A 54,596-nucleotide genomic window follows, 5' to 3' on the forward strand; every position below is an offset into this window, starting at 1 on the left:
GAGGTCCGCATCAATGGCCATCTGCTTGCCCGGCATGGCATCCAGGGTGAAGCGTGCACCCACCTCGGCAACACGTTCAGCACCCTTGGTGACCACCACAAACTGGATGACCACCAGGATGAGGAACACCACTGCACCTATGATCAGCGAGCCGCCCACGGTGACCTTGCCGAAAGCCTCGATGACCTGGCCGGCGAAACCTTGGCCCAGCACCAACCGCGTGGAGGCCACGTTCAGTCCCAGCCGGAACAGGGTGGCAACGAGCAGCAGCGAAGGGAACACCGAGAAATCCAGCGGCTTCTTCACGAACATGCTGGTGAGCAGGATCAGGAGTGCCAGCAGGATGTTGCAGACAATCAGGAAGTCCAGCAGGGGCGCCGGCAGGGGAACAACCAGCAGCAGGACGATGCCCACAATTCCCACCGGCACCGAAAGCCGGGCGAACTTGTTATTGCTCATGGCTGGAAGCTCTCTCTCATCTGATGAATCCCCCGTGCAGTGCCCCGCGTTTTGAGCGACATCACGAATGCCAGGACTGCCGCAACCGAGCGGTACAGCTCAACCGGAATCTCCTGGCCCAGCTCGCACGCCGAGTGCAGGGCCCGCGCCAGGGGGATGTCCTGGACCATGGGCACTCCTTTGGTCTCGGCTTCTTCCCTGATGCGGGCAGCGATCAGCCCGGAGCCCTTGGCCACGACGCGTGGTGCCGATTTGCCGGCGTCGTACTTCAACGCAACTGCCACGTGCGTCGGGTTGACCAGCACCACATCGGCGTCCCCGATCGCGCCGATCATGCGGTTGCGGCTCATGCTGAGTTGGCGCGAGCGTCGCTGCGATTTGATGAGGGGATCACCGTCGGTGTTCTTGTTCTCGTCCTGGACTTCTTTTTTGGACATCCGGGTCTTCTTGCGGTTGCGGCGCATCACCACAAAAATGTCCGCGGCAGCCAACACTAAGCCCGCAGCTACGGCGAACTGGATGAGCGCACCGATTCCGCCGGCAGCGGCAGCCAGCACACCGGCCACGGGGAGCCCGCCGGCCGTCAACAGCACGGGCATCAGCCCCTGCACCACGGCGTAGAGGACAAGACCCACGACGGCGGTCTTCAGCAACGCTTTGACACCTCCCCAAAGTGCCTGGCCACCAAACATCCTCTTGAAGCCCGCGAGCAGGTTGAAATGCTCGAACTCCGCACGGAACTTCTTGAAACGGATGCCACCCTGCAAGGCCGATCCCGCCAACACCACCACCGTGACAACCAGCAGCAACGGCCCCAGGATTCCAGCCAAGGAACCCAGCCCCGCTTCCAGTGCTGCAACAGCTTTGGCGGGCTCGGGCTCAGCAATGACGCTCTTCACCGTGAACAATTGGTCCACGGCGGCGTTGGAAGCGTGGTCAATGGTGGCCGGAAGCATCGCGGCAGCGGCACCCACAGCCAGCCACGCCATGAGGTCCTGCGACCTGGAGAGCTGGCCCTTCTCCCGGACCTCGCGCATGCGTTTGTCCGTGGCCTGCTCGGATTTCTCCTGTGAATCCGCCACTCAGCCCACCCCCATCAGAGTCTTGGCCGCTTGCTCGGCGAGGATGGCCACCAACCTGGGCAGCGCCAGGAACAAGAAGCCGGCAAGCGCCAGCGTGATGAAGATCTTCAACGGGAACCCGAGTGCGAAGGCGTTGAGTGCCGGGGCCACACGGGTCAGGAGGCCGAGTCCCACATCTGCGAGCACAAGGACCACCAGCAGTGGGCCGGCGATCTGGACCGCTGCGAGGAACATCCCGGTGAGGGCCGTAATCATGGCGTCGACGGGTTTGCTGAGATCGATGCCGCCTGCCAGCGGCAAGGCATTGAAGCTTCCCGTGAGGCCGCCGATCACCATCTGGTACCCGTCCGAGGCAAAAAGCAGAGCCAACGCCGCCATCTGCATCAGCCGGGTGAACTGGGCCCCGTTGACCATCATCTGAGGATCGAAAGCCTGGGCCATCTGAAAACCGCTGAACAGGTCCACCAAGCTGCCGGCGGACTGGATCGCGGCAAAAATCACCATCACCAGGAAGCCGAGAAACAGGCCCGTGACCAACTCGAGAACCACGGCCATGATGAAGCCGGCCGTATCCGCGGGGACAGAGCCGGCAGAAAGCCGCTGCGAAACGGCAAGCCCCAGTCCGATCCCCAGCATCGCTTTGATGCGGGCCGGGATGGCGTGGTGGGCGAACGGCGGAGCCACCACCAGGAAAGCCGTCATGCGGACCGAGGCCAACAGCAGCACCTGGATCCACGACTGGTCGATGGGAATGTCCACCTCACGCTCCGCCGATCAGTCCTGGGATGCGGGCGAACAATTCGTTGGTAAAGGCGACCATTTCGGAAATCATCCAATGGCCGCAAACCACCAAGGCAATGGCCACCGCCACCGCCTTGGGGACGAACGACAATGTGGCTTCCTGCAATTGGGTGATGGATTGCAACAGGGAAATGGCCAGGCCAACCACCAAGGCGGTAATGAGGGTTGGCGCTGCAAGCTTCGCGGCAATAATCATGGCCTGAAGACAGATGTCCAGGACTGCATTCGTATCCATCAGCCGCTCGAATAACTCTGGATCAGGGAGGTAATGACCATTCCCCAACCGTCCACCAGGACAAACAACAGGATCTTGAAGGGCAGTGAAATCATCACCGGCGGAAGCATCATCATGCCCATGGACATCAGGGCGGCCGAGACCACGAGGTCGATCACCAGGAACGGGATGAAGATGACGAACCCGATGATGAACGCGGCACGGAGTTCGGAAATCATGAACGCCGGGACCAGGGTCTGGAACGGGACGGACTCGGGGTTGGCCGGATTATCCATCTTCGCGGCCCGGGTCATCAGCGCGATGTCCTCTTCACGGGTGTGGGCCAACATGAAGTGCTGCAGCGGGGACCACCCGGCGCTCATCGCACCGTTGAAGTCCAGCCCGCCGTTCAGGTAGGGCTGCACCGCCACCGTGTTGATGTCTGACACCACCGGCCACATCACAAACAAGGAGAGGAACAACGCCAGGCCGGCCAGGACCTGGTTGGGTGGGATGGCCGGCAAGGACAAAGCGTTCCGGGTCATGGCCAGGACAACGAAGATCTTGGTGAACGAGGTCATCATGAGCAGCAGCGCCGGGGCCACGGACAGCAGCGTGATCCCGATGAGGGTCACAACGGCAGTGGAAGGTGTCCCGTCCAGCCCGTTGATGTCAATGCTGACGTTACCGCCGGCTCCAGGCGCCGCGGGCGGGGTTGGCGGAGTGGGCTGGGTGGGGTCGATGGGTGTCGCTTGCGCCGCCGCCATGCCCAGCCACAACAAAGCTGCCGTGAGGAGGGCAACCCACAGCACGGACCAGGGTCGCAGCCCGGCAAGCCATCTCCGGGGGGCCAAGCCCAAACCAGCGGTTCGGTTCAATTGCGGCGTCCCCTGAAGGCATCCGAGGCTTGGCGCCAAGTGGAGGCGGACAGAATGGAACCGTGCATCGGCGGCGCCTGCCGGGCGGAATCAACCGCGCGGTGCGGCTGGCCGCCCCGGTGGAGTTCGCTGCGCCGACGCAACACGGGCAGTGATCCCGTCACTGGCCCCAGCGGATCAGCACGTGGCATTGGCACAGGCTCACCCGAAGCCTGCCGGAACAGTTCCGCAAAGCTGGCCGGAGTCTGTTCCTCCACAGCTTCGGCAGCTTCCGGAACGACTACGGGCGCGTCACTGCTGTCCAGCACAGTCACCGCGTGTTCCGTGACCCCCAGGAGGAAGCGTTTGTGGCCGGCGTCGACCACCACCACCGAGGCTTTCTGGCCCACCACTTGGCGGCTCACAACAGTAAGCGCAGCATCGGCCCGACGCCTTCCCTTACCTTTGCCGAGGCGCTTCTGGACGAACCAGATCAGACCCAAAACAGCGCCGAGGGCAACCAGTACCCGCAGGCCGAGGATGAATGAGTCCATCTACAGCGTTCCCTCTGCCCCGTCCAGGATGCGGGTGATGCGGACTGCGTAGTCCTGATCCACCACCACTACTTCACCGTGGGCGATCAACCGTCCGTTGAGCAGCACATCCGCGGGCGCACCGGCAGAGCGGTCCAACTCAATGACGCGTCCGGGCTCCAGTGCCAGGGCGTCCCGGACAGACATCCGGGTACGTCCAATCTCCACAGTCAACGCCATTTCCACACTGCTGATGAGGCCCAGCCTGGCAGCCACGTCACTGTCCTGACCGGCGCGGGCCGTGTTCAGGGTGCCGCCGTTGTCCCGCACTCGGACAGCGAACCACGCAAAGGGGGCACCGCCGTCGTTCGCCTGATGGGCGTCCCTGAGTTCGAACACCGCAGTTCCCGGGTCGGACAGCAGCCCGGCGGCGTCTTCTTCCCGCAACTCCCCCAGCACACCGGCGTCGAACGCGGACGCGGCCTGTTCCAAAGCGGGACGCAGGACGTCGACGGCGGACACGGCACCCACCAGCCCGGAGCCTCCTGCGGCGGCCAGAAACGAACGGTCCACCAGCAGCAGGGCGAAGTCGGCAGTCGAGGCACCCACAAACGTGGCCGTCACGGCAGGTGAGGCATAGGCGGTTGCGTCCTGCGCCGGGACGATGCCCGCAACGCGCAGCGTGGAAGCACTCGGCAGATGCAGGGCAAGACGTTCGGCTGCCGCCGCCTGAAGGGTCAAGATGTTGCTCATCGCTGGTGCTCCTCGGTTGTGACGATGACGGCGGCGGCCCTGGAGCCGTGGCGGGCAGCCGCGGCCGTAGCCAGGCGGGTGCCGTTGATGGTGACGTCGAACGGACGGTTTTCCAGATGCGGCAGGTGCAGGACATCGCCGACGGCGAGCCCCAGGATCTGCGCGGGAGTCACCGGAGCGGGGGTCAACTGGACGGCAACATCCACCGGAACCTGGGCGAGCTGCGCCCGGACCAATGCCTCGTTGTCCACGCTATGGACGGTGGGGTTCACGTCGCCCAACCTGGAAAGGAGCACATCGGCAGGAACGGCCAGAGTGGCGGCACATTGGTTCTCGCCCACATTGACGCTGAAGGAGGCCACGATCATGAGTTCCGATGGCGCCGCTGCCTGCGCAAACTGGGAGTTGTATTGGATGCCATCCATCGCCACCGTCTGGGTGAGGAGGTTGCCCAGGGAATACCGGAGATCCTCCAGCACTTCCTCCACCATCCGGGAAAGCAGCGCATGTTCAATCTGCGTGAACTTCCGTTCCGGGACCGCGGTGTCCGTTGAGCCACCGAGCATTCGGCTCAGCCAGGAAAGTGCGGCCGTCGCGGGAAACTGGATGACCAGCCGGGACTCGCTGCCATCGATCCGGCACAACACCATGGACGTGACGGACGGGAGGGACGCGGAGTACTCGTCGTAACTCTGCATGCTCAGCTGTTCCAGCGTGGCAGTGGATTTCAACCGGACCTTGGCCGTGAGCTGCGTGCCCCACTGGCGGGCGAAAGTTTCAAAAGCCACTTCCAGCACCCGGCTGTGCTGGCGGGGCAAGGTGGTGGGTCGGCGGAAGTCATAGACGTCCACAGTGCGCTGGCGTACCGCCGCGCGATCTTCCTGTTCTCCCACGGATGGCACTATCGGCAGGTCAGCACAGCGCGTAAGGCATTCTGCCCACGACTATCCGAGGACTACTTTGCCGCCTTCGCGGCCGCTGCCGACTCCTGGGTCTGCGCCTCAATGGCCCCTGGTATCAATGCCCGGACATCCTCAGGGCTGGCGGACAGCAAAACCACGTCCACCCGCCGGTTCAGTTCCATGAGCTCCTCAGTGGAATCGTCCGTCACCTGCCGGGCGGCACCGAAAGCCACCGCGCCGATCCGGCCGGGCGGCATGCCGGAATCGTCCACAAAATACCTCAGGACGTTGACAGATCGCGCGGCAGAAAGCTCCCACGTGGAGGCGTAGGCAGTGATGCCTTTGGCGGCGTGGCCCTCCACCATGACCTCCAGCCCGGAGCCCACCACCGTGGGTGCGATGGTCCTCAGGATCTCCAGCGCACGGTTGGTCAGGTCCGGCATGTCAGGCTGGAAGAACGTTTGGGAACCCACCAGCTTCACGGTCAGTCCGCGCTCCCCCACGTCGAACTGCACGTTGGCGCCCAGGCCCTGGGCATCCAGCTTGGCCTTCATCTCGTTTTCGAGGGCAGTGAGCTTGTCCACTTCCTTCAGCGCCAGATCCAAGGCGGAGAATCCCTCCCCGTCCGATGCCGCGAGCTCCGCGGGCACCACCACCCCTGTGGCGGTGTCCACCTTCTGGCTGATCTGCGTGCCGAAGCCTGTAGCCAGGGAATTGCGCAGTTTCTCGAATTTGTCCTGGTCCACCGACGACATTGCGAACAGGACAATGAACATACACATCAGCACAGTGACCATGTCCATATAGGAGGCCATCCAGCGTTCGTCGACGTGGTGCTCCTCTGGCTGGCCGCCGCGTCTCCTGCGGGACCTCATGCTGCCCTGGACGCCGAAAGTTTGCCGGGCCTGCCGGCGTCGTCCGCTTTGTCCTTGGTTTCCTTGGACTTCCCCTTGGTCTCGGCCGGGGCCATGGCCCGCAGCCGTTCCGCGAGCAGCAGCGGCTGGGTGCCGTTTTGCACGGCGAGCAAGCCCTCCATAAGGAGAGTCATCCGCTCTACTTCCAGCTCGGACAGGCGCTTGAGCTTGGCACTCAACGGCAGCCAAATGAAGTTCGCCGACAGCAGGCCCCAAAGGGTGGCCACGAATGCCGCAGCAATCATCGGTCCCAAATGATCGGGCGAGGACAGGTTTTCCAGCACGTGGGTCAGCGAGACCACAGTGCCGATGATGCCAATGGTGGGTGCATAACCACCCAGAGCGGCGAAGAACTTGGAAGACACATGATCGGCACGCATTTTGGTGTCGATTTCGTCCTCCATGAGGAGGCGCAGTTCCTCGGCGTCCGTGCCGTCGGCGATGTTTTGCAGCGAGCGCTGCAGGAACGGGTCCTTGGCGTTGTTGGCTTCCTCTTCGAGGGACAGCAGGCCGTCGCTGCGGGCCTTCTCGGCAAGACGGACCAACTCGTCGATGCTCGCCGTGGGTTTGGCAGGCTTTCCGATGAACGCCTTGGGAACATCCTTGAAGGCCTGGAGCACGTCATGGAAGGTGTTTCCGGCCAGCCCCACAGCGATGGTGGCACCAAAAACCAGGATCATGGGCGCGGGCAGGAGCAGCGACATCAGGTTCGCGTGCTCCAAGGTGACCATGGCCACCACGGATGCAAAGGCCAGCAGCAGACCGACGATTGTCATGGACTACCTTCCGTTCGGGTGGTTGGAGTGCGGGTCTTCTTCCGCATCCGGGGACCGGACCAAGCTCAGCGGATAGCCCGTCACGGCGGGAAGGTCGTGGGCGCGGCGAAGCACCCCCGCACGGTAGTTTGCGATCAGCTCCACCACCTCAGCCAGCGATTCGCGCACAACGTAAGCGGCGCCGTCGAGCGTCACCAAGTGGGTGTCCGGACTCTCATGGATCCGTTCAAGGATGTCCGGATTCACGGCGAAGCGTGTGCCGTTCAGGCGGGTGACAACGATCATGGGCCGTTTCTGGGATGGGTTGTGGCTGGAGGTGGTTCTGTCCCTACTGTCGGCCGGGAAGGGCCAGGCGTTAGGAAGGCGGCCGGATCACCGCCTCCCCCGCTCTGCCTAGCGCTTCAGGTTGCTCAGTTCCTGCAGGACCTCATCAGAGGTGGTGATAATGCGGGCGTTGGCCTGGAAACCACGCTGCGCCACAATCAGGTTGGTGAATTCCTGGGACAGGTCCACGTTGGACATCTCCAACGAACCGGAGGCCAGCGAACCAAGCCCACCCTCGCCGGCAACGCCCAGCTGGGCGGCACCGGAGTTTGCCGTGGCAACGTAGGTGGAACCGCCGGCCTTTTCGAGGCCTTCGGGGTTGGTGAAGCGGGCCAGGGCAACACGTGCCAGGACTTCCTTGGCGCCGTTGCTGAAGGAACCGATCAGGGAACCGTCGCCGGCCAGAGTGAATGACTCAAGCTCACCGGCTTTTGCTCCGTTCTGACCCGTGACCGCCAAGGTGCTCATCTGCGCGAATCCTGTGACCGCCCCCATGTTCACGGTGATGCCGCCAACCGTCATGGTGCCGCCCGACGTCAGCGCTCCATTCGCGAAGGTGAGGGTGGAAGCACCCGTGGCGCCATTGGCATCCGCCCCGGCCACCGTCCAGCCAGTGGCCGAGCGGCTGAACGTCAGCGTGAGGCTGCGCTCTGCTCCGTTGGCGTCGTACACCTTGACCTGGCGCTCCACAGACGTTCCCACTGCTGCGTCCGACGGCAAGTTGCCGCCAAGGGTCGCATTGCTCGTGGCAACTGCCGGCGCGGTGGTGTCCGGGGACAACGTGATGGGTCCTGTAGCTCCGCCCGTGTTGACCACGCCGTTGGTGGCCGTCCAGCCCTGGAGGATACCGCCGTCGGGACTGACCAGGCGGCCCGCAGCGTCCATCTGGAAGTTGCCCGCACGTGTGTAGTACTGCTGCGTGCCCTTGCCGGTGACAAAGAAGCCCTCGCCGGAAATCATCAGGTCAGTGCCGCGGCCGGTGCTCTGCGATGAACCCTGGCCGAAGTTTGTGCTCACACCGGCCACCCGGACGCCGAGCCCGATCTGCGCCGGGTTGGAACCACCCACGTCCTGCTGCGGGCCGGCCGCGCCCTGGGTCATCTGCGAGAGCGTGTCCTGGAACTGGGCCGACGACGTCTTGTAGCCGGTGGTGTTGACGTTGGCGATGTTGTTGCCGGTGACGTCAAGCATGGTCTGGTGGGCTCGGAGGCCGGAAATTCCGGAGTACAGCGAACGGAGCATGGTGTTGCCTTTCTTCGGGTTGGTTCGGGGTAAGTGTGGGTTTGAGTCAGGTGGTGGTGCTGTTTGTCTGCCCGGCCGCAGTCATGCCGGTGATCAGGTCCAATGGCACTTTCGCATCCCCCACGGTGACCGTCGGAACACCATCGGCAAAGGACACGGCGCTGGCAACGCCCGAGCCTTTGGTGCCGTCGGACAGCGTGTAGCTCACCTGGGTGCCGATGATCTGGGCCGCCGCGGTACGCATCTGCAGCGAGAAGCTCTCCTTGGCGCCCGCCGTCAGCTCAGTCATTTTCTCCATCATGGAAAGCTGCACCGACTGGCTCATCATCTGATTGGTGTCCATGGGGGCACTGGGATCCTGGTACCTCAACTGTGTGACCAGCAAGGACATGAAAACTTCGGAATCCATGGTCTTCACGGGAGCACGAACAGCCTCCCCCGATCCGACGCCGTTGTTGGCCGCAATTGCGGAAATGGTCATGGTTGTCTCTCCTTCACGTCAGACGAGGATGTCCAGGCGGTGTGGACTGCTTGGGTCATGGACGACGCCGGGTGGCAGCTGGCGTCGTTGCTGTGGTTGGTCATCGGCACCGTTTGCCCCGGTGTCACCTGAGCGTCGGGATTGGGCGTCCGGATCACGTGATCCCATGCCGGGTCCTGTGCCTTGGCCTGTGCCTTGTCCCGCGCCGTGGCCTGTGCCGTGACCCGTGCCGTGACCCGTGCCCTGGCCCGGGCCTTGACCTGTGCCGTGGCCGTCCTTGCCGGCGTCGGGTGGGCTGTTGTGGGAAGAGAGGCTCAGGCTGGCCCCGGAGTCTTCAAGCCCTCGCCGCAGTTCCGGAAGGATGTGCCGCACTGCCTCCCTGCCTGCATCCCCCGCTGCGAACAACTCGATACGCACCCCTGTGCCATCGATGTGGGCACGGACGGTGAGGGGTCCAAGGTCCTCAGGGGAGACCCGCAGCGTCATCACGTGCTCCCCGGGCGCAGCCGACGCCAGCGAGAACAGGGGTGTGGCGAGCTGGGGGGCCAAGGCTGGCTGCGGGCTGGACTGAGGGGTCGTCGGGGGTGTTGGTGTGAGTGTGGGCGTGAACGGCAGGATGGGCGCTGGCTGCGCAGTTGGGGGCGGGGTTGTGTGTTCGGGCTGTGCCGGTACTGGCTGTGCTGGTGCGGGCTGTGCGGTGTGCTCGGGCTGAGCTGCCGGGGCCTGCGCGGCGAGTGCCGACTGGACTGATACTGGGTGCGCTGGTACGGGCTGCACTGGTACGGCCGGTGGTGCCAGAGGCTGCGCTGGTACGGGCTGTGCAGTGAGTGCCCGCTCCGCGGTGAGTGCCGACTGCACTGGTACGGGCTGTGCTGCTGCGGACTGCGCTGCTGCAGAGTGTACGGTGATTTGGGCCGGTTCCAGGGCCTGGATCGCCCCCGTCTGTTGAGTTCCCTGCGGATTCGACGGCAGCAAGGGTCCGGCGTTCACGGAGCCATCGAGGTGGGCCGGCGACACCTGGCCACCACCGGCTCCTCCATTCCCTGAAACCCCAGAAATCTCTGAAACGGTCTGAGCACCGACGGGCACTCTCGAATCGCCGGGGACGGACACCGCCACGGACAGCCCAGCGGCCGTAGTCACGCCCGCGTTCCCAATGGCGGACACCCCAGCGGCCCCAGGCACGATCGCATTCGCACGGACGGTGTCGACGCCCTGCGCGTCGCTGCCCGGTTCGGGGGTTCCCTGCCAAACGAGCCGTTCCAACCCACGAACCGGCAGCGAGGCATCGAAGTGGCCCGGCGCCGACCTGTCGGAACCAGGGTTCAGGTTTGCCGGAACTCCACCGGCGGGAGGGATTGGTGCAGCAGTCTGAACAAACGGAGCAGCCACCCCAGTCACACCATCCGCAACGCGAGCCCCAGCTACGGGGGCTGCAGCGGCCGGGTCTGGATCATCATCATGCTCGGGTACTCCAGCAACGTCCGCCCCGAGCACACCCGATCCGGGGGTTCCCTGCGGAGTGTGCCGATCCAGCCGACGAATGGGCAGCGAACCATCGAAGTGGGCAGAAGACCCGCCCTCGCCGACCTCAAGCACACCCGCATCCCCAAGCACACCGGACTCCCCAGACGCAGCCGCATCCCCAAGCACACGGGCAGCCGTGGCCACGCGGGCAGCCGCTTCCCCAAGCTCACGGGCAGCCCCAGGCCCACCAGCGTGCCCAGCTTCGCCCGCCCCAGGACCACCGGATTCGGGGGTTCCCTGCGCAGTGTGCCGATCCAGCCAACGAATGGGCAGCGAACCATCGAAGTGGGCAGAAGACCCGCCCTCGCAGGCCCCAAGCACACCGGAATCCCCAGACCCAGCCGCACCCCCAAGCACACCGGAATCCCCAGACCCAGCCGCACCCCCAGGCACACCGGACTCCCCGGGCCTACCCGCATCCCCAAGCACACCGGCAGCCGCGGCCACGCGGGCAGCCGCATCCCCAAGCACACCGGCAGCCCCAGGCACACCAGCGTGCCCAGCTTCGCCCGCCCCGGGACCACCCGGTTCGGGGGTTCCCTGCGGATTAGACGGTAGGAAACGTCGAATGGGCAGCGAACCATCGAAGTGGGCCGAAGACCCTACCTCGGAAGCCATCACAGCTTCGAAGGCCCCAGCACCCGCAGCACCCGCACCCGCACGACCAGCAGCACCACCAGCACCCGCAGCGCCAGCACCCGCACGCGAGCCGCCACTCCCAACCAGCGGCTGCATCACGAGCCCCCGGCCGGTACGATCCGGCGAATCGACGTCAGGTTGGAGTACTTCTCCCAAGCATCCCGGATTTGGATGGTCTGGCCCGGCACGGGAGCATCGATGGCCTTGCCGTTGCCCAGATAGATGGAGATGTGTTCGCCGCCGTAGCTGACCAGGAGGTCGCCAGGCTTGGCCTCCGCCAAGGAAGCGACGGGCGTGCCCTTCTGCATTTGGTCGCTGACTACGCGCGGCAGCTCTACCCCAAGATCCTTGAAGACCCTTTGGACAAAGCCGGAGCAGTCCATGCCCACTGCGGGGTTGGTGCCACCCCAGACGTAGGGCACTCCGATGTACTTTTTGGCCGCTGCCACCACGGCGTCACCCGACACCGCGCCACCGCTGGCTCCGACGGCCGCCGCCCCCGAGGTCGGCGTCGTACTTCCGGCAGCCGGCAGCAGCGACCCCAAGCCCGCAGCACTCAACCCGGACGCCAGCGAAGCGGACGACGACGAGGTCCCCATCGCGCTGCTCAGCGCAGAAGCAAAGGACGCTGCGTCGGCCGCGGACGCGGCGCTGACCGAGGAAGAAGAGGACGAGGCAGCCGAAACACGCGCCCCCTGGGCCAGCTGCTGCAGCGAGGCTTCGATGGTTTGAATCCGCCCAATGGCGTCGGTCATGCTCATGAGGTGGCCTTCCTGTGCCAAGCGGTGGAGGCGATTTCATCCAGGACGCCTTGTTCTGCGCGGAGGGCGGAGGCGGCGTATTCGGCGTCGTGCCGGACTTCGAGCTTCTCAAGCCCCACAGCGCGACGCTTCGCTTCCGTGTATTCGGCGCGGGCCTCGGCAGCATCGGCCTCGGCGCTGGCGGCCAAGGCCTCAAGCTCCGCCAGCATGCTCCGCGAGGACGCGCGCGCGGCGGCGATGGCCAGCAAAGAGGCCGAGTCGCCGGGCCGCCCGGCGGAATCCGCCAATGCTTCGCGGGCTTCGGCCCGACGCACCCGCAACGATGCCGAACGGGAGTTGGCCGCGGCCAACCCGCTTTCCGCGGACTTCTGTTCGGCCTGCCGCAGCCTCAAGAGTCCGGCCAAGGAGAATTGTCGGTTCACGCGGCTCCTTCAAAGTTTCCAAAGTGCGCTGAGAGTCGGGACAGCCCAGCCCAGGACTGGCTGTGGGGAGTCGATTCGCCCATGCCCTGCCGCAGGAACTGGTTGATGGCGCCCTCGTGATCCAAGGCAGCGTCCACCAGCGGGTTGCTGCCGTGCCGGTACGCGCCCACATCGATCAGGTCCTGGGCACCCCGCCGCGCCGCCAGGACCCGCCGGAGCGTGACGGCGAGCGCAGTGTTGTCACGCGCGTTCACTTTGGATGCCACGCGCGACACCGAGCCCAACACGTCAACAGAGGGGAAATGCCCCGTGACGGCGAGTTTGCGGTCCAGGACCACGTGCCCGTCCAGGATGGATCGCGCGGCATCGGCGATGGGTTCGTTGTGGTCGTCACCGTCCACCAGCACGGTGTAGATCCCCGTGACGGAGCCCGTTTCCGCGGTTCCGGCGCGTTCCAGCAGCCGCGCCAGGACAGAAAAGGTGGAGGGCGGGTAGCCGCGTGTGGCGGGCGGCTCGCCTGCGGAGAGGCCGATCTCGCGCTGGGCCATGGCCACGCGGGTCAGGGAGTCCATCATGAGCACCACGTCCTTGCCGGCCTCGCGGAATGACTCGGCGATGCGGGTGGCGGTGACCGCTGCTCGCAGGCGCATGAGGGCTGGTTCGTCGGAGGTGGCAACCACCACCACGGAGCGGGCAAGTCCTTCGGGTCCCAGATCGTCTTCGAGGAATTCGCGGACTTCACGGCCGCGCTCCCCCACCAAGGCGATCACTGACACTTCGGCGTCGGTTCCCCGGGCCACCATGGACAGCAAGGAGGACTTTCCCACGCCTGAGCCGGCGAAGAGGCCCATGCGTTGGCCGCGCCCCAGGGTGGTCATGGTGTCCAGGACGCGCACTCCGGTCTGCAGGGGCGTGTCGATGCGTGCCCTGCTCATGGCCGACGGTGCTTCCTGGTCCAAGGGCACCATGCGGGACACGGGAAGCGGGCCTTTTCCATCGATGGGCCGGCCCAGGGCATCCAGGACCCGTCCGAACAACCCGGCGCCGGTGGGCACCAGCATGGGAGTGCCTTTGGCCCGCGCGGGAGCCCCGGCGGCGACACCCGTCAACCGGCCAAGGGGCATGCACCGCACGGCGCCACTGACCGAGGCCACTACTTCGGCGTCGAGCGTTTCACGGCCCGCGCCGACGGTCACGAGCTCGCCTACGGCACAATCCAGCCCTGCAATTTCCAGTCCCAGGCCCAGCACGGAGGTCACGGTCCCTACCCGCTGCGGGGCGGCGGCAGCCACGGCTGCACGGAAGCGCTCCGTGTGGGGCCTCACGCCCCGGCTCCCAGCAGGGCCTGCTTGGCCCGTTCAAGCGCGGCACCGATTCGCGCGTCGATCCACCCGTTCGGATACTCCCCGACGGCGTCACCCAGGTTCAGCGTGGCATCGGCCTGCAGTTGCACCCCCGCGATGTCTGCTGCGCCGGCGGCCTTCAGAACTTCGAGGTCACGCGGGTGGAGGCGTACCGCGGTGACACGTCCGACGCCGGTGCTGCCGCCACCTTGCGTTCCAAGGGCACGTTCCAGCGCGGCGTGCGCGGTGTTCTCTCCCCGGGCAAGTTCGTAGCCAAGGATTGCTTCGGCAAGCTCCATGGAGCCGGCAGCCAGCACATCCTGCACGTCTGCCACAGCCACTTCCTGGCGCTGCTGCGCCGCGCTGGCTGCCGCCTGCAAAAGCTGGAGCGCCCGCGCCAAAGCCGAGCGCTCGGCGTCGAGCATTTGCTCATGCTCACGCCGCAAGCGCTGTTGGAGTTGGAGCTGCTGGGCCGCGGCGGCTTGCATCCCTGCGGCGTAACCGGCGGCATGGCCTTGAACGAAGGCGCGATCGGGTTCGCCGGACCGGTCGGGCGCGCTGACAGAAGGAAACGTGACGCGGGTGACGTGCTCAGTAGACAAAGTCGTCCTCGTCCCCGCGCCGGACCACAATGGCACCTTCGGCTTCGAGCTCGCGGATGGACCGGACGATCTCAGCCCGGGCTTCCTCAACCTGCGAGGCACGGACGGGACCGGAGGCGGCCATTTCGGATTCGAGGATTTCCAGGTTGCGGCCGGACATGTTGGCGCGGACGGTGTCCAGGACCACTGGCGGGGCACCCTTCATGGCCACGGCCAGGACGTTGGCGCTGACCCCGCGGAGGATTTGCTGGATGTCCCGCGGCTCCAGCTTCACGATGTCCACGAAGGTGAGCATCCGCGCGCGAACCTCGGTGGCGAGCTCCGGATCCAGCGTGCCCAAACCATCCAGGACGGAGCGTTCAGTGTTGACGTCGGAGCGGTTGATGATGTCCACCAACGGCTGTATGCCGCCGACGACCTCGTTGGATTTCCGTTGCGACATCACAGCACCAGCCCGGACCTTGAGTGTCTCAGCCACGATGCCCACCGCTTCCGGAGACGCCGAGCCCATGGTGGCGATGCACCGGGCAACCTCGATCCGTTGCACGTCTCCCAGTCCGGACATCACTGCTGAAGCCTTGCCCGGCCGCAGGTGGGCGAGGATCAGTGCGATGGTTTGCGGCAGCTCACCGTCGATCAGCGCCAGGATCTGGCCGGGGTCCATCATTTCCAGGAACTCGAAGGATTTTCCGGCCATGGTGGACGCCAGGCGGTCCATGAAACCGGCGGCCTTGTCAGCACCGAACGACGCTTCAAGAAGTCCGACGGCGAATTCCTGGCCGCCGCGGGCCGTGCGGCGGCCGCTGACGGCCAGTCCGTGGAACTCGTTGATGACGTGGTCTGCCACCACCGACGACACGCGGCGGAGCCGAACGATCTCGGCGGCGATGTCCTCCGCTTCGGATTCGGAGAACTGCGCCATCACGGCGGCGGCACTGCTTGGGCTCATCTGCATGAGCACCACCGCTACCTTCTGGACTCCGTTCAAGGCTGAGGCTTCCGGGACGGCATGGCTCATACGGATTGCCTTTCATCCATGAGTCCGCGCAGATATTCGGCTGTGCGGGCAGGGTTGTCCGCTACCATGGCCTCGATTTGCGCTCGCTTCAGTTCGCCGTCCAAAGCGTCCGAGCCCGGGAGCGGCAACGCGGGTGTGGGCTGGATGGGAGCCGGGGGCTGGATGGAGGTCAGTTCGATGGCGGTGGTGGCCGGCCCGGTCAAGGCCGGGGTGGGGATGCCTTCCGGGAGGGCGTCGTAGGGATCCCGCTCGCCAAGGTCCACGGGCTCCCGCCGCTGGCGACGCTTCAAGGTAATGAGCACCGCGACGATCAAGGCGATGGCGGCCAGCATGATGCTGCCGGCGAGGATGAGCGTGTTCATCAGCGCAGCGTCCTTGGCAGCTTCCGCGTCTGCTTGGGCGGCGCCCAGGGCTTCAGCGGCTTTGTCTGCGGCTGCTGTGCTGAACGGCAGCACTTCCACCGTGACGACGTCGCCCCGCTCTGCATTGATCCCGGCCGCTGAGGTGACCAGGGCGCGCACCGAATCCACGTTGACGCCGCCTGCCGCGGCCTGGTTGATGGCCACGGAGATGGTCTGGCGTTTCACGGCGCCTTGCGGGATGGTGCGGTCTTCAGTGACCTTGTTGACGGCGTTGTTCTTGGTGGTATCGCTGGAATCGTAGCTTCCGTTGCCGTCGGTGCCGCCCGGGACTGCGATGTTGTCCGGGCCGAGGACGCCCGCAGCTCCGCCGCCGGTTCCGGTGTACTTTTCGGTTTTGGTGGACTCACTCAGGGCCGGGGTGTCTGCGGCGGGCGTGAAGGTTTCGCTGCGCTGCTGGGCGGATTCAGCGGTAACGTCTGCGGCGACGGCCACTGTTGCATTGCCGGGTCCCACCACGCTGTCCAGGACTGCACGGACGGCGTCGGAGGTGCGTTGTTGGTAGTCGGAGGCCTGCTTTGATGAAGATCCGGTGGCACCGCCGCCCACCGTGGAGAGGACGTTTCCTTGCGAATCGACCACGGAGACATTGGTGGGCTTCAGGTTTTCGATGGCCGCAGATGTCAGGTGCACAATGGCCTGCACCTTGTCAGAAGAGAGTGTTGTGCCGGGCTGGGTTTCCACGAACACGGAGGCCGTGGCCTCCGGTGCAGTGTCCACGAACACGGACTTCTCAGGGATCGCGAGCCTGACAGCGGCGCTCTTGACGCCCTCCATGGCCTGGACCGTGGTGCTCAGTTCACCTTCCAGGGCACGCTTGTAGGTGACCGACTGCTGGAATTCGGAGGACGTGACACCCAGTTTGTCCAGCAACGAATATCCGGTGGCAGCAGCTGACGGGAGTCCGGCGGCGGCGGCCTTGAGCCGTTCGTCGTAGACCTTGTCCTCCGGGACCAGGATGGTGGACCCACCGTTGCTCAGCTCGTAGGGGATGTTGTCCTTGCGGAGCTGCTCCACGATGCTGTTGGCGTCCGTGTCCTTCAACCCGGAAAACAGCGGCGAGTAGGCAGGCTTCCCCAACCAGGCCGTCAGCGCGACGCCGCCAAGAACCAGCACGGCCACACCCAGGATCGCGAGGGTCCGTTGGGCGGGCGAAAAAGCTTGGACTCCGCTGCCAAGTTTGCGGAAGAACTGGGTAATCCCGGGTGGCATCAGGCCTGCATCCTCATGATCTCGTTGAACGCGTCAATACCCTTGTTCCGGACGGCGGCCACCAGTTCAAAGGTGACCTGTGCGCGCGTCGAGGCAAGGGTGGCTTTGTGGATGTCATCCAGATTGCCGGTGACCGCGGATACCGCCAGTTCCTTGGACGTTGATTGCAAGGACTGCAAATTGTCGACGGCGCCTGTCAGCGCGGCGCCAAAGTCGCCGCCTGTGGTGGCCGCTTGGGAAGCCCCGACGCTCCCCGTGCCGACGTAGCCGGTGCCTGTGACACCCTGGATCGCTTCAAGGGGGCCCAAAGCCATCAGGATTTTCCTATCTCGAGGGCGGCCAGGTACGTTTCGCGTGCCCGATCCACCACCTGGGCGTTGGCCTGGTAGCCACGCTGGGCGATGATCAGCGTGCCCATCTGCTCAGCCATGTCGATGTCCGGGTAGCGCACATTGCCGTCCGCGTCAGCCAGGGGGTGGTCCGGCTGGTAGACGATCCGGCCTTCTCCGTCCCCGAGGGGTGTGCTCTTGACGTAGACACCATCACCGTTGTTCCCTTCGGCCGCCTCCACATAGCGTGCGCGGAAGGCCTCGCCATCGGTGCGGGAGGCGTTGTTCATGTTGGCGAGGTTGTCCGAGACCGCATCCAGCCATTTGCGGTGGACAGTCAGCGCGGAGCCCGCGATTCCTATGGCATCGAACGTCATCAGTTGGTCCTCAGCGCGGTGCGAAGGGAGGTAAATTCTCCGGCTGCGGCCCTCGAGGCGAACTGGTAGCGCAGCACGGTGTCGATGTTGGAGAGGGTTTCGGTATCCAGGTTGACGTTGTTTCCGTCGGTCCGGGTTGGCTCATCGGACGGGGAGATCGTGGCATTCACGTTGCCATCGCCGGAACGCACAGAGGCCGCCAACTGATCCTCAAAGGAGACCCTTTTGGCGTGGTAGTTGGGTGTATTCACATTCGCGATGTTGTTGGCAATGGTCCGCTGGCGCAAGGAAAGCGCGTCCAAGGCGCTGGCCAAGGCGGCGGAAGTCACGGATTCAAGCACAAAGTCCTGCCTGGTGGTGTCGTAAGGCCAATCCGTGGCCATGCATCGAGCGATCCCTGCTCAGGAACAGCTATCGGCCAGGTACCACACCACGTTAGGAAAATCAGCGGACTAATTTTGCAAACGTTGTGCGCACTTAATTTTCTGCCGTTGCGTGGCCCGATCTGCGCCCCTTCCCGGGGATTTGGCACGCATACCAGGCCTCACAAGCCGTCCGTCGGCGCAGCCTTGTGGTCCACGCTTGCCGTCAGCTCGTCGATCCGGTCCAGGGCGTTGCTCAGCCGGCTGACGGTGTCCCACAGATGCGGGTGGTCTTTCCGGACCTCCTCCAGGTCGGCGCCGGCAGAGGTGAGCGATGAGAGGTCGAAACTGACATTGGTGCGGGCCCCGGCTATCGCTGCCCGCAATGCTCCACAAGCCACCACCACGTCCGCAATCAGCGCCGGGTTGCCATGGGAGGCAAGCCACGACAGGTCCTTTATGGCTTCGATCGCCCGCTCGCCCAGCACGGCAGAGGCCTTCGCGGCGGCAACGGATGCACGATGAATCGCGTCGTCCCGCTCGGGCCCCGGATCAAGCCGAAAGGCGGCACCGAATGCTGTGGAGGCCTCGGCGTCCTGGTCAGCCAACGTGAGCGCAGTTTCGCGCAGCGCCCGCGCCCGTGCGTGAACGTCTGCCAACCCGGCATGGCCACCCTCCGTGTACCCCGCCACCATGGACGTCAGGGACGCGGCGATGGCCAGCATCACCCCTGTCCCCGCACCGCCGCCCGGGGACCCAGTGGATTCGGCAAGGGCCCGCGTCCACTCCTCAACTGTGGATCGCCGCGTAGAAACCTTCCCCGCATCATTCATGCCACCCAGTGTGCCCGGGATTCCCAGGCCGCGCAGATTTTCGTGTGGATACACTGGCCAGACCTACGGTGTCGAAAGAAAAGGGCAAACCCATGACCATTGACCTCGAAGAGCTTTACAAGGACCTGCACACGAACCCTGAGCTCTCCTTCCAGGAAGTCCGGACCGCCGGGATCGCCGCGGGGCACCTTGAGAACCTGGGCTTCGCCGTGCACCGCAGTGTGGGAAAGACCGGAGTGGTGGGTGTCCTGGAAAACGGCCCTGGTCCGGTGGTCATGCTCCGCGCTGACATGGATGCCTTGCCCGTCAAGGAATCAACGGGCCTGGACTACGCCAGCACGGCTGTCGGCGTCGATCATGACGGCAAGGACGTTCCGGTGATGCACGCTTGCGGGCACGACGTCCATGTGACGTGCCTGGTTGGCGCAGTCGAAACGCTGGCCACGCACCGCAACGAGTGGCAGGGCACCCTGATCGCCGTCTTCCAGCCGGCTGAAGAATGGGGTGGCGGCGCGCAAACCATGGTCTCCGACGGTCTTTATGACCGGGTGCCCACACCAGACGTCGTCCTGGGGCAGCACGTGGCACCCTTCCCCGCCGGATGGTTTGGCGTCCGCTCCGGTGTCACCATGGCATCGGCAGATTCCCTGAACATCACCTTGCACGGCCAAGGCGGCCACGGGTCCCGGCCCGAAACCACCGTGGATCCTGTGCTCATGGCCGCGGCAGCCACTGTTCGTTTGCAGGGCATCGTTTCCCGTGAACTCGCAGCCAGTGATTCCGCCGTGGTGACCGTTGGGCAAATCCATTCCGGGACCAAGAACAACATCATCCCGGAAACGGCGACGCTGGGGCTCAGCGTGCGTTCCTTCAACAATGCCACCCGGGACAAGATCCTTGGCTCCATCGAACGGATCGTCCAGAGCGAAGCGACCGCCTCAGGAGCACCCAAAGAACCGGAGTTCCACTACGAGGAGCATTTCCCGCTGACAGTCAACGACGCCCCGGCTGCCGACAGGATTGCCGCAGCATTCAAGGCCAAGTTTGGCCACAACCAAGTGATCGATCCCGGCCCCGTCTCCGGCAGCGAGGACGTCGGAGCCCTGGCCACGGCGGCCGGCGCTCCTTTGGTGTTCTGGTTCCTGGGTGGGGCTGACCCTGCCCTCTTCCAGGAGTGGGCCACCACCGGCCGGCTCCCGGAGGACATCCCTTCCAACCACTCGCCCTACTTCGCTCCGGTCATCCGGCCCACCCTGGCCAAAGGATCGGAAGCGTTGGTGACGGCAGCGCGGGAATTCCTCGGGAGCACCGGCACGAGCTAACCGCGTACGTCCAGCAACAGCGGCCGGGCCAAGGCCGCGCCCGACGGCACGGCGTCGATGGCACCAAGCTGCGTGCCGGCGTCGTGCCTTGCGCGTTTAAGGATGGCCACGGCGTCCGCCTGGGCGTCCAGAACGCGCCGGGCACGGTCGGCCAGCGCCGCAGGCAGGGGGCCAGCGTCCATAGGGGGCGTCCACGGCGGGACGATGCCACCGGAAACGGCCAAGGCGATGTCCCGTTCAAAGCCGTCCAATATTGCGGACCACGTGTCAGGCGACACCGAGGGCCCTGCCGCTGGCAACAGGAACGGAAGCAGGAACAGCAGCGGCAGGCGCATCGGCCGGCAACTGTGCTGCGGCCTCATGCCAGCCCTGCCGCAGTGGTTCAAGGAGCTCGATGCATTCCTTGGTCCGCTCCACATCGCGGTAGATGTTGGCACCAATCAGGGCTTCCATGGAGTAGTCGTAGATGCTCGCCAGTGAGGCCGCCCCGTCCCAGGCATCGGTCCGCAACGTGGACCGCAGCTCGGCGACGATCGCTTGGGCGTGCAACAAGTTTTCCCGCGCAACGTCCCAGTTGCCGTTCTCCTGCGCCAGCTGGGCGCGCTTGAGGTCCAGCAGGAGCCGGTCGTACAGCATGGTGAGCAGCCGCGCCGGAGGAGCAGACAGGACGGCGTCATCGTTGTACCGGGAGAGTTGCTGGGCGCGGAGTGCACTGTAGGTCATGGCTTATTCTCCTGTGGACTGCTTCGAGAGACTGGAAATCTGACCGGACAGCCACGCCGACTGGGATTGGAGCCCACCCAGCATCACTTCCATGTTGGTGTACACGGCCTGGAGGGTGGCGCGGCGGGTCACCAGGCGCTGGTCCCAGTCGGCGATCCTGTTACCCAGGTCCCGGACCTCGGATTCGCGGCCCTTGATCAACCCGGAGACGGACCCGCTGTAGGGGTCGGCGGCGGCCTTGGCGGCGTCCGCAACACGGGCGGCTAGCCCTTGCACGGCAGCCTGCGCGGCGGCCGGGTCCGCGGCGAGAGCTTTGGAGAACTTCTCCGCGTCGAAAGTGAAGTCGCCCGCTTTGGTGATATTGATTCCGTACTCGGCGGGCGACTTCCCGTTGATGGGACGCGACAACGCGGCAAGAACTTGATCGTTGACGGCGCGAACGGTGCTGTTGCCCGTGAAGATACCCGCTTTGGGCACGGTGGCGCCCTTGGCGTCGGTGGTCTTGGACACTGCCGTGTAGATGGCAATGAAACCCAGGACGTCGTTGACGGACTTGACCAGGTCTTCGGCCTTCTTGGTAATGCCGGGGACGTCGCTTGCCACCGTGATGGTCACCGGGCCGGCGGATACGGCCGTAGCCGTCACTGATACGCCCGGGAGCACGTCCGCGAAGGTGTTGGTCCCTGACGTCAGTACCTGGGCGGCCGGCGTCCCTGCATACAGTGTGGCTTTGGCGTCCTGGGCGGACTTCACGACGGCGGCGCCCGGGTCCGCCATCAGATCCTCCGCAGTGCCTGCGGTGACTTGGGCGGCGGTTCCCCGGTAAACGGTGAAAGCACCAGCCTCGCCGGGGGCGGTGGCCGTCAGTTGCAGGCGGTACGAGCCGTTGCCTGCGGGGACTTTGACGGCTTGGGCCCCGCCGGACGCGGCGTTGATTGCCGAAACCACGTCATCCAAGGAAGTGCTCGCTGGCGCAATTTCGGTCTTCTTACCCGTGGAATCGACAATCGTGAGCCGGGCGGGGGCGCCGCCGCCATCCGTAGGCCAGGAGGACATTCCCGCCGTGACGTTGACCTGGGTCTGGGCCAACTGCGTAACGGTCAACTCGATCGATCCGGCAGCGGCCGTCGTCGTGGTTTTCGCTGTGATGGAGGGTGAGCTGCTGGTGGCCGTGAAGAGGTTCAGGGCGCCTGCGGCGGCGTTGCCGGAGGCCAGGTCCTTCAATGCGGTGAGCTTTGTGTTGAAGGACTGCAGCGTGGAAATGATGGTCTGGTTGGACGCCAGCTTGGTCTTGAGCTGGGTTTGCGGCAGGGCTTCGACGGACATCAGCGAGTTGATGATCGCGGTGGTGTTCAGGCCGCTGGCGAGGCCGTCGATGGCAGTTGCCACGGGTGTCCCTTCCGGATGATGTGTACTACGAAAATGTCCGACGCCGGCCGGCCGGTTTTATGGGGCCCGGCCGGCCGTCGTCGATTAATGCGGTCAGTCAACTCATGCGGTTAATTGCTGTGAAGGCTTAGCGCAGGAGGGACAGAACGCCCTGGCCGGACTGGTTGGCCTGTGCCAGCATTGCCGTACCGGCCTGGGACAGGATGTTGGCCTTGGTGTACTTGACCATTTCAGCTGCCATGTCCGTGTCCGCGATGCGGGACTGGGCTGCCTGGAGGTTTTCACCTGAGACGTTCAGCGTCTTGATCGCGTGGTCCAGACGGTTCTGGTTTGCGCCAAGGTCCGAACGCTGTGCCGACACAGCCGTGATCGCAGCGTCGATAGCCGTGATGGTGGTCTGCGCAGCGGCGTTGGTGGTCACGTCGAAGCCCGTGGCGCCGGTGGCCGAGGACAGGGTGCCGGCAGCCGTTGCGACGTCGCCGAGGTTCACGGCGATGGTGTCGTTGGCCGTACCAGCGGTGCCAACCTGGATGTTCTTGGAACCACCCTTGAGCAGGTCGATGCCGTTGAAGTTGGTGGACTGCGTGATGCGGTCCAGCTCCTTGCCCAGCGAATCGGCTTCATCCTTGATCGCGTCACGTGCTGCCGTGTTGTTGGTGTCGGATGCACCCTGGACTGCGAGGTCGCGCATGCGCTGCAGTACGGAGTGAACCTCGCCGAGGGCACCTTCAGTGGTCTGGATGAGGCTGATGCCGTCCTGGGCGTTGCGTGCGGCAACCGCGGAGCCGCTCACCTGGGACTTGAGGCCTTCCGAGATGGCAAGGCCGGCTGCGTCGTCTGCAGCACGGTTGATGCGCAGGCCGCTGGAGAGCTTCTCCATCGACTTGGACAGGGTGTCCTGCGTGGCGTTCAGGTTGCGGTACGCGTTGTTCGCCATCAGGTTGTTGTTGATCTGCATGCCCATGAAAATTTCCTCCGTGATGTGGACTTACTGTGCGGCAGCCCATCCGTGGGCCGCCATACCCCACTATCGACGGCCCCCTGCGGACCCGTTAGGAAAAATTCAAAGGAAAAGAATCCGCGCTTTACGGGGCCATGCCGCCTAACGACGGACCACGAACGGCCGATAGCTAAAGGGGAGTTGGCGGGAGGTACGCCATCACAACCGCACCCATTCCGACCAGAACTGGAGTTGACCCCCGTGGCCATCCATGAACTGTCAGCCCTGCTGTGGCGCGAGCGCGAACTTCTTGATCTCCTGACCTTCAAGCTCGAAGAAGAGCAACTGCTGTTGACCGCCGGCAAGTCCCGATGGTTGCCGCACGGTACCCGGGAAGTGGAACAGGTCCTGGACCGGGTGTCCAAAGCCGGGCTCGCCCGTGCCGTCGAGATCGCGGCAGTGGCGGAGCAGTGGGGCGTCTCGGCGGACTCCTCACTGGCTGAGCTGGCCGCGGCCGCACCGGATCCTGCCTGGGCTGAGGTCCTTTCGTCCCACGTGTCGGCCATGCGTCAGCAGACCGCAGCCATCAAGGAACTTCGCGATGCCAACGAGCAATTCCTGCGCGCAGCAGTCCGCTCCACCCAGGAAACCCTCGCCGACCTGAAGCCAGCAGCCGGCACGTACGACTCCCATGGCCGGACCGGGGAATCGTCGGCCGCCCACCTCGTCGACCGGCAATTCTGACCCGGCGGTTGGACCAGCAAAGGACATTTACGTGAGCACTTTCGGCGGACTCAACACGGCTTACCGTGGACTCACCGCAGCCCAGCAAGCCATTAACCTGGCCGGGCAAAACATCGCCAACGCCACCACCGCCGGCTACACCCGGCAACGGCTGGAGCAGTCTGCCATCGGCGCGCCCCGTCCGGTGGGCCTCAACCCGGCCGCCGGTCAAGCCGGTCAGGGCGTCTCCATTGACGGGATCGCGCGGCTGGGCAGCAGTTTCCTCGACGCCGGGGTCCGCAACACTGCGGCCCAGTCCGGCTTCGCAGGGATCCGGTCCACCGAATTGCAACGACTTGAGGATGCCCTGCAGGAACCCGGGCCACACGGAATTTCGACGGCGTTGCAAACCTTTTGGGCGTCATGGCAGGGAGTCTCCAACCACCCGGGCGAATCCGCTCCGGCGTCGGTCCTGCTGGAAGCGGCCACCACGCTCAGCGCAACTGTGTCCGCGGGCTATAACGCCTTGGATGCGCAGTGGTCCCGCGTCCGGGGTGAGGCGTCAGCCACCGTCGATGAGCTCAACGCCGTGGCCGGTCGTGTTGCGGACCTCAATGCAACCATCCGTTCCGTGCTGGCTTCCGGTGGCTCCGCCAACGAACTCATCGACACCAGGAACCAGATGACCGAGGCCATCGCAGCATTGGCTGGTGGAACTGTCCGCGAAAACGCCGACGGCACCGCTGACGTGCTGGTCGGGGGAAACGCCTTGGTCTCCGGGACCTCGCACCGGGAACTGAAACTGGCGGGCCAAACCTCCATGAGTACGGCCGGGCAGCCGGTACAGCTGGAGTGGGCGGACCGCCCGGGCGTCGCAGTAAACCTCGACGGCGGACAACTCGCCGGAGCGGTGTCGCTCCTGGCCCCCGCGGCCGCCGGAAGCAAGGGAGCAGGAACGGGCGGAGCCATCGCTGAAGCAGCAGCCGCGTACAACGCCTTTGCCACTCAACTGATGAATGACGTCAATGCCGTCCACCGCACGGGGCAGTCCTCCAGTGGAGTGGGTAACCTGGATTTCTTCACCAGCACGCCCGGAGTTCCCGTAGCGCTTTCACTCCGCGTGGTTCCCACCAGCGCCGCCGGAATCGCCACAGGCGCCGCCGGTTCAGGGTCCCTGGACGGCAGCATTGCAGACGCCCTAGCCCAGATCGGTTCCGGCCCGGGCGCCCCTGACACGTTCTGGGGAGGGGTGGTGGCCGGTATTGGTATGGCGTCCCGGTCAGCCCAGCAGCACTCCCAGTTGTCGGACGCGGCGAGCGTCGCCGCCGTCGGGCAGCGTTCCTCAGGTGCGTCCGTCAGCCTGGACGAAGAAAACGTTGCTTTGCTCGCCAGCCAGCATGCCTACCAAGCGGCGGCCCGCGTCATGACGGCCATCGACGAGGCCCTGGATGTCCTGATTAACCGCACCGGATTGGTGGGAAGGTAAACCGTGCTCAATCGCGTCACCAACCAGATGATGTCCGCTTCCGCGCAGAGGAACCTCCAGTCGGCACAGTCCCGGCTCGCCGAGCTGCAGGAACGCGCCATGACATTGAAGAACATCAGCCGCCCATCGGACGATCCCGCAGGTGCGGCCCAAGCCATCGCAATGCGCGCACAACTGAGCGCCGCCACGCAGTACGGCTCCAACATCAGCGACGGCAACGGTTGGCTGGCCGCCGCAGACACCGCTTTGGGGCAATCCACCAACATCCTCAACCGCGTGCGGGACCTGGTGGTCCAATCGTCCAACGGAACGCTCAACGGCACCGCCAAGGAAGCGATCGCCGTCGAGATCGAAGGCTTGGGCAAGGACCTCCTCACGCAGGCAAACACGCAGTATCTGGGCCGCAACGTCTTCGCCGGCAGCTCGGACACGGTGGGCGCCTTCACCAACACCACTCCCCCGTCCTTCCTCGGGTCGGGCGGCGGCTCGGTGGAACGTCGTGTGGATTCGGCGCGGACAGTCCGGGTGGATTCCGACGGCGGCGCGATCTTTGGCGACGGCGCCGGCTCCGTCTTCGCTTTGGTGAGTGACGTCGTCGCCGATATCCGCTCCGGCGCCGATCCCAGCGCGCGGCTGGCCGCGATCGGCGATCGCATCAAAGCAGTGATCGACGGCAGGTCCGACGTCGGGATGCGGCAGACCCGGCTGGGCCAAGCCCAGGACTCGCTGGAAGGGATGAAGGCTACGCTGGAAACCCAGAGGGCCCGCGTCGAGGACACGGACCTGGGAAAGGCGGTTATGGATTTGAAATTGCAGGAAACCAACTATCAGGTGGCGCTTGCCGTCACGGCCAAGGTGCTCCAGCCAACGCTCATGGACTTCCTCCGATGAGCACGGCATTGGCGTTCGACACCCTGACGTTTGCCTCACCCATGCCCGGTTTGGAGTCCGCTGAGGGCTTCTCCCTGCGCGAGGTCGCAGGCGCGGAAGGTTTGTATGCGTTGGAGATTGTCCAGCCGCGTGTACGTATGTTCGTGGCAAATGCGGCTGTATACGTGCCTGACTATGCGCCCAACATTCCTGCCTCTGCGCTCGAAGTGCTTGGCCTTGACGCTGTCTCGGAGGTGACGGTGTTGGTGGTGGTCAACCCGACGCCGGAGAAAACCACGGTTAATCTCATGGCACCCATCCTGCTAAACCCGGTGGACGGCGTCTGCGTCCAGGCGATCCTGGATGGAGCCAGGTTCCCGTTGCGGGCAGAGCTGCACTAGCCTCTTTCGGAACGGGGAAAGGCGCTGCACATGCAGCGCCTTTCGTGGTGTCGGTCCAGTCCGGGTTGTGCCTAGACTTTCTCGCGGATGCGGTCGATCTTCGGTTCGGAAACCTCAAATTCCCTGCGACGACGCGCCAGGAAAGTCCACAGTGTTCCTTCTGTCTGCGGACGCTTCCCTGCGGGTGCTTCATCTTTGCTTGCATCAGACGTGTGCGTCTCGGGCTTGCGCGCGGAGTCCTTCTTCGTGCGCCGCTCAAAGTCGTCATAGTACGCGTAGCACATACCAACCTCCTTCAAGGGCTGTCCTTTAATGGTCCTCGCCTTTGGGCGCCACGTCGACTGTTAATTGGTCAGCTGTACCTGCTGGTTGGTCAGCTGTACCTGCGCCCGCCCAACCAGCTCACCATCGCAGGATCCCGGTGGTCGAAGAAGAGGCTGGCGCCGGTGTCGAGGGCCGCGATCAGGCCCATTTGTTCTTCAGTCAACGTGAAATCGAAGACGTCCAGGTTTTGCGCCATCCGCTCGGGCCGGACGGACTTTGGAATGACAACCACGTCCCGTTGGATCAGCCAGCGGAGCACCACCTGTGCCACAGACTTACCGTGTTCCTCTGCGATGGCACTGAGGACCGGGTCGGTGAAGAGGTTGTTGCGGCCTTCAGCGAACGGTCCCCAGGATTCGATCTGGACGCCACGTTCCATCATGAGGTTTTGATCGGAAGCGCGCTGGTGGAAGGGGTGCGTTTCGATCTGGTTGACCGCGGGGACGATCTCGTTGTGGTCGATGAGGTCAACCAAACGGTCCGGGTGGAAATTGGAAACGCCGATTGCCCGGGCCCGGCCTTCCTTGTTGATCTCCTGCATGGCCCTCCACTCGCTGTAGTAGTCGCCCAGCGGCTGGTGGATCAGGTACAGGTCCAGGTAATCCATTCCAAGCCGGTGGAGCGAGTTGTCGAAAGCGCGCCTGGTGTCCTCCTGGACGTTGCCCGTGGGTGCGTGCTGGATCCAGAGCTTGGTGGTGACGAAGAGTTCCCCGCGTGGTATTCCGCTGGCTTTGATCGCTGCGCCGACCGCCGCCTCGTTGCCATAGGAAGCGGCAGTATCCAGGTGGCGATATCCTGCCGCGAGCGCAGCTTCGACGGCTGCCTGCGTCTCTTCATCGGGGATCTGGAAGACGCCAAATCCCAGGATGGGCATCTCGACGCCGTTGTTCAGGGTGACGTTGTGCATGGGTTTTCCTTCGGAGGTTCGTTTGCTGTAGAGGGCTGGCTTTAGACGAAGGCTTGTGAAGTTGCTGTGGTGTACTCGGCGTCGCTGACAGGCTCCAACCACGTGGCACTCTCACCGTTCAGGTGTTCCACCAGAGCTAGATGGGACATCAGGCTGTCCGGTAATGCGCCATGCCAGTGCTCCTCCCCTGCCGGTGTGTGGACCGTGTCTCCGGGGCGCATCGCGATCACCGCGCCATCCCGGGTCACCACCACTCCGGAGCCCTGGGTGCAGTGCAGGGTTTGACCCACAGGGTGCGAATGCCAGTTGGTGCGGGCGCCGGGCGTGAAGTGCACCAGCGCGGAGACCAGGCTGGAGGGCGATTCGCCTGAATGAAGAGGACTCACATAAACGCGGCCCGTGAATCGTTCCGTCGGGGCTATGGCTGTGGGGGCAACTGGTACAAGTTCCATGCATTCAACACAACCAGCCTTCGGGCGCGCGTGGGAGTGCCTGCTGTGAGGTGTACTGGCAGTTCCTGTTAGAGCCTTGCCGGGCGTCGTAGCGTAGACCCATGGACAACAACAAAGACGTCCGCGATTTCCTCATGAGCCGGAGGGCGCGGATCACTCCCGCGCAGGCCGGGCTGAATGCCTTCAGCGGTACACGCCGGGTGGCCGGGCTCAAGCGCGAGGAAGTTGCGATGCTGAGTGGGGTGAGCACCGAATATTATGCCCGCCTCGAACGTGGCAACCTTCGCGGAGTTTCAGACTCTGTCCTTGATTCGTTGGCCCGTGCCTTGCAGCTCGACGAGGCAGAACGGGCCCATTTGCTGGACCTCGCCAAGGCAGCCGCACCGTCGCGGCCATCGGGCGGGCGCACGCCTCGAGCCGTGGTTCGGCCCAGTATCGAGCGGATACTGGCCGGAATGACCAGCACTCCGGCCTACGTCCGGAACGCCAAGATGGAAATCGTTGCGGCGAACAACCTCTGCTTGGCCCTGTACACCGGTATCCTCAGCCCCGCCACCATGCCGCTGAATTTGGCTCGATTCATGTTCCTGGACCCGCGTTCCAAGGATTTCTTTGTGGAATGGGAAGCTATCGCCGACGACTTTGCCGCCGCCCTCCGCGTGGAGTCAGGCCGCCGGCCCCGCGACCGGTACCTGAACGGACTGATCGGCGACCTCGCAGCCGGCAGCACCGAGTTCTCCACCCGTTGGGCACGTCACAACGTTCACTTCCACAGAACAGCCCGAAAGACCTTACGAAACCCGCTGGTAGGCGAGATCGAGCTGACGGGTGACGCCCTGGAGCTCCCCGGGGAAGGCCTCACCGTCATTGCCTACACAGCCGAGCCTGGAAGCCACGCCGAGGAACAGCTGGCATTCCTGGCCAGCTGGACTGCAGACCGGGTGTTCACGCAGAACACGGAGCTGCGGTCCAGCGGGCCCTCATCGTGATACGGCCGACAGCCGCGCTGCCTCAACAGCCAGCCTTGTCTCCTCGGTCATGAGATCGGCATTGATAACCGCTCCCGCCATGACACCTGATGCAGCAGAGGCCATCACTTGACCCGTGAGGTCGGTGACATTCCCCGCAGCATAGACACCCGGTACGGACGTCGCCCCGCCTTGGGGATTCACTACGACGTGGTGCCCAACGCCCATTGGGTGTTCCGCTGTGGGAACCCCCAGTGATTCCAGCACAGCGGACCGTGCCTCCATTCGAGGCCCGGCTACGACAGCTTCCACGGGAATGACCTTCCCGGATTCCAGGACAACTCCGCTCAACGCGTCGTCAGTCACCTCCAAGGACAACACTTTGCCGTCCACCACGGTGATGGAACGGGCAGCCAGTTGTTCCCATTCTTCTTCAGTCGGCTCCACAACATCGTTCAGGAACAGGGTGATGTCAGGGCTCCACTGGCGGAACAGCAGCGTTTGGTGCAGCGCCATGGGAACCGATCCCAGGATTCCGATTGCCTTGTTCCGGACTTCCCACCCGTGGCAATACGGGCAGTGGAGAACGTCGCGGCCCCAGCGTTCGCGAAGACCTTCCACGTCGGGCAGTTTGTCCACCAGCCCTGTGGTGACCAGTAGACGGCGCGCAACTACGGTCGTCCCATCTGCCAAGTCCACCTCGAAGGAAGGTTCCGAGCCAAACATTGGTGCCGCCGTCGAACGTGCCCCAACGGCCACGCCGTCCACAATGTCCGCACCGTACTGACGAGCCTCCGTGCGTCCGAGTGCCAGCAGTTCCCTGGGATTGATTCCGTCCCGGGACAGGAAACCGTGCACCCCTGCCGCTGGCGCATTCCGAGGTTCGCCGGCGTCGATCACCAGAACGGAACGCATGGCCCGCCCCAGCGTAACCGCTGCACTTAACCCAGCGGCGCCACCTCCGACGATAACGGCGTCGTATTCCTTTGCCATCCGGGTGTTGCCCTGTTCAGTCACTGTGCCTCCATAGGTCTCCAGCGGCGGTCCGCCGCTTCTTCCATGGTTGGACACCACCAGCTTCATCAGCAAGAAAATTTGCCGGTATGGCAAACTGGACGGATGGCTACAGATTTCAGCACCATGCTCGACGCCGTAGGTCCCCGCTTGCGCGCGATGCGGACTCAACGCAATGTAACGCTCGCGGAAGCGTCCGAAGCAACGGGGATTTCGGTCAGCACACTGTCCAGACTGGAGTCAGGGCAGCGCAAACCCACGCTGGAACTCCTGCTCCCGATCGCGCGGCTCCACCAAGTCCCGCTCGAGGAACTCATCGATGCTCCGGCGACCGGCGATCCCCGCATCCACCTCAAGCCGCACGTTCACGAGTGGGGTACCGCCCTCCCCCTTACGCGCCGGCCCGGCGGAATACAGGCATTCAAGATGGTCCTGAAGAGTGGCACAGGCAAAGAGATCCCGCAGCCCCAGTCGCACGAGGGGTACGACTGGATGTATATCCTCAACGGGAAGCTGCGCCTGGTGCTGGGCGAGAACGACTTCATCCTCAAACCGGGCGAGGTGGCGGAATTCGATACCCGGACGCCGCACTGGTTTGCCAGCGCCACGGCAGAGCCAGTGGAGCTCCTTACCCTTTTTGGCCAGCAAGGCGAGCGACTCCATGTCCGGGCCAGGCCCAAGCGTGAAGCTTAGGAGGCCAGCCATTCACGCGCACTTCGCCGCGCTGTTCCCGCGTCCAGCTCAGGTTGGTTGATCTCGGCCCACACCTCATCAAGGGAGAGACCCAGGACATCGGCGATCGCGGCAACGGTGGGAAAAGCGGGGGTCGCCACACGGCCGGACTCGATTTTCCGGAGAGTTTCCGGCGAGACGCGGGCATCCAAGGCAGTCTCCAACATGGAGCGCTCACCCCTGGCGCGGCGCAAAAGAGCACCGAGGCGTTGTCCACGCTCGGCCTCTGCGGGAGTAAGCGGCAGCCTGACCATGGCTCCAATTGTAATACCGGGATAATATGGCCGGGATAGTTATTGGTCATACATGAGAGAAAGGTGCCGCATGATCGAGATCCTGAGCCCCGCCGAGCTGGTCCGCGCGAAGGAAGCGGGGGCCCTGGTCGCCAACATTTTGCACACACTGAAGGGCCGCACCACCGTGGGCACAAACCTCCTGGACATCGACCAGTGGGCAAAGTCCATGATCCTCGAAGCGGGAGCAGTGTCCTGCTATGTCGACTACGCCCCCTCCTTCGGCCGTGGACCGTTTGGCCACTACATCTGCACAGGCGTCAATGATGCTGTGCTGCACGGGCTGCCCCGCGACTACACGCTGGCCGACGGCAATCTGCTGACACTCGACCTCGCAGTCTCCCTCCGAGGAGTCGCAGCCGACTCGGCCATCAGCTTCATCGTGGGCGAAACAAGGCCGGCCGAGAGCGTAGCAATGATCGACGTGACGGAACGCGCCCTGCGCGCCGGAATCGCAGCTGCCCGGCCCGGCGCCCGGATCGGAGACCTCTCCTACGCCATCGGCTCAGTCCTGAGTGAGGCGGGATACCCCGTCAACACCGAGTTCGGCGGACACGGCATCGGCTCCACCATGCACCAGGATCCCCACGTACCTAACATGGGACGGCCCGGCCGCGGCTACAAACTGCGCCCCGGATTGCTGCTGGCACTGGAGCCCTGGGTCATGGCCGACACCGCCGAACTGGTGACCGATGCCGACGGATGGACACTCCGAAGCGTGACAGGTTGCCGGACAGCCCACAGCGAGCACACCATCGCCATCACCCACGACGGCGCCGAGATTCTCACCCTGCCCACACTCGTCTAGGTAGGTGCCGACGCACATCTCTGACGCCACGGCCAGCGGGCACCCAACGCTTGGCCACGACCCTCATGGTCTGGATCTACACGAGAGCTCGTGCCTTGGTATCTACGCGAAGGCTCGCACTCTGGATCTACACGAGGCTCGCGCTTTGCGATCTACACGAAGGCTCACGCTCTGCGATCTACACGAAGGCTCGTGCCCTGGGATCTACACGAGGGTAAGGTTCTGCCGTTCCATCGGAGGAGGATCAGAATCGGGCTTCGGCCTGATCTGTGTCGTTGGCGAACCAAGCGCCTCACCAACATCGCTCGATTCACCCACTTGGCCTCGACTGAGATTCCGCCCCACGGCTAGATCCAAGCCCACGGCACCATCCAGGGCCACGGCACCATCCAGGGCCGTAGCTCGACCCAAGCGCGTGGCACTCGCCAGCCGTACGACTTCCTCCTCAGCCGCTGGACGATCTTTTCCCGGCAGGGGTGGGGCTTTGGATGTGTAGGTGTGGCCGGTGGGTGTTCGGATTTCGAGGGTGTGGTTGTCCTCGTGGAGTGGTTTCGCGGTCCAGCGGGGGTTTTCTTTGGTGTGGTTGCAGGCTTCGCAGAGGCCGGCGCCGTTGGCCAGGGTGGTAACCCCGCCTGTGTGCCAGGGGATGATGTGGTCGATGTGGCGGATGGGCGCGTCGCAGTACGGGGTGCGGCAGGTATCGTCCCGGGTTTGAATGAAGCGTCTGAGTCGTGGTGGGAAGAGCCGGGCTTTGGAGTCCATGCTTAGCAGCTCGCCCGTTCCGGGTGCTGTGTAGAGCCGGCGCAGCCACACGGTGAACTCATCAACCTGCGCACCCGTGGCTTGAAACCCAAGCCTTGGTTCCTGCACTCCCGCACGCTCCTGCCTGTTTGGGGTCTGGTTGGTGGTGCAGAGGAGTGTTCTGGCCCATTCGGCGGGGACGATTCCGTAGCCTTTGAGGCGGGCTGGTTCACTGTCGCCTTGAAAGAAGGTGCGGTCGGTCATGACGAGGTCCAGGTTGATCCCGGCGATCCCGCCGGGTGTGCCGGTGGTGCGTTCGATGAGGGTGTCGGCCATGACCTGCCCACGGCTGCGGGGATCGCCCGTGGACCGGGCGGTGTCGGCGGCCCGGGTGAGCGCAGCATACGCGGCCACGCCTTGGGCGACGGGCAGCAGCGCGGTCAGGTAGGTCATGGTGTCCGGTGCCGGGCGCAGACTGACCGTGCGTTCGTTCGCGGCGTGGCTCGCCCGCTGCGCGACGGAGCGTGGGTCACGCCGGTACGCGGCAGCTTTCACGGCCGCGATGATGGACCGGTCACCTTTGCCGTCGAACGTTCCGGTGTCGGGAGCGAGCTCGTCATCCACCGCGCACCGGTCCTCCACAGACAAACACGCCGTCTCTTTCACCAGCAGCGTGGCGCGCCACTCGTTGAGCTGGCCCGATTCCAGGGCGGCCAGGGTGCGGGGCATCTCCACCACCAACGCTTTCGCCAGGCCGAGCAGCCGGGAGCCCCGGTTCGGGGATTCCCGCCGCGCCAACGCCACCTGAGCGCCCACACCCCGGCCACGCTCAGACACAGGCACACCCGCCGCAGCGTGTTCCTGCCGTTGCGCAAGATCAAAGGCAACAGCTATCCGCGCCTGCAAACCCGTAATAGCGGACTTCAGATCCTCCAACCCTCGGAGCTGATCGATCAGCTCCCCGCTGACGGTACCGAGACGGACGGCACCCAAGAGGGCAATGAGATCAGAAACCCGGGGTCCGGAGTCGTCCGGCGACGCCCTTGGGGCATGAGCGAGCGCCGTGCCTGACGGCGTCTGCGTGGCTCGAATTTGCTCCATGCCCCAACTCTTCCAGCCGGCACGCCGCACTATCAGCCCCAAACATCACTATGTGGAAAACAGGCTCAAAGTGGACAACCAACCTAAGGAGCTGAGGCAGCTCACCTCACTCAGCTTCTGGACTGTCGGCAAAGTGCCGAGACCCCACACCTCGCGACCATGCAGTCCCCATCCAGTGCACCGCCCACCGCCGGCCCCGCTCCACCCGGCACTTTCGCTCGCGCCGCCGCACAGGCGGAGGGGGCGTGGCGGAACGCCAGTGGTGCACTGCAGCCTGAGCCGTTTCGTCCCAGCGCACCGCACCCGCCGCCCTCGCACCGCGCCGCCCCCGCTCCACCCGGCACCCTCGCTCGCGCCGCTGGACAGCAGAGCGGGCCGCAGCCCCATGCGGTTTCGTCCACTCAGTGCACCGCCCACCGCCGGCCCCGCTCCACCCGGCACCTCGCTCGCGCCACTGGACAGCAGAGCGGGCCGCAGCCCCACGCGGTTTCGTCCACTCAGTGCGCCGCCCACCACCGGCCCCGCACCGCACCGCCCTCGCTCCACCCGGCACCCTCGCTCGCGCCGCTGCACAGCGGAGCGGGCATGGCGGTGCGCGCTGCAGCCCCGAGCCATGTCGTCCCAGGGCGCCACTGAGCACCCACAGGGACCCTTCCCGCTGGTCACAAATGAACGGCGTTCGTTTCAGCTCTTGCGCTCAAGCGTGACTCCCGACATACTAAATGAACACTATTCATTTAGTGACTGTCGTCTCACCGGAGTACTTACCACCATGATTGAATTGACGCGCCCGGATGCCACGGCCTCCTCGGCCCGCACCGCCGCAAGTCGCCCGACGACCGCCGTCGGTCTCGCCGAAGCGGTGGCTATCAGCGCCTCGATCGGCATCATCCACGCGGCCCCAATCCCGGCAGTTTGCTCGTGAGCATTTGGCGGAAGCCCTCAACAACGGCTCCGCCGGGTCGGGACCGGAACAACATCGACGTTCCCGCTCCGGAAACGGAAGAGAAAAACCTCCGCATTCCCGCCACTGCCCACCCCCTCCGCCGCGTGGTCATTGTTGACGCGCACCAACAGTTCTCCAGGAGCGGCAGTACCCGCTGCATCACGCAGCAGACGCCTTCGGCCATCTAGAAAGGGCCTCACATGAGCCAGACAATCCGACGCAGCGGCAGTGAAGCTGCAGAGTCGCACGACATTAGCGGCAAGGGACTGAAGACGGGGCAGTTGGGGCTCCTCGCCGTCGTCGTTCTTGGCATTTCGACCATCGCACCCGCGTACACGCTTACCGGCGCGTTGGGTCCGACCGTCAACGAAGTCGGGCTCCAACTGCCCGTCATTTTCCTGATCGGGTTCATCCCGATGATCCTCGTCTCGCTCGCCTACCGGGAACTCAACGCGGACTCCCCGGACAGCGGCACCACCTTCACCTGGGTCACGAAGGCGTTCGGCCCCTGGGTTGGCTGGATGGGCGGCTGGGGCCTGCTTGCAGCCAACATCATTGTCCTGTCCAACCTGGCCGGCGTGGCCGTGGACTTCTTCTACCTGTTCCTGGCCCAAGCCACGGGCTCGCCCGAACTCGCCGATCTCGCCTCTGACAAGCTCCTGAACGTGGCAACCTGCTTCGTCTTCGTGGCACTGGCGGTGTGGATCAGCTACCGGGGCCTGCACACCACCAAAATTGTCCAGTACGGTTTGGTGGGATTCCAGCTGCTGGTCCTGGGGCTTTTCGTTGCCATGGCGTTCGCCAACTGGTCCACGTCCGAGACCGCTGTCCCCTTCAGCTGGGACTGGTTCGACGTCACCAAGATCGAAACCTTCGGCCAAATCGCAGCAGGCATTTCCTTGTCCATCTTCGTCTACTGGGGCTGGGATGTGTGCCTTACCGTGAACGAGGAAACCGCCAACGGCAAGAAGACCGCCGGCCTCGCAGGCACACTGACCGCGGTGATCGTCCTGGGCATCTACCTGCTGGTCACCATCGCCACCATGATGTTTGCCGGCGTCGGAGATACCGGAATTGGCCTGAACAATGCCGAGAACCACGCCAACGTCTTCACCGCATTGGCATCACCGGTCATGGGTCCGTTCGCCATCCTCATGTCCCTCGCAGTGCTTTCCAGCTCTGCAGCGTCATTGCAGTCCACGTTCACGTCACCGTCGCGCAGCCTGCTGGCCATGGCGCACTACGGCGCCCTGCCCGAGCGTTTCAGCCACATGAGCAAGAAGTTCTCGACGCCGGGCTTCGCCACCATTGCGGCCGGCGTCCTGTCCGCGGGCTTCTACGCGGTGATGCACGTGATCAGCGAAAACGTCCTGAACGACACCATCCTGGCCCTGGGCTTGATGATCTGCTTCTACTACGGTCTGACAGCCATCGCCTGCGTCTGGTACTTCCGCAACAGTGTCTTCTCCAGCGTGAGGAACTTCTTCCTGCGGCTCGTCTGCCCGCTGCTGGGTGGCGTGGGACTGTTCGTAGTATTCCTGCAAACCGCCGTGGACAGCTGGGCTCCTGAGTTCGGCAGTGGATCGGAGATTTTCGGAGTTGGACTGGTGTTCGTACTCGGCATTGGCATCCTGGCCTTGGGTGCCGTGGTCATGCTGATCATGTCCCGCGTTCGGCCCGGGTTCTTCCGAGGCGAGACCATTCGCAAGGACACCCCGGCCCTGGTTGTACCGGAGTAAGACGCCGCTGTAACCCCTCGAAGTCGTGGGAAAGCTGCCAGTTCGCCGGATATCTCCGGGCGAATTGGCAGCTTTCCCGCGTTCTGGGCACTTCAGCGCCCCGTCAGTCACCAGCGATGCGCCACGTCCACCACCAACCGGGACCCGCCGTCGGGCCCGTCCAAAGTGAACACCCTGAACGGAAGCCGGGCACGGACACCCAGGCCGATGCTGGTGGTGCCCTCAAAACTGCCGGCAAAAACCACCTGACGGAACGTCTGGTAGCCGGACACGTTGGAGAGATCCGCCTTGGCTGCGGGAACGTAAGTGGGCTGGCCATACTGGTTGTACGACGGCGCCGTCACCATCACTTGCAGGTCAGCGTCCCCGAGCACCGGGATGGGATAGCCAGTGGCATCCTGGGTCACCACCGGAACGTACCGAACGGAATAGCCGGCCACTTTGCCGGTCATGTCGATCACCAAGCGGTCGTAGCAGGGCTGTTGGCCCGTGCGGACGTTGGTGACGTTGGCGGAACTCATATCCAGGTCGGCTTTGGCCAATGAACCCCAGGTGATACCGCAATATGTTGCTGCCGAAGCTGGCCCCGGCGCCACCAGACCGAGCCCGGCGGCCGTCAGGACCACCGCCAAACCCGCTCCAAATTTCCTCATTTTTGTGCCCCCTTCAGGCGAAGTTGATACTTCAACATTAGGAGCGCCAGCGAGGGTTTGGAGGGGTTGTGGCCGCTTCGGCACGCAACCGTTAAGGGTGCTGCCGCGTGATCACAGGAGGGTTATCGAAAGCCGGAAACAGCCCCGTTTTCAGGCTGTTTCCGAGCTCTTCGCGCCCATGTTTGTGACCGAAGATAACGTGACCCGGGCGTTATTTAGCCTTCGCAGTCCTTGCAGAACTTGAGGCCGTTCTTTTCCAACGCAATCTGGGACCGGTGCCGGACCAGGAAGCAGGAACCACAGGTGAATTCGTCGGACTGCTCCGGGACCACAATGACCGTCAGCTCTTCACCGGAAAGATCGGCACCGGGAAGGTCGATTCCTTCGGCGGTATCGTTCTCCTCGACGTCAATAACTGCAGTCTGCGCACTGTTCCCACGGGATGCCTGAAGGGCCTCAAGCGATTCAGCGGGAGACTCTTCTTCTGTCTTGCGCGGGGCGTCGTAATCAGTAGCCATTGAGGGTTCGCTTTCGTTGCTGCATAGTGCCTATACCGGCACCTCAGTGAAGCAGTTTAGGGCATAGTACCCGCGATAAACGAATAGTGTGCCCAACGCGACATTCTGCAGCTTTTCGAGCGGTTCCCCCCGCTAAATACGGGGCCTTTCCGCGTGTGATTGGATGGCCCGCGCACCGGCCACCGTCACTCCACTCAGGGCCGGGAGCCAGGTCAAATCGATGGTTTCCTGTCCGGCAACTGAATCTTCCGGGCCAGTGCAATCCACAATGTAGGCGGCCTCGATCCATGCCGCCAGGGTGGTGCCAATGCGGGTTGCAAGCGAGGCTACTGATGCGATCATGCGGCAACGCTATCCGGCACGGATTTGCACGCCGTTTCCGCTTCGTCACGGGTTTGTTAACTATCGCGCCGTTGATGTCGCGGCCGCGCATCAGTCCTGCAAAGCCTGCTCCACGATGTACTCCGCGATCGCCATGGACGAGGTAGCCCCCGGCGACGGCGCGTTGCGCACCAAAACGGCGTCCCGGCGTCGTGCGATCACAAAGTCGTCCACCAGCGAACCGTCACCGTTCATGGCCTGGGCCCGCACCCCACGCGTACCTGGGATGATGCTGGCGCCCTCCAGCGAGGGTACAAAACGCACCGCTTCCCGGATGAACTTCTGCTTGCTCACGACGGTCTGGAATTCACGGACGGCGGACGGCACATTCTGCCGGGCAAAATTCCAGAATCCTGGGAAGAGTGCGTAATTCAGGATGTCGCGCACCTTCACGTCCTTCCAGGCGTAGGACTCACGGCCGAAGGAGATGAACGCATTCGGGCCGAGCATCATTTCGCCGTCGATGCGTTTGGTGAGGTGCACTCCCAGGAATGGATGTTTGGGATCCGGCACAGGGTAGATCAGGCCCCTTACCTGGTCACGTGCCTCGTGGCCCAACAGGAAGTACTGACCAAAAAACGGCACGATCCGCGGCGTGGCAGGCTCTCCGGCTGCCTTTGCCAGGCGGTCCGATTGCAGCCCCGCGCACGCCACCACCAGGTCATAATGTTCCCTGCCGTCCTGCGTTGACACCACCACGCCCCGGCCCTGTTGCTCAAGCGATGTCACTTCCTGCCCAAGGCGGATAGTCCCGCCCGACGCCCGAACGTCGTCGGCCAGAGCTTCGGTGATGGCCGCGTAATCAACGATCGCCGTTTCCGGCGAGTGCAAAGCAGAAAGCCCGACGGCGTTCGGCTCCACCTCGGGTATTTGCCCGGCACGCAGCATCCGCACTCCGGGCACTCCGTTGGCCGTAGCCCGGGCAAAAATAGTGTCGAGACGCTTCGACTCTTCCGGCGTCTGGGCGATCACCAGCTTCCCGCAGGCCTCGTAGGGAAGGTCCTTGGTGGCACAGAATTCCTGCAGCAGCTCCACTCCCCTGCGGCACAACCGCGCCTTCAGGCCGCCGGGCTCGTAATAAAGGCCTGCGTGGACCACCCCGGAGTTGTGGCCGGTCTGATGGGCGGCGAGACGGTCTTCCTTCTCATAGACGGTGATGTGGGCGCCCGGGAGCTTGCTGGCGAGTTCTCTGGCCACCGCTATGCCTATGATCCCGCCGCCAACCACGGCGCAGCGCTTGATGGTTCTGGTGCCCGGAGGGTTGGACATGGCACTCCTCGTCGTTGGGGTCGCGTCACTTCACAGCATTTCATGGAGTGGTTCGCCGGGTTGCATGCTGTGGGTGCGCACAAGGGGCGGACACGGGGGACGCACACGCAAAAGGGGCGGCACATGGCGTGCCGCCCCTTTTGCGTCTTGCTGATGACGTGCTGCGTATGTGGCTATGCAGTCGGCTGGTCGAAACGCTGGCCGGCCGGGTTGGACGGCAGGAGCGAGAACACGAAGAGTGCAAGTCCGCCCAAGCCGGGAATCAGGCCGATCAGTACGATCCATCCGCTGAAGTTGCCGTCGTGGAGGCGGCGCACCAGCAGGGCGATGGACGGGATGAGAATTGCCAGATAGAAGACGATGGCCAGAATAAGGCCTACGACGGCTCCGGGCCCCGGCGTGGTGGTTCCGCTTGCAGAGACGGTGGCTCCGGCACTGCCCAGAACCAAGGTGAGGATCTGAATGGCGAAGCCGATGACGCCCAGTACAAGGGCGACCCACCAGTATTCACTGCGGCTGGCGCGGCCTGAGAATGCGGTGTACTTCTTGAAGAAACGCTGAACTGCGGCGCCGATCGGAGCGCCGTAATACGGAGCCCACAGCGGCGGCTCGCCGGCCTGCGCGGCGTACGGCTGGGTCTGTTGAGGTTGTTGCGGGTAACTGGTCATTGGTATTTCCCCCGGGGTAGGTGTGAGTCATGGAGATGAGTCGTACTCAGTGATGAGTCGTGCTTATCGTAATGCCCCGGGGGCCAATTAGGCAGTTCGTTGGATGAAATTAACCCTGATTTAGCCCAGTAACGGAATATGTCGCCCAAAACCCTCTGGAACATTCTTTATTTGCAGTTCCGCGTTTCGTCAGGTGACCGTAAAGACGTCGATTTCCACAGAACCTGGCCTGCGGCGCCCTGTTCCGACCGTGATCACGTGATTCAGCCAGTCAACCCCGGGGGCTGACGTGGAGAACCGTGGCGTGCAACGGAAGTAGATCAGCGCGGGATCAATGTCCTCCCCACGGTTGAGACGGGCGATGTCCTCCGCGGAACCGAACCGGAGCGCAACGTTATGCACGAACACCACAGACCCGTCATCCAGCTCCAGCGCGTACCTGGCATCCAACTCAGTCAGCTCGGCACTGCGAAGAATCTGGAAGTCAGCGCCCGCAGGAAGAACCCGGCCGCTGAGCCCCGGACCGGATACTGTTCCCCCAATAATGGGAATGATCCGGCGGTGCCCCTCGGGCGTGACTCCCACGTCAATCGGCGCGCCCACGTCGACGCTCAAGGATGCCAGGAACGTCAACGTGGGCGGCTCCGGAAAAGTGGTCACTGCGCGAATTGCTTCCGGAGGTCCATCTTCCGGATCTTCCCGCTGGCGGTTCGCGGCATCTCCTCAACGAACACCACGGATTTGGGGATCTTGTACCTGGCCAGCCTGCCGCTCAGATGCGAGCGCAGCTGCTCCTCAGTGAGGGTGGTGCCATCACGCAGGGTGACGATGGCCCGTGGAACCTCTCCCCAGGTTTCGTCCGCAACACCGATGACGGCCACGCTCCCCACCGCGGGCAGCTCGGCGATAGCGGCTTCCACTTCTGCCGGGTAGATATTTTCCCCGCCGGAAATGATCATGTCCTTGATGCGGTCCGACACGAAGAGGAAACCCTCGTCGTCCTGGTGGCCCATGTCCCCGGAACGGAACCAGGATGAGTCCGCATAACTGTCAGCCGTGGCCTCCGGCCGGTTCCAGTACTCCTTGATGACGTTGGGGCCGGAGATCTGGATTTCGCCCACGGCACCAGGTGAAGCAAGGCCGCCCAACGGATCGGCGATCCGAACGTCCGTGAAGAAGTGCGGCAGGCCTGCCGAGCCAGCCTTTTCCTTTGACCTGGATACGGGCAGCATGGTGGCGCCGGGCGCAGTTTCGGTCATGCCGTAACAGCTGGTAAATCCGATGCCGCGCGCTTCATAGGCCTCCAAAACCCTGCCAGGAACCGCGGAACCGCCGCAGGTGAGCTTGTCCAGGGAGCTGAGATCCGCCGTCGACCATTCCGGATGGTCACAGAGCATCTGGAACGTGGTGGGGACGCCGTTGAGGGTGGTGACCCTGTGTTGGCCCACCAATTCCAGTACCCGGCCGGCGTCGAACTTGGCCTCGAGCACCACGGTGGCACCCTTCAGCAGCATGGGAAGCAGGCCCATGTCCAATGACGCCACGTGGAACAGGGGTGAGATCATCAGCGCCACGTCGTTGCGGTTCACGTCCATGTCCACCACCGTGTTGATGCAGTTCCAGGTGATGTTGCCGTGGGTCAGCAGCGCCCCCTTCGGCTTGCCGGTGGTGCCGGAGGTGTAGAGGATCATGGCGGCATCGTCCAGGGTCACCGGCTCATCCAGCGGCGTCGTGGCCGCCGCGGCAATCGCCTCGCCATAGTGCTCGACGCCGGATGGCAGCTTTACTGCGGAACCGTCAGCGCCGCCGTCGGGAGCCACCACAAGACGATGGTTCACGCCGGTGTCCGCGCAGGATGCGGAGGCGACGACTTCCAACGATGCGGCGCTAATGAGCAGGCGCGCTCCGGAGTCCTGCAGCTGGAACTGAAGTTCGGGAGCGGCAAGACGCGTATTGAGCGGAACGAAGATCGCTCCCAGCAGCCCGCACGCGAAGAATGTCTCCACAAAGGAGGGATGGTTCTCGCCGAGGTATGCCACCCGGTCCCCCTTGGCCACTCCCCTGTCCTTGAGGGCGTTGGCCAAGCGATCGGTCCGCTCGGCCAGTTCCGCGTAGCTCAGGGTTCGGCTGCCGGAAATGAGTGCTGTCTTGGGCCCCGACTTGGCGCGGCGGCGGTGCAGCCAGGATCCAACTCCGTTGTTGTCCATGGTGCAGTGCTCCTAACTGACCGTAGAGAGGTCGTTGTTCTTAGACTCCCGCGTCAGCAGGATGAAGACAATCGATACCAGCGACATGACGGACAGGAACACCACCACGGGGACGATGCTCTGACCGGCGTCCTTGTACAGCCCGGCGACGATCCCAGGTGTGAAGCCGGCGCCGATCAAGGTGGCCAACTGGTAGCCAACGGCAGCACCGGTGTAGCGGTTGGTGGTGCCGAACTGCTCGGAGACGAACGCGGCCAAAGGTCCGTAGAGGGATGAATGCAGGACCAAGGCCACGGTGAAGGCCAGGAAGACCAGCCCTATGTTGCCTGAGCTGAGCATGCCGAACATGGGGAACAGGTACAGGATGAACAGGGCCAGACCGGTGACCATCACAGGCCTGCGGCCGAAGCGATCGGACAGCCTTCCGCCCAGTAGGACAAAAAGGATGGAGATGGCCGAGGCTCCCGCGAAGGCATAGAGCACGCCTTGTTGTGGTGCACCCTTGGATACTGCGTAGGTGACGGAGAACGTGGGCAGCACCACCTGGAGGCCGAAGCCCGCGGCACCGGCGAACATGATCATGATCAGCGCCTTGGGACGCTTCAGCACTTCCAGCAGCGGGATCTTGCGTTTGGTGCCCTGGGCGCTCTCCTTGGCCACTGCTTCGGCGAAGATTGGGCTCTCTGAAACCCGCAACCTCACGAACATGCCCACGATCAACAGCACGAAGGACAACAGGAACGGCACCCGCCAACCCCAGGCAAGGAACGCATCCTGTGGAAGGGCGGAGAAGATGCCCATCACCACGGTGCCCAGAACGGCACCCGTCGGGGCGCCGGCGTTGACGAACGACGCTGCAAAGCCGCGACGCTTGGGATCCGAATGCTCCAAGGCCATGAGTGCGGCCCCGCCCCATTCACCACCGACGGCGATGCCCTGGCAAACGCGCAGGATCACCAGAATCACAGCGCCCCAAGGTCCGATGACGCTGGCTCCCGGGATCAGTCCGATCAGGGTGGAGGCGATGCCCATCATGGCCATCGAGACAATGAGCATGCCCTTGCGGCCGATCCGGTCACCGAAGTGCCCGAAGATGATGCCGCCCAAAGGCCTGGCAACATAGCCGGCGGCGAACGTGGCATACGCGGCGACTACGCCCACCCACTCGTCAGTACCGGCGAAGAACACTTTGGGGAAGGCAACCGCGGCGGCCGTTGCGTACAGCAGGAAGTCGTAGAACTCGATGGTGCTGCCCAGATAGCTGGACAAGATGACCGTACGCGCCTCTTTGCGCTTTGCGGCCGTGCTCGTTGATGCGAGCGCAGTGCGTCCTGACATGGCTGTTCCTTGGGAGAGGAGGGAAAGGAGGTGGGTTTGAGGATCGCTTACTTGTAAAAGCGGGCGAGGAACTCGGCCACGACGGCGGGGCGTTCCTGGCCTTCGATTTCGATGGTGGCGTTGACCTTGATCTGGGCGCCGCCCTTGACCTCGGTGACTTCGGCGATGCTGCCGTTCATGCGGACTTTGGAGCCGACCTTGACCGGTGAGGTGAAGCGGACTTTGTCCAGGCCGTAGTTAACTTTGGTGGTCACGCCTTCCACGTCGAAGAGTTCGCCCCAGAAGGGGATGATCAAGGACAGGGTGAGGAAACCGTGCGCGATCGGAGCACCGAAAGGACCGTCCTTGGCGCGTTCGGGATCAACATGGATCCACTGCTGGTCGTCCGTGGCATCGGCAAACAGGTTGATCTGCTGCTGGGTGATTTCGCGGTAGTCGGTGGTGCCGAGGTCCTTGCCGGACATGGTGAGCAGGGTGTCGAAATCGACGACGAGATTGGGCATCTTTGCCTCCTGTGTTGTTGTTGAAGAGATTTAGTGGGTGAAAGCACTGGCACCGGTGAGGGCACGGCCGATGATGAGGGCGTTGATTTCGTGGGTGCCTTCGTAGGAGTAGACGGCTTCCGCGTCGGCATGGAAACGCGCGACGTCGGAGGCGAGGGTGATGCCGTTGCCGCCCACCACTTCGCGGGCGAGGGCGACGGTCTCGCGCATCATGAGGCTGGTCTGCATCTTGGCCAAGGCCGAGTCCTGGTCCCGGTAGATGCCCCAGCCCTGCTGCTCGGTCAGCCGGACAACGAGTGAAAGCGAAGCTGTGATGTTGCCGAGCATGCGGGCCAGCTTCTCCTGGACCAGTTGGAAGGAGCCCAGGGAACGGCCGAACTGTTGGCGTTCCCGGACGTAGGCGAGGGCCGCTTCGAAGGCACCGGCCTGAAGGCCGGTGGCGATCCATGCAACATCGGAGCGCATCGCCCTCAGCATCGCGGCCACGTCCTTGAATGAGTTCACGTTATGGAGGCGCATGGCCTCCGAAACCCTGACACCGTCCAAGGTGATGTGGGCGTTCTGCATCATCCGCAGTGAAGTCTTACCTTGGATCTTCTCCAGGGACACCCCGGGAGCGGTGCGGTCAACGAGGAACGCTTTGACCTGCCCGTCGGCGACATCGCGGGCGAATACACACAGCACGTCGGCTGTGGACGCGCCTCCGATCCACCGTTTGGCACCGTCCAGAACCCAAGCACCGGAGCCAGTGCCGCCGTCGGGATCTTCTTCGTAGCGGGCGGTGGTGGACAAACCGCCCGCGACATCCGAGCCGTGCCCGGGTTCGGTCAAGGAGAAGACTCCTTTGAGGGAGAAGTCGATGACCTTGGGCATCCACTCCTTTTGCTGCTCTTCGGACGCGCCCACCCGGATGGCTGTGCGGAACAACCCTGCCTGGGCGGTGTACCAGGTGGCCAGCGAAGCGTCAGTACGAGCCAGTTCGAAGATCCGGAAGCCGTGGTAAATCCCCCTCGCAGGGGCCTCAACAGTGAGGTCGGCCGGTTCCATCAGGTCCAGGTCAATCAACGGCCGGGCCAGTTGCTCGGGGAACTCCCCTTTCTCCCAGTACTCGGCCAACAGGGGCTTGGCTTCGGTATCCAGGAAGTCCCGCAGCCGGCCAAGTACTTGGCGTTCCGCGGTGCTCAGGAGAGCTTCGGCGTCGTACCAGTCCGCCACAGAATAGAGCCGCTGTTCCTGGCTGGTCTTAGTGGTAGCCGTTGCGGTCATCTCAGCCACCCAAACCAAGCAGCCGCACAGCGTTGTCTTTGAGGATCTTCGGCCGGACCTCGTCCTTCAACGGCAGGTCCGCGAACGCCCCCAACCACTTCTGCGGGGTGATCAGCGGGAAGTCGGTGCCGAACAACACTTTGTCCTGCAGCACTGAGTTGGACAATCGAACCAAGGATTCCGGGAAATACTTCGGTGACCACCCGGAGAGGTCAATGAACACGTTGGATTTGTGCGTCGCGATGGAGTTCGCCTCGTCCTGCCACGGCACCGAGGGGTGGGCCATGATGATCTGCAGGCCCGGAAAGTCGGCCGCAACGGCATCCAGCAGCAGAGGATTGGAGTACGCCAGCTTGATCCCGTACCCGCCGGGAAGGCCAGCGCCCATGCCGTTCTGACCGGTGTGGAAGATGCAGGGAAGCCCCAGTTCCTGGAGGGTTTCCCACAGGGGATAGAACGTCTCGTTGGACGGATCAAAGCCCTGCAGCGACGGGTGGAACTTGAAACCCCGTGCGCCGAGCTCAACAGCCTGGTGCTTGGCTCCCGCGATCGCGTCCTCCCCCGTCCGTGGGTCCACACTGCCGAACGGAATCAGAACATCATTGTTTCGGGCAGCGCCCTCGATCAGTTCCGGGATGCTGTTCGGTTCGTGCTTGAGCTGGGTGCGGGCGTCAACAGTGAACACGACGGCGGCCATGTTCAGTTCGCGGTACACCTCGGCGATCCGGTCCAGCGATGGCGTGCGGTCCTCGGACTTGAAGTACTTCGCCGAGGCCTCTGTCAAAGCTTCGGGAAGCGAGCCGTGGCCGCAGCTGTCCACTTCGAGGTGGACGTGCATGTCGATGCCGTCCAGGGCTGCGGGGTCGATGCCCAGTTCGTAGCGGGTTGCCATGATCAGCGGGCCTGCGACGGTACGGCCACCGGCTCCGGCTGGAGTTCCTCGGGCAGCGGCAGGAATTCCTCGCCGTAACTCTGCAGTGCCTCAGTACCAAAAAGCGATCCAGCGTTCTCCTGCAGCGCCTCGTAGCTCCAGCCGCCCTCGCGGTACTCGGTGCTCGCCGCCGTCGGGTGTGTCCAAACCTGCAACCGGTCACCACCGGCGCCGATCGCTTGGCCGGTAATCCCGGCAGCCGCATCAGAGGCGAGGAACGCAATCAGCCCGGCGACGTCGTCGGCCGTTCCAAAGCCGAGGTCGTGGCGGAAGAACGACGGCATGGACTCGCCACGTTCATCAGCGTCTACTGCCTTCTGGAAGTACGGGACGGTTTTGGTCATAGCCGTGGCGGCCACCGGAATCACCGAATTGACGGTCACACCGGCCTTCTTCATTTCCAGTGCCCAGGTGCGGACCATACCGACGATTCCGGCCTTGGCCGCCGCGTAATTGGTCTGGCCGAAGTTGCCGCGCTGGCCCGTCGGCGATCCGATGGTGATGATGCGCCCGGGAACGCCGTTTTCCTTGAAGTAAGCGAAGGCCTCGCGGACGCAGGTGAACGTGCCCCGGAGGTGGACGTTGATGACCAGGTCAAAGTCCTCGTCGGTCATTTTCAGCAAGCTTTTGTCCCGCAGGATTCCGGCGTTGGTGACCAGGATGTCCAGCCGGCCGAAAACCTCAACAGCACCGGCAACCAGCGCCTTCGCAGCGTCGGTGGTGCCCACCGGAACCACCACAGCGGTGGCCCGGCCGCCGTCGGCTTCAATCTGCGCCACAGCGTCCGCAGCGGTCTGGGCGTTTACGTCGTTAATGACGACGGCGGCACCCTGGCGGGCCAGCTCCCTCGCGTAAGCGAGTCCAAGACCCTGTCCACTTCCGGTGACGATTGCAACCTTGCCGTTCAAGCTCATGGCGTGCTCCTTCGCATGCAGTAACCGGCCTGAGCCGGTGAGGCCGATCCCACTGCATCGTGAGATCCTTGTCATGATCAATGAGAATACGGATCATTGAAAAAGTCAACGATTGTTTTTCATTACTATTGGAGTTGTCATGGGCCCGCAAAGCACCGAAGTGGAAATCCCGCGCCTGGCCGCGGCCAAAATCGGCAACGATGTGGGCTTGCTGCTGGCCAAGCTGCACGCCACGGGCTCCCTTTTGAACAACAAGGCGCTGGCAGACTATGGACTCCGGGAACGGTCCTTTTCCGTGCTGACGCTCGCCTGCAGCGGACTGGAGCCCACGCAGCGCGAGCTGGCTGATTTCCTCAGCCTGGACCCCAGCCAAGTGGTCAGCCTGGTGGATGACCTCGAACACCGCGGCCTGGTCAAACGAGCCCAAGGCAAGCAGGACCGGCGCGCCAAGATCATCGTTTCCACCGCCGAAGGGCGCCGGATCCACACCAAAGCGCGGGCCGGGCTGGAAGTGTGCGAGCAGACCCAATTGGCGGCCCTGAGCGAGGATGAAAACCTGCAGCTGAGGGCGCTGCTCAAGAAGGCACTGTGGGGTTAGATCACCGTCAAACAAACAGCAAAGAGCCGGGCAAGGGAAGTCCCCTGCCCGGCTCTTCGCGTCAAACGCCCGGAGAACAGTAGCGCCGCTTAGGAAACCAGCTGCACCGCAAATTCGTGACGGCCCGAACCCGCCTCAAGCGGTTCCTGCCCGGGCAGCTCAATCCGTGCCGTGGTTCCTGTGGGAATTTCGACGACGACACTAAGGTTGCCGTCGTCGATCTTCCACAGCACCGAAGCGGTTCCGTACGGCGTCTCGTGGCGGGCCGATGCCCAGGTGAGGCCGCCACCTGGCTGCGGCTTGACGAGGATCCTGCGGTATCCGGGCTCCAGCGGAGCGAGGCCGGCAACCACACGGTGCATCCAGTCAGCCACAGCCCCCAGTGCGTAGTGGTTGAAGGAGGTCATCTCCCCCGGGTTGATGGAACCATCCGGCAGCATGGAATCCCAGCGCTCCCAGATGGTGGTTCCGCCCTGGCCCACGGCGTATAGCCATGACGGGCACTCCTTTTCCAGCAGGAGGTCGTAGGCGGCCTCGATCTCTCCGGCGATCGTGAGGGCGTCTGAGACCACCGGCGTGCCGGCGAAACCGGTGCCAATACGGTTGCCGTTGGCCCGCACCAGCTCGGCCAGCCGGGAACCCGCGCGTGCTTTGGAGCCGGCATCCGGGAAGAGGTCGAACACAATCGCCAGCGCGTAAGCCGTCTGGGCATCGCTGGTCATGGTGCCGTCAGGTTGGATGTACTCGCGGGCGAAGGCGTCCGCAACTGCGCGGGACAACGTGAGGTAGTGCAACTCATCATCGGACTTGCCGAGCACAGCTGCCGACTTGGCGAGGTGCCGTGCGGACCAGGCGAAGTACGCCGTTGCCACAAGATGTTTATCAGTCATGGCCTTGGTGGGGTCTTCCGGCGGGGCCGTCGGATCGAGCCAGTCGCCCAGTTGGAAGCTCCCGTTCCAGAGGTGGTCCCCGCCGGCCAGACGGTCCACCAAATCCACCCAACCCTTGGCACTTTCGTACTGGGTTGAAAGGATTCCGGGGTCGTTGAACCGCTCGTGAAGTGTCCAGGGGGTCAACACCGCCACGTCTCCCCACACGGCGCCTGGACGGATGGGGGTCCAGTAGTTGCCGCCCGGAATGACCGGCACGTACCAGGGCACGGTACCGTCCGGCAGCTGCTCCGCCGCCACGTCCTTGAGCCACGAGGACAGCATTCCTGAGCAGTCGTAGAGGAAGCCGGCAGTCGGGGCGAACACCTGAATGTCTCCGGTCCACCCGAGGCGCTCATCGCGCTGAGGGCAGTCCGTGGGAATGTCCACAAAGTTGCCCTTCATGCTCCACAGCACATTATCGTGGAGCCGGTTCAGGTCCGGATTGGAGGACTCGAACCAGCCCGTGCGTTCCATGTCTGTGTGGTACACCCGCGCCACAACATTCTCTGCGATGTCCCCGCCGGTCCAGCCCGTGATCTCGGCGTAGCGGAAACCGTGGATAGTGAACCGCGGCTCCCATGTCTCCTCACCGCTCCCCGCCAGGGTGTAGTGGTCCGTGGAATCCGCGCCACGCAGCGGGCGCGTATACAGCTCCCCGTCCTGCAGGACCTCGGCGTGACGGAGCGTGACAGTGGAACCAGCATCACCGTGGACAGAAATCCGAAGGCGGCCCACCAGGTTCTGGCCGAAATCGATCAGCGTTTTGCCCAAGGGGGACGTCCACACACTCACCGGGCGGAGCTCATCGGTGCAGCGGACGGGCGGACCTTCCGGTGCCACCAGCGTCTTGGGATCGCGTTCGACGCCGGACACCGCCTCCCAGCGTGAGTCGTCGAAGCCGGGGCTGCTCCAGCCGGGCGGGAGTTCCCGGGCGTCGTAGCTTTCGCCCTTGTACAGGCTGGAGACGAGGATGGGTCCGAAGGATGCTTTCCAGGTCCCGTCCGTACCCACCACGGTGACCGAGCCGTCGTCGTGCGTGATGTGAAGCTGCGCCAGCAGCGCGATCTTCTCACCGTAAAGGTTTGCGTAGCCGCCCTTGAAACCGATCCGGCCGCGGTACCAACCGTCCGCGAGCAGCGCGCCGATGGCGTTCCCGCCGTCGGACAGGTGCCCCGTGACGTCGTAGGTGTAGTAGCGCAGACGCTCGCCGTAGACCGTCCAACCGGGCGAAAGAGCATCCTCCCCCACGCGGACGCCATTGATCTCTACCTCGTACAAGCCGTGCGCCGTGACGTACAGGCGCGCAGATGAAACGGGCCTGTCCGCGGTGAAACTGCGCCGCAGCAACGGTGGCCGCCGGTCGGCGTCGGGGTCTTCGTTCCACGCCGGGGTGATGGCGGTGGCCGTCCAGTCGCCCGGCTTCAACAAACCGCTTTCGACGGCGGATGGCTGGCTCCACGCGCTGGGTGCCTGGTCACCTGCGCCCCAGACGCGGACGCTGACCTCTGCACGCTGGGCCGACTTCAGTGGTGTGGCTTCCCACGGAACCAGGACGGACTCTGCGGACTCGATCCGTTCACCCGTCCACTGTCCATCAGCGGTGGTCACTGAAACCTGGTATGCCGCCTGGACCCAGCCGGGTTGGGCACTGGTTTTCCAGGAAATGCGCGGCGTGGCCAGGCCAATGCCGAGGGTGCCGGTTCCAGGCGTAGGGGGCAGGTGTTCAAAGGTCGCCGGATGCACTGTGACGGGCATAGGGAAAGTCTCCTTGGTGGTGTGGGGTTCAGCCCTTGACGGCGCCGGCAGTCATGCCCGCGACGATCTGGCGGTTGAAGAACAGGTACATGATGAAGGGCGGCACGGTGATGAGCAGGATGTTCATGAAGAGCAGGTTGTAGTTGGTGGTGAACTGGCTCTGGAAGTTGAACAAAGTGAGCTGGACCGTGGCGTTCGCGTCTCCCGGGAGGAAGTACAAGGGGTTCTGGAAATCATTGAAGATATGAACCGACTGGACCACGATCACGGTGATAATGACGGAGCGCAGGAGGGGGAAGATGACCCGGAAGAACAACCGCACCGGACCGCAGCCATCAATCACCGCGGCTTCGTCCAGTTCTTTGGGGATGGAGGCGATGAACGCCCGGAACAGCATGACGCAGAAGGACAGGCCGAAGGCCACCTCAATGAGGATCAGGCCCGGCAGGGTCTTGAAGAGTCCCATGCTTTGCAGCACCCAGATGGTAGGAACAATGGCGGGCGGGATGATCAGGCCGGAGAGGATCAGGAAGTTGGCCACGCCGTTCCACCGGGACTTGCGGCGCTGAAGGACCCAGGCCACCATAGCCGCCAGGATCACCAAAATTGTCACGCTGGCCACCGTCAGGATGGTGCTGTTGATGAAGGCAGTGACCAACATGAACTTCCGGGCTGAGAGGACTGCGGTGAAGTTCTCCACGAACTGGAAGTTGGTGGGCCACGCGAAATCCAGCTTTGCTGCTTCCTTCCGGTCCTTCACGGCTGTGAGGACCATGAAGAGCAGCGGAATGATGAAGACGACGACGCTGACGGCGATGGCCAGGACACCGAGTCCGTAGCGCTTGAGGGCGGTGCTCACTGTTCAACCTCCTTGCGGTTCAGGAACATGGACAGGGGCAGGATGATGGCCGTGACGATCACGAACAGGACCACGTTCCCCGCCGTGGAGAGGCCGTAGAAGCCTGCTTGATATTGCTTGTAGATAACCGAAGCGATGACGTCCGACGTGAATCCGGGCCCGCCTTTGGTCATGGCCCAGATCAGGTCGAAGGAACGCAGCCCGCCGATGAGGGACAGGATGATGACCGTGGCCGTTGCTGGCCGGGCCAATGGCAGGGTGATGTTGAAGAAGCTCTTGAAGGAGCTGGCGCCGTCCATTTTGGCCGCTTCAAAGTACTCCTGCGGGATGGACACTATGCCCGCAATGTAGATCACTGTGGCCAGGCCGACCCCTTTCCACACGTCCACCAAGGCGACTGAAATCAGCGCCCACGCTGGGTCGGTCAGCCACGCGGGGCCTTGGATGCCGATCGCGGCGAGCCCCTCGTTGATCATGCCGTTGCGGGGGTCCATCAAGGCCGTGAAGACGATGCCAACGCCGATGCTGCTCAGCAACACGGGGAAGAACATCACTGACCTCAGGTACCCGCGGGCAATGATCTGGGACGTCAGCAGGACTGCCAGAAGCATCCCCAGGACCACCTTGAGGACGGAGGTCACCAGGCCGTAGATGAACGTATTGGTAAGGCCCTTGATCAGGGCCGGTTCCTGGAAGAACTGAACGAAGTTGTCCAGTCCGATGAAGGTGAACTCGCTCAGGTTCCAGCGTGTCAGGCTGAAGAAGAAGGAAACGACGGTGGGGACGAGGAACAGCGCGGTGTAAATGACCGCTGCGGGAAGATAGAACCAGTAGGGGTACGGCGACTTGCCCTTGCGGCGCTTGGGGTGAGCAGCCTGCGGTACTGGTCGGACCGCCGTCGGCGTTGGTGCGGTGTTGAGTGTCATGTGAATCTCTCCAAGGGCCGTCCGGGCCGGGAAGGCCCGGACGGCTTGTAGGTTTCGGAGGTTAGTTCCAGCCGGGCAGGTTGAGTTGCTTGGCCTGCTTCTTGACGTCCTCGTCGTAGAGGGCGGCGCCGTCCTTGGCCGAACGGATGCCCGAACCGACCTCGACGGTGATCTGCTCAAGGGCCGGGCCCTTGACCGGGGACAGGAATTCCAGCGCGGGGCTGTTCTTAGCCTGGTCTTCGAAGTACGGGAGCATGTCCTTCACTGCGTCCGGGACATCGGAGGGTAGCTCGCAATCCTTCACGAGGTATGGTCCGGCCGCGCCAACCGCTGCCGTCTGCGCGTCGCAGCCGGCCTTGCTGGCGATGAAGGCTTGAAGTTTCTTGGCTTCTTCCATGTTCTTGGACGACTTGGGAATGTACGTCCCGCCCGGCATCCACACGGTCAACTTGTTCTTGGACGCGTCATCGCCGGGAAGCGGGAACAACCCAAGATCGTTCAGCTTGTCAGGGTAGGTCACCTTGATGTTGTTCAGGGCGAAGCTCAAAATCGGGTACTGCGCGCCTTCACCGTTGACCAGCATGTCCTGTGCCTGCTGGTACGTGGTGGATGCGAAGTCCTCATTGAACAGGCCGGCCTTCCCTGCCTCTTCGAGGTGTTCAAAGCCCTTGACCGCGGCAGCATTCGTGGCGTACTTGGCTTTATTGGCCGTGTAGTCGGCCGGGAAGCTGGGGTCCGCGGTGACAACGTTGGCGAAGTCGCCCAGGACAAAGAGCTGCGACGTCCAGGTGGTTTGGTAGGACTGGATGATCGGAGCGATACCCGCGTCCTTGATCTTGCGGCTGTTGTCCATGAACTCGTCCCAGGTCTTGGGGACGGACAGGCCCAGCTTTTCATAGACCTTCTTGTTGTACAGGACTGCCCCGGCCATGCCGGTGCTGAAGGGAACGCCATACACTTCGCTGCCGGAGGTCACCACGGGCTTGAAAGAGTCCGTGACGTTGGAGAGGTATGTCTCGTTGGTGATGGGCTGCAGGTTCTCTTCGGGATTGATCTGCTGCAGCAGCGAGCCGGTGTTGTAGTTGAAGACATCGGCCATGTCACCGGTGGACAGCCGGGTCTTCACGATATTGTCACCATCGCCGCCCTGGGGGCGGGTCTCCACCTCCACCTTGATGCCCGGATTCGCTGCTGTGAATTCCTCGGCAACCTTCTCGGCAGCCGCCACCGTGTTCTCGGCATTGTCCACCAGCCACGTGATCGTCTTCGCGTCTCCGCCACTGTTGCTGTTGCCCCCGCTGCAACCGGTAAGAGCCAGCGCCAAGACTGTCACTCCCCCGGCCAGGGCGGCCCAGCGCTGCTTGCTCTTTGCGGCCATCTTTACCTCCTCGTAAAGCCACGGACTCCATAGTTCGTGGAACGTTTCAAAAGGACTCTTGGACCACTCGGTCAGCCCCGTTGTGTCTTTGTGTAGATCGGTCTACGTTTTTCTACTGTAAGTCATGTCACACTCCTTGCCAAGAGTTTTTCGTAGATCAATCTACAATTACGAATGAAGGCAGTGCCGAGAGGAAAAAGCCATGACGGAGCAGCTGAAACGCGCCACCATCAGCGATGTAGCTGAACACGCCGGCGTCTCCCGTGCCGCGGTGTCCAAGGTTTTGCGCAACGCCTACGGGGTCAGCCCAGCCATGCGGAGCAAAGTGGAAGAGTCCATGACCCTCCTGAACTATCGCCCGCTGGCCTTGGCCCGGGGCATGCGAGGCAACAGCTACACGTTGGGCGTATTCCTTGTGGACCTCTCCAACACCTTCTTC

62 protein-coding genes and 1 pseudogene (2 of these 63 cut by a window edge) are annotated in these 54,596 nt (G+C 63.8%); 13 read left to right on the forward strand and 50 right to left on the reverse strand.

The features are described 5' to 3' along the window. From BMY91_RS07620 to BMY91_RS22920, 14 genes are all read right to left on the reverse strand, one after another. On the reverse strand, positions 1 to 459 hold the start of the coding sequence (locus BMY91_RS07620; protein ID WP_090820495.1) for a flagellar biosynthesis protein FlhA. It extends 1,593 nt beyond the left edge of the window; the window shows 459 of its 2,052 coding nt (coding positions 1–459); its start codon is at positions 457 to 459; its stop codon lies off the left edge, out of view. Next, entirely contained in the window at positions 456 to 1,541 is a 1,086-nt protein-coding gene (locus BMY91_RS07625; protein ID WP_090820497.1) for an EscU/YscU/HrcU family type III secretion system export apparatus switch protein, read from the reverse strand. The genes BMY91_RS07620 and BMY91_RS07625 overlap by 4 nt, the downstream gene beginning before the upstream one ends. Further along, positions 1,542 to 2,300, reverse strand: coding sequence for a flagellar biosynthetic protein FliR (locus tag BMY91_RS07630; protein WP_090820499.1), 759 nt, complete (start codon positions 2,298 to 2,300; stop codon positions 1,542 to 1,544). A 1-nt stretch (position 2,301) separates the two neighbouring features. Next, the gene (fliQ, locus tag BMY91_RS07635; RefSeq protein WP_090820501.1) at positions 2,302 to 2,577 is read right to left on the reverse strand and encodes a flagellar biosynthesis protein FliQ; all 276 of its coding nucleotides are present in this window, start codon (positions 2,575 to 2,577) and stop codon (positions 2,302 to 2,304) included. Further along, on the reverse strand, positions 2,577 to 3,323 hold the full coding sequence (gene fliP / locus BMY91_RS07640) for a flagellar type III secretion system pore protein FliP (protein WP_090820716.1): 747 nt from the start codon (positions 3,321 to 3,323) through the stop codon (positions 2,577 to 2,579). The genes fliQ and fliP overlap by 1 nt, the downstream gene beginning before the upstream one ends. A gap of 107 nt (positions 3,324 to 3,430) precedes the next feature. Next, positions 3,431 to 3,967 (reverse strand): FliO/MopB family protein, encoded by a 537-nt coding sequence (locus tag BMY91_RS07645; protein ID WP_090820503.1) that lies wholly within the window; start codon positions 3,965 to 3,967, stop codon positions 3,431 to 3,433. Then, a complete protein-coding gene (fliN, locus tag BMY91_RS07650; RefSeq protein ID WP_090820504.1) occupies positions 3,968 to 4,699 on the reverse strand; it encodes a flagellar motor switch protein FliN in 732 nt (243 codons plus the stop codon). Next, the gene (locus BMY91_RS07655) at positions 4,696 to 5,592 is read right to left on the reverse strand and encodes a flagellar motor switch protein FliM (RefSeq protein WP_090820718.1); all 897 of its coding nucleotides are present in this window, start codon (positions 5,590 to 5,592) and stop codon (positions 4,696 to 4,698) included. The genes fliN and BMY91_RS07655 overlap by 4 nt, the downstream gene beginning before the upstream one ends. 62 nt (positions 5,593 to 5,654) lie before the next feature. Then, on the reverse strand, positions 5,655 to 6,476 hold the full coding sequence (locus tag BMY91_RS07660) for an OmpA/MotB family protein (protein ID WP_090820506.1): 822 nt from the start codon (positions 6,474 to 6,476) through the stop codon (positions 5,655 to 5,657). Further along, positions 6,473 to 7,291 (reverse strand): motility protein A, encoded by an 819-nt coding sequence (locus BMY91_RS07665; RefSeq protein ID WP_090820508.1) that lies wholly within the window; start codon positions 7,289 to 7,291, stop codon positions 6,473 to 6,475. Before BMY91_RS07665 ends, BMY91_RS07660 begins: the two co-directional genes overlap by 4 nt. Before the next feature lie 3 nt (positions 7,292 to 7,294). Continuing rightward, positions 7,295 to 7,576, reverse strand: coding sequence for a flagellar FlbD family protein (locus tag BMY91_RS07670; protein ID WP_090820510.1), 282 nt, complete (start codon positions 7,574 to 7,576; stop codon positions 7,295 to 7,297). A 108-nt stretch (positions 7,577 to 7,684) separates the two neighbouring features. Beyond that, complete coding sequence (locus tag BMY91_RS07675; protein WP_090820512.1) at positions 7,685 to 8,857, reverse strand: flagellar hook protein FlgE; 1,173 nt, start codon at positions 8,855 to 8,857, stop codon at positions 7,685 to 7,687. A 46-nt stretch (positions 8,858 to 8,903) separates the two neighbouring features. Then, positions 8,904 to 9,338, reverse strand: a complete 435-nt coding sequence (locus BMY91_RS07680; RefSeq protein WP_090820514.1) for a flagellar hook assembly protein FlgD — start codon at positions 9,336 to 9,338, stop codon at positions 8,904 to 8,906. 18 nt (positions 9,339 to 9,356) lie between these two features. Then, positions 9,357 to 10,730 (reverse strand): flagellar hook-length control protein FliK, encoded by a 1,374-nt coding sequence (locus tag BMY91_RS22920; protein ID WP_143054048.1) that lies wholly within the window; start codon positions 10,728 to 10,730, stop codon positions 9,357 to 9,359. Positions 10,731 to 10,799: 69 nt separating this feature from the next. On the opposite strand from BMY91_RS22920, the gene BMY91_RS22925 reads away from it, so the two are divergent. Then, the gene (locus BMY91_RS22925) at positions 10,800 to 11,423 is read left to right on the forward strand and encodes a hypothetical protein (protein WP_143054049.1); all 624 of its coding nucleotides are present in this window, start codon (positions 10,800 to 10,802) and stop codon (positions 11,421 to 11,423) included. Positions 11,424 to 11,599: 176 nt separating this feature from the next. On the opposite strand, the gene BMY91_RS23585 is transcribed toward BMY91_RS22925, so the two are convergent. From BMY91_RS23585 to BMY91_RS07735, 10 genes are all read right to left on the reverse strand, one after another. Continuing rightward, positions 11,600 to 12,265: a C40 family peptidase gene (locus BMY91_RS23585; RefSeq protein ID WP_090820518.1), complete on the reverse strand. Its 666-nt coding sequence runs from the start codon at positions 12,263 to 12,265 to the stop codon at positions 11,600 to 11,602. Next, positions 12,262 to 12,687: a flagellar FliJ family protein gene (locus BMY91_RS07695; RefSeq protein WP_090820521.1), complete on the reverse strand. Its 426-nt coding sequence runs from the start codon at positions 12,685 to 12,687 to the stop codon at positions 12,262 to 12,264. Before BMY91_RS07695 ends, BMY91_RS23585 begins: the two co-directional genes overlap by 4 nt. Beyond that, a complete protein-coding gene (locus tag BMY91_RS07700; protein WP_090820523.1) occupies positions 12,684 to 14,012 on the reverse strand; it encodes a FliI/YscN family ATPase in 1,329 nt (442 codons plus the stop codon). Before BMY91_RS07700 ends, BMY91_RS07695 begins: the two co-directional genes overlap by 4 nt. Beyond that, positions 14,009 to 14,632: a FliH/SctL family protein gene (locus BMY91_RS07705; protein WP_090820525.1), complete on the reverse strand. Its 624-nt coding sequence runs from the start codon at positions 14,630 to 14,632 to the stop codon at positions 14,009 to 14,011. The genes BMY91_RS07700 and BMY91_RS07705 overlap by 4 nt, the downstream gene beginning before the upstream one ends. Next, on the reverse strand, positions 14,622 to 15,650 hold the full coding sequence (fliG, locus tag BMY91_RS07710) for a flagellar motor switch protein FliG (protein WP_090820526.1): 1,029 nt from the start codon (positions 15,648 to 15,650) through the stop codon (positions 14,622 to 14,624). Before fliG ends, BMY91_RS07705 begins: the two co-directional genes overlap by 11 nt. Beyond that, positions 15,647 to 17,281 carry a flagellar basal-body MS-ring/collar protein FliF gene (gene fliF, locus BMY91_RS07715; protein WP_090820528.1) on the reverse strand — a complete coding sequence of 545 codons (1,635 nt, stop codon included), beginning with the start codon at positions 17,279 to 17,281 and terminating at the stop codon, positions 15,647 to 15,649. Before fliF ends, fliG begins: the two co-directional genes overlap by 4 nt. Continuing rightward, a complete protein-coding gene (locus tag BMY91_RS07720; RefSeq protein WP_090820530.1) occupies positions 17,281 to 17,595 on the reverse strand; it encodes a flagellar hook-basal body complex protein FliE in 315 nt (104 codons plus the stop codon). The genes fliF and BMY91_RS07720 overlap by 1 nt, the downstream gene beginning before the upstream one ends. Then, positions 17,595 to 17,987 (reverse strand): flagellar basal body rod protein FlgC, encoded by a 393-nt coding sequence (locus BMY91_RS07725; RefSeq protein WP_090820532.1) that lies wholly within the window; start codon positions 17,985 to 17,987, stop codon positions 17,595 to 17,597. The genes BMY91_RS07720 and BMY91_RS07725 overlap by 1 nt, the downstream gene beginning before the upstream one ends. Next, entirely contained in the window at positions 17,987 to 18,328 is a 342-nt protein-coding gene (gene flgB / locus BMY91_RS07730) for a flagellar basal body rod protein FlgB (protein ID WP_090820720.1), read from the reverse strand. The genes BMY91_RS07725 and flgB overlap by 1 nt, the downstream gene beginning before the upstream one ends. A 203-nt stretch (positions 18,329 to 18,531) precedes the next feature. Beyond that, positions 18,532 to 19,182 carry a cyclodeaminase/cyclohydrolase family protein gene (locus BMY91_RS07735; RefSeq protein WP_090820722.1) on the reverse strand — a complete coding sequence of 217 codons (651 nt, stop codon included), beginning with the start codon at positions 19,180 to 19,182 and terminating at the stop codon, positions 18,532 to 18,534. 92 nt (positions 19,183 to 19,274) lie between these two features. Between BMY91_RS07735 and BMY91_RS07740 the strand changes: the two genes are divergently transcribed. Then, a complete protein-coding gene (locus BMY91_RS07740; protein WP_090820534.1) occupies positions 19,275 to 20,504 on the forward strand; it encodes an amidohydrolase in 1,230 nt (409 codons plus the stop codon). Here the strand turns inward: BMY91_RS07740 and BMY91_RS07745 are convergent. The 4 genes from BMY91_RS07745 to BMY91_RS07760 form a co-directional block, all read right to left on the reverse strand. After that, positions 20,501 to 20,782 carry a hypothetical protein gene (locus BMY91_RS07745; protein ID WP_090820536.1) on the reverse strand — a complete coding sequence of 94 codons (282 nt, stop codon included), beginning with the start codon at positions 20,780 to 20,782 and terminating at the stop codon, positions 20,501 to 20,503. The genes BMY91_RS07740 and BMY91_RS07745 overlap by 4 nt on opposite strands. Further along, on the reverse strand, positions 20,772 to 21,227 hold the full coding sequence (gene fliS / locus BMY91_RS07750; protein ID WP_090820538.1) for a flagellar export chaperone FliS: 456 nt from the start codon (positions 21,225 to 21,227) through the stop codon (positions 20,772 to 20,774). The genes BMY91_RS07745 and fliS overlap by 11 nt, the downstream gene beginning before the upstream one ends. Before the next feature lie 3 nt (positions 21,228 to 21,230). Further along, entirely contained in the window at positions 21,231 to 22,616 is a 1,386-nt protein-coding gene (gene fliD / locus BMY91_RS07755; protein WP_090820540.1) for a flagellar filament capping protein FliD, read from the reverse strand. A gap of 127 nt (positions 22,617 to 22,743) precedes the next feature. Then, positions 22,744 to 23,580, reverse strand: a complete 837-nt coding sequence (locus tag BMY91_RS07760) for a flagellin N-terminal helical domain-containing protein (protein ID WP_254779604.1) — start codon at positions 23,578 to 23,580, stop codon at positions 22,744 to 22,746. A 237-nt stretch (positions 23,581 to 23,817) separates the two neighbouring features. Between BMY91_RS07760 and BMY91_RS07765 the strand changes: the two genes are divergently transcribed. From BMY91_RS07765 to BMY91_RS07780, 4 genes are read left to right on the forward strand one after another with little or no spacing between them, the layout of a single operon-like run. Continuing rightward, complete coding sequence (locus BMY91_RS07765) at positions 23,818 to 24,300, forward strand: flagellar protein FlgN (RefSeq protein ID WP_090820542.1); 483 nt, start codon at positions 23,818 to 23,820, stop codon at positions 24,298 to 24,300. A gap of 31 nt (positions 24,301 to 24,331) precedes the next feature. Next, positions 24,332 to 25,765, forward strand: coding sequence for a flagellar hook-associated protein FlgK (gene flgK, locus BMY91_RS07770; RefSeq protein ID WP_090820543.1), 1,434 nt, complete (start codon positions 24,332 to 24,334; stop codon positions 25,763 to 25,765). 3 nt (positions 25,766 to 25,768) lie between these two features. Then, on the forward strand, positions 25,769 to 26,656 hold the full coding sequence (gene flgL / locus BMY91_RS07775) for a flagellar hook-associated protein FlgL (RefSeq protein ID WP_090820544.1): 888 nt from the start codon (positions 25,769 to 25,771) through the stop codon (positions 26,654 to 26,656). After that, positions 26,653 to 27,036 (forward strand): flagellar assembly protein FliW, encoded by a 384-nt coding sequence (locus tag BMY91_RS07780; RefSeq protein ID WP_090820546.1) that lies wholly within the window; start codon positions 26,653 to 26,655, stop codon positions 27,034 to 27,036. The genes flgL and BMY91_RS07780 overlap by 4 nt, the downstream gene beginning before the upstream one ends. A 71-nt stretch (positions 27,037 to 27,107) precedes the next feature. On the opposite strand, the gene BMY91_RS07785 is transcribed toward BMY91_RS07780, so the two are convergent. From BMY91_RS07785 to BMY91_RS07795, 3 genes are all read right to left on the reverse strand, one after another. Next, positions 27,108 to 27,320, reverse strand: coding sequence for a hypothetical protein (locus tag BMY91_RS07785; protein ID WP_090820548.1), 213 nt, complete (start codon positions 27,318 to 27,320; stop codon positions 27,108 to 27,110). A gap of 89 nt (positions 27,321 to 27,409) precedes the next feature. Further along, on the reverse strand, positions 27,410 to 28,267 hold the full coding sequence (locus BMY91_RS07790; protein WP_090820550.1) for an aldo/keto reductase: 858 nt from the start codon (positions 28,265 to 28,267) through the stop codon (positions 27,410 to 27,412). Between the two features lie 41 nt (positions 28,268 to 28,308). Further along, positions 28,309 to 28,719, reverse strand: coding sequence for a (R)-mandelonitrile lyase (locus tag BMY91_RS07795; RefSeq protein ID WP_090820552.1), 411 nt, complete (start codon positions 28,717 to 28,719; stop codon positions 28,309 to 28,311). A 101-nt stretch (positions 28,720 to 28,820) separates the two neighbouring features. Here BMY91_RS07795 and BMY91_RS07800 point away from each other — a divergent pair, with 101 nt between their 5' ends. Next, positions 28,821 to 29,708, forward strand: coding sequence for a helix-turn-helix transcriptional regulator (locus tag BMY91_RS07800; RefSeq protein ID WP_090820554.1), 888 nt, complete (start codon positions 28,821 to 28,823; stop codon positions 29,706 to 29,708). Here BMY91_RS07800 and BMY91_RS07805 read toward each other — a convergent pair. Next, on the reverse strand, positions 29,700 to 30,680 hold the full coding sequence (locus BMY91_RS07805; protein ID WP_090820725.1) for an NAD(P)/FAD-dependent oxidoreductase: 981 nt from the start codon (positions 30,678 to 30,680) through the stop codon (positions 29,700 to 29,702). The genes BMY91_RS07800 and BMY91_RS07805 overlap by 9 nt on opposite strands. 126 nt (positions 30,681 to 30,806) lie before the next feature. Between BMY91_RS07805 and BMY91_RS07810 the strand changes: the two genes are divergently transcribed. Beyond that, entirely contained in the window at positions 30,807 to 31,394 is a 588-nt protein-coding gene (locus BMY91_RS07810; protein WP_090820556.1) for a helix-turn-helix domain-containing protein, read from the forward strand. Here the strand turns inward: BMY91_RS07810 and BMY91_RS07815 are convergent. Continuing rightward, positions 31,391 to 31,687 carry a helix-turn-helix domain-containing protein gene (locus BMY91_RS07815; RefSeq protein ID WP_090820558.1) on the reverse strand — a complete coding sequence of 99 codons (297 nt, stop codon included), beginning with the start codon at positions 31,685 to 31,687 and terminating at the stop codon, positions 31,391 to 31,393. The genes BMY91_RS07810 and BMY91_RS07815 overlap by 4 nt on opposite strands. A 70-nt stretch (positions 31,688 to 31,757) precedes the next feature. Here BMY91_RS07815 and map point away from each other — a divergent pair, with 70 nt between their 5' ends. Next, positions 31,758 to 32,534, forward strand: coding sequence for a type I methionyl aminopeptidase (map, locus tag BMY91_RS07820; RefSeq protein WP_090820560.1), 777 nt, complete (start codon positions 31,758 to 31,760; stop codon positions 32,532 to 32,534). A gap of 465 nt (positions 32,535 to 32,999) precedes the next feature. Here map and BMY91_RS07825 read toward each other — a convergent pair. Further along, a pseudogene (locus BMY91_RS07825) lies at positions 33,000 to 34,376 on the reverse strand (HNH endonuclease); the annotation flags it as partial. A gap of 921 nt (positions 34,377 to 35,297) precedes the next feature. Between BMY91_RS07825 and BMY91_RS07830 the strand changes: the two are divergent. Beyond that, the gene (locus tag BMY91_RS07830) at positions 35,298 to 35,510 is read left to right on the forward strand and encodes a hypothetical protein (RefSeq protein ID WP_090820562.1); all 213 of its coding nucleotides are present in this window, start codon (positions 35,298 to 35,300) and stop codon (positions 35,508 to 35,510) included. A 12-nt stretch (positions 35,511 to 35,522) separates the two neighbouring features. Next, entirely contained in the window at positions 35,523 to 37,061 is a 1,539-nt protein-coding gene (locus BMY91_RS07835; protein ID WP_090820565.1) for an APC family permease, read from the forward strand. Between the two features lie 107 nt (positions 37,062 to 37,168). Here BMY91_RS07835 and BMY91_RS07840 read toward each other — a convergent pair whose 3' ends face one another. The 12 genes from BMY91_RS07840 to BMY91_RS07895 form a co-directional block, all read right to left on the reverse strand. Further along, on the reverse strand, positions 37,169 to 37,714 hold the full coding sequence (locus BMY91_RS07840) for an AMIN-like domain-containing (lipo)protein (RefSeq protein ID WP_090820567.1): 546 nt from the start codon (positions 37,712 to 37,714) through the stop codon (positions 37,169 to 37,171). 215 nt (positions 37,715 to 37,929) lie between these two features. Then, complete coding sequence (locus BMY91_RS07845; RefSeq protein ID WP_090820569.1) at positions 37,930 to 38,232, reverse strand: DUF4193 domain-containing protein; 303 nt, start codon at positions 38,230 to 38,232, stop codon at positions 37,930 to 37,932. A gap of 132 nt (positions 38,233 to 38,364) precedes the next feature. Then, entirely contained in the window at positions 38,365 to 38,574 is a 210-nt protein-coding gene (locus BMY91_RS07850) for a hypothetical protein (protein ID WP_090820573.1), read from the reverse strand. 90 nt (positions 38,575 to 38,664) lie between these two features. Beyond that, the gene (gene lhgO / locus BMY91_RS07855; protein WP_090820575.1) at positions 38,665 to 39,882 is read right to left on the reverse strand and encodes an L-2-hydroxyglutarate oxidase; all 1,218 of its coding nucleotides are present in this window, start codon (positions 39,880 to 39,882) and stop codon (positions 38,665 to 38,667) included. Positions 39,883 to 40,055: 173 nt separating this feature from the next. Next, a complete protein-coding gene (locus BMY91_RS07860) occupies positions 40,056 to 40,550 on the reverse strand; it encodes a DUF805 domain-containing protein (protein WP_090820577.1) in 495 nt (164 codons plus the stop codon). A 189-nt stretch (positions 40,551 to 40,739) separates the two neighbouring features. Next, positions 40,740 to 41,210, reverse strand: coding sequence for a DUF3237 domain-containing protein (locus BMY91_RS07865; protein WP_090820578.1), 471 nt, complete (start codon positions 41,208 to 41,210; stop codon positions 40,740 to 40,742). Next, the gene (gene menE, locus BMY91_RS07870; protein WP_090820580.1) at positions 41,207 to 42,757 is read right to left on the reverse strand and encodes an o-succinylbenzoate--CoA ligase; all 1,551 of its coding nucleotides are present in this window, start codon (positions 42,755 to 42,757) and stop codon (positions 41,207 to 41,209) included. Before menE ends, BMY91_RS07865 begins: the two co-directional genes overlap by 4 nt. A 12-nt stretch (positions 42,758 to 42,769) precedes the next feature. Then, on the reverse strand, positions 42,770 to 44,095 hold the full coding sequence (locus tag BMY91_RS07875) for an MFS transporter (RefSeq protein ID WP_090820581.1): 1,326 nt from the start codon (positions 44,093 to 44,095) through the stop codon (positions 42,770 to 42,772). A gap of 47 nt (positions 44,096 to 44,142) precedes the next feature. Further along, positions 44,143 to 44,598: a MaoC family dehydratase gene (locus BMY91_RS07880; RefSeq protein WP_090820583.1), complete on the reverse strand. Its 456-nt coding sequence runs from the start codon at positions 44,596 to 44,598 to the stop codon at positions 44,143 to 44,145. Between the two features lie 30 nt (positions 44,599 to 44,628). Further along, positions 44,629 to 45,864 carry an acyl-CoA dehydrogenase family protein gene (locus BMY91_RS07885; protein WP_090820584.1) on the reverse strand — a complete coding sequence of 412 codons (1,236 nt, stop codon included), beginning with the start codon at positions 45,862 to 45,864 and terminating at the stop codon, positions 44,629 to 44,631. 1 nt (position 45,865) lies between these two features. Further along, positions 45,866 to 46,756, reverse strand: coding sequence for an amidohydrolase family protein (locus BMY91_RS07890; protein ID WP_090820586.1), 891 nt, complete (start codon positions 46,754 to 46,756; stop codon positions 45,866 to 45,868). A 2-nt stretch (positions 46,757 to 46,758) separates the two neighbouring features. Continuing rightward, complete coding sequence (locus tag BMY91_RS07895) at positions 46,759 to 47,709, reverse strand: SDR family NAD(P)-dependent oxidoreductase (protein ID WP_090820588.1); 951 nt, start codon at positions 47,707 to 47,709, stop codon at positions 46,759 to 46,761. A 139-nt stretch (positions 47,710 to 47,848) separates the two neighbouring features. Between BMY91_RS07895 and BMY91_RS07900 the strand changes: the two genes are divergently transcribed. Then, on the forward strand, positions 47,849 to 48,307 hold the full coding sequence (locus BMY91_RS07900; RefSeq protein WP_090820590.1) for a MarR family winged helix-turn-helix transcriptional regulator: 459 nt from the start codon (positions 47,849 to 47,851) through the stop codon (positions 48,305 to 48,307). 89 nt (positions 48,308 to 48,396) lie between these two features. On the opposite strand, the gene BMY91_RS07905 is transcribed toward BMY91_RS07900, so the two are convergent. The 4 genes from BMY91_RS07905 to BMY91_RS07920 all read right to left on the reverse strand — a co-directional run bounded on the left by BMY91_RS07905 (position 48,397) and on the right by BMY91_RS07920 (position 54,157). After that, positions 48,397 to 50,994: a glycoside hydrolase family 78 protein gene (locus BMY91_RS07905; RefSeq protein ID WP_090820592.1), complete on the reverse strand. Its 2,598-nt coding sequence runs from the start codon at positions 50,992 to 50,994 to the stop codon at positions 48,397 to 48,399. Between the two features lie 28 nt (positions 50,995 to 51,022). Then, positions 51,023 to 51,853, reverse strand: a complete 831-nt coding sequence (locus BMY91_RS07910) for a carbohydrate ABC transporter permease (protein WP_090820594.1) — start codon at positions 51,851 to 51,853, stop codon at positions 51,023 to 51,025. After that, positions 51,850 to 52,779 carry a carbohydrate ABC transporter permease gene (locus BMY91_RS07915; RefSeq protein WP_090820596.1) on the reverse strand — a complete coding sequence of 310 codons (930 nt, stop codon included), beginning with the start codon at positions 52,777 to 52,779 and terminating at the stop codon, positions 51,850 to 51,852. The genes BMY91_RS07910 and BMY91_RS07915 overlap by 4 nt, the downstream gene beginning before the upstream one ends. A gap of 61 nt (positions 52,780 to 52,840) precedes the next feature. Beyond that, positions 52,841 to 54,157: an ABC transporter substrate-binding protein gene (locus BMY91_RS07920; RefSeq protein WP_090820598.1), complete on the reverse strand. Its 1,317-nt coding sequence runs from the start codon at positions 54,155 to 54,157 to the stop codon at positions 52,841 to 52,843. Between the two features lie 202 nt (positions 54,158 to 54,359). On the opposite strand from BMY91_RS07920, the gene BMY91_RS07925 reads away from it, so the two are divergent. Next, on the forward strand, positions 54,360 to 54,596 hold the 5' portion of the coding sequence (locus BMY91_RS07925) for a LacI family DNA-binding transcriptional regulator (RefSeq protein ID WP_090820600.1). Its footprint extends 792 nt past the window's final position; 237 of the gene's 1,029 nt are visible here — the first part of the coding sequence; the start codon lies at positions 54,360 to 54,362; its stop codon lies beyond the right edge, outside the window.

Origin of the sequence: Arthrobacter sp. yr096, assembly GCF_900108925.1 — a bacterium.
In the GTDB taxonomy this organism is placed as follows: domain Bacteria; phylum Actinomycetota; class Actinomycetes; order Actinomycetales; family Micrococcaceae; genus Arthrobacter.

Excerpts from the sequence above, each read along its gene's own strand:
- fliQ (WP_090820501.1), bottom strand. The coding sequence starts at position 2,577 with ATGGATACGAATGCAGTCCTGGACATCTGTCTTCAGGCCATGATTATT.
- fliP (WP_090820716.1), bottom strand. The coding sequence starts at position 3,323 with ATGGCGGCGGCGCAAGCGACACCCATCGACCCCACCCAGCCCACTCCG.
- BMY91_RS07645 (WP_090820503.1), bottom strand. The coding sequence starts at position 3,967 with ATGGACTCATTCATCCTCGGCCTGCGGGTACTGGTTGCCCTCGGCGCT.
- fliN (WP_090820504.1), bottom strand. The coding sequence starts at position 4,699 with ATGAGCAACATCTTGACCCTTCAGGCGGCGGCAGCCGAACGTCTTGCC.
- BMY91_RS07660 (WP_090820506.1), bottom strand. The coding sequence starts at position 6,476 with ATGAGGTCCCGCAGGAGACGCGGCGGCCAGCCAGAGGAGCACCACGTC.
- BMY91_RS07665 (WP_090820508.1), bottom strand. The coding sequence starts at position 7,291 with ATGACAATCGTCGGTCTGCTGCTGGCCTTTGCATCCGTGGTGGCCATG.
- BMY91_RS07670 (WP_090820510.1), bottom strand. The coding sequence starts at position 7,576 with ATGATCGTTGTCACCCGCCTGAACGGCACACGCTTCGCCGTGAATCCG.
- BMY91_RS07675 (WP_090820512.1), bottom strand. The coding sequence starts at position 8,857 with ATGCTCCGTTCGCTGTACTCCGGAATTTCCGGCCTCCGAGCCCACCAG.
- BMY91_RS07680 (WP_090820514.1), bottom strand. The coding sequence starts at position 9,338 with ATGACCATTTCCGCAATTGCGGCCAACAACGGCGTCGGATCGGGGGAG.
- BMY91_RS22925 (WP_143054049.1), top strand. The coding sequence starts at position 10,800 with ATGCTCGGGTACTCCAGCAACGTCCGCCCCGAGCACACCCGATCCGGG.
- BMY91_RS23585 (WP_090820518.1), bottom strand. The coding sequence starts at position 12,265 with ATGAGCATGACCGACGCCATTGGGCGGATTCAAACCATCGAAGCCTCG.
- fliG (WP_090820526.1), bottom strand. The coding sequence starts at position 15,650 with ATGAGCCATGCCGTCCCGGAAGCCTCAGCCTTGAACGGAGTCCAGAAG.
- fliF (WP_090820528.1), bottom strand. The coding sequence starts at position 17,281 with ATGCCACCCGGGATTACCCAGTTCTTCCGCAAACTTGGCAGCGGAGTC.
- BMY91_RS07720 (WP_090820530.1), bottom strand. The coding sequence starts at position 17,595 with ATGGCTTTGGGCCCCCTTGAAGCGATCCAGGGTGTCACAGGCACCGGC.
- BMY91_RS07725 (WP_090820532.1), bottom strand. The coding sequence starts at position 17,987 with ATGACGTTCGATGCCATAGGAATCGCGGGCTCCGCGCTGACTGTCCAC.
- BMY91_RS07735 (WP_090820722.1), bottom strand. The coding sequence starts at position 19,182 with ATGAATGATGCGGGGAAGGTTTCTACGCGGCGATCCACAGTTGAGGAG.
- BMY91_RS07740 (WP_090820534.1), top strand. The coding sequence starts at position 19,275 with ATGACCATTGACCTCGAAGAGCTTTACAAGGACCTGCACACGAACCCT.
- fliS (WP_090820538.1), bottom strand. The coding sequence starts at position 21,227 with ATGACCTACAGTGCACTCCGCGCCCAGCAACTCTCCCGGTACAACGAT.
- BMY91_RS07760 (WP_254779604.1), bottom strand. The coding sequence starts at position 23,580 with ATGGGCATGCAGATCAACAACAACCTGATGGCGAACAACGCGTACCGC.
- BMY91_RS07780 (WP_090820546.1), top strand. The coding sequence starts at position 26,653 with ATGAGCACGGCATTGGCGTTCGACACCCTGACGTTTGCCTCACCCATG.
- BMY91_RS07785 (WP_090820548.1), bottom strand. The coding sequence starts at position 27,320 with ATGTGCTACGCGTACTATGACGACTTTGAGCGGCGCACGAAGAAGGAC.
- BMY91_RS07790 (WP_090820550.1), bottom strand. The coding sequence starts at position 28,267 with ATGCACAACGTCACCCTGAACAACGGCGTCGAGATGCCCATCCTGGGA.
- BMY91_RS07795 (WP_090820552.1), bottom strand. The coding sequence starts at position 28,719 with ATGGAACTTGTACCAGTTGCCCCCACAGCCATAGCCCCGACGGAACGA.
- BMY91_RS07800 (WP_090820554.1), top strand. The coding sequence starts at position 28,821 with ATGGACAACAACAAAGACGTCCGCGATTTCCTCATGAGCCGGAGGGCG.
- BMY91_RS07805 (WP_090820725.1), bottom strand. The coding sequence starts at position 30,680 with ATGGCAAAGGAATACGACGCCGTTATCGTCGGAGGTGGCGCCGCTGGG.
- BMY91_RS07810 (WP_090820556.1), top strand. The coding sequence starts at position 30,807 with ATGGCTACAGATTTCAGCACCATGCTCGACGCCGTAGGTCCCCGCTTG.
- BMY91_RS07815 (WP_090820558.1), bottom strand. The coding sequence starts at position 31,687 with ATGGTCAGGCTGCCGCTTACTCCCGCAGAGGCCGAGCGTGGACAACGC.
- map (WP_090820560.1), top strand. The coding sequence starts at position 31,758 with ATGATCGAGATCCTGAGCCCCGCCGAGCTGGTCCGCGCGAAGGAAGCG.
- BMY91_RS07835 (WP_090820565.1), top strand. The coding sequence starts at position 35,523 with ATGAGCCAGACAATCCGACGCAGCGGCAGTGAAGCTGCAGAGTCGCAC.
- BMY91_RS07840 (WP_090820567.1), bottom strand. The coding sequence starts at position 37,714 with ATGAGGAAATTTGGAGCGGGTTTGGCGGTGGTCCTGACGGCCGCCGGG.
- BMY91_RS07845 (WP_090820569.1), bottom strand. The coding sequence starts at position 38,232 with ATGGCTACTGATTACGACGCCCCGCGCAAGACAGAAGAAGAGTCTCCC.
- BMY91_RS07850 (WP_090820573.1), bottom strand. The coding sequence starts at position 38,574 with ATGATCGCATCAGTAGCCTCGCTTGCAACCCGCATTGGCACCACCCTG.
- lhgO (WP_090820575.1), bottom strand. The coding sequence starts at position 39,882 with ATGTCCAACCCTCCGGGCACCAGAACCATCAAGCGCTGCGCCGTGGTT.
- BMY91_RS07860 (WP_090820577.1), bottom strand. The coding sequence starts at position 40,550 with ATGACCAGTTACCCGCAACAACCTCAACAGACCCAGCCGTACGCCGCG.
- menE (WP_090820580.1), bottom strand. The coding sequence starts at position 42,757 with ATGGACAACAACGGAGTTGGATCCTGGCTGCACCGCCGCCGCGCCAAG.
- BMY91_RS07875 (WP_090820581.1), bottom strand. The coding sequence starts at position 44,095 with ATGTCAGGACGCACTGCGCTCGCATCAACGAGCACGGCCGCAAAGCGC.
- BMY91_RS07880 (WP_090820583.1), bottom strand. The coding sequence starts at position 44,598 with ATGCCCAATCTCGTCGTCGATTTCGACACCCTGCTCACCATGTCCGGC.
- BMY91_RS07885 (WP_090820584.1), bottom strand. The coding sequence starts at position 45,864 with ATGACCGCAACGGCTACCACTAAGACCAGCCAGGAACAGCGGCTCTAT.
- BMY91_RS07890 (WP_090820586.1), bottom strand. The coding sequence starts at position 46,756 with ATGGCAACCCGCTACGAACTGGGCATCGACCCCGCAGCCCTGGACGGC.
- BMY91_RS07895 (WP_090820588.1), bottom strand. The coding sequence starts at position 47,709 with ATGAGCTTGAACGGCAAGGTTGCAATCGTCACCGGAAGTGGACAGGGT.
- BMY91_RS07900 (WP_090820590.1), top strand. The coding sequence starts at position 47,849 with ATGGGCCCGCAAAGCACCGAAGTGGAAATCCCGCGCCTGGCCGCGGCC.
- BMY91_RS07905 (WP_090820592.1), bottom strand. The coding sequence starts at position 50,994 with ATGCCCGTCACAGTGCATCCGGCGACCTTTGAACACCTGCCCCCTACG.
- BMY91_RS07915 (WP_090820596.1), bottom strand. The coding sequence starts at position 52,779 with ATGACACTCAACACCGCACCAACGCCGACGGCGGTCCGACCAGTACCG.
- BMY91_RS07920 (WP_090820598.1), bottom strand. The coding sequence starts at position 54,157 with ATGGCCGCAAAGAGCAAGCAGCGCTGGGCCGCCCTGGCCGGGGGAGTG.